This window comes from Haloarcula limicola, assembly GCF_010119205.1.
GTDB lineage: Archaea > Halobacteriota > Halobacteria > Halobacteriales > Haloarculaceae > Haloarcula > Haloarcula limicola.
In genome coordinates this window covers 386,097-440,137 of sequence record NZ_WRXM01000002.1, presented here as the reverse complement: position 1 = coordinate 440,137, position 54,041 = coordinate 386,097, and the positions used below count along the sequence as shown (strand labels likewise).

The following is a 54,041-nucleotide window of genomic DNA, read 5'->3' as shown; positions in this document are numbered from 1 at the left end:
CGGCGTCGGCGAAGAACGTCTGGTGGCACAAATAACGGAACTCAGTCGGGAAGTCGATATACCCCGTTATCAAAGCGGCGGCGAAGTTCGGCGCTCGCGGCTGCCCAGTCAGGCGAGTCCCCCTGGATGAACGTCCCTCCTCGCGCGCCCCTTCGTCGGTCGCGTAGCCGAGTACCGCTTCCACATTCTTTGGATGCCCCGCTGATCGGTCACCTTGACGTCACGACAGAGACCCGGAACGGATACATATATGAATTAATAGACAGTTCCTCTGCCTGTTCCCCCTCTGAGTATATAAACGGCTTGCAGAAAGAAGGCATGCACTAATACTTCGACAGAGTCGTGAACGAGCAAGTATACAACATGAGCGGCGATAAAGACGACGTTCCGGGTGGGGACCCAGTGATGCTCGGCGACGGTGAGACACCGGTGCCGTGTTTCGATCCGCACTGCTGTGAGCACGCGACCGTGCCGTGTTTCGACACGAACGTGCGCCGCGAAGTGGCGTTCTGTAACGCGCACGTCGAGGAGTGGGCGGCGAACGAACACATCGTTCGGTCGAGCGACCGGTAGCCGCAGTTCTGCCGACTCACGACCGCCAGTACGACGGCGTCAGCAGCACCAGTACCGGGATGATCTCGATGCGACCGATCCACATGAGAAACGTCATGGCCAGTTTCGTCGACCGCGGGAACGGGTCGTAACTCTCGAGCGGGCCGGCGATGCCGAACGCCGGGCCGACGTTGAAGAAGGTCGCCGCCGCTGCCCCCATCGCCTCGAACTCGGTGACGGCCAGCCCCACTCGGGAGGCATCGACGACGACGAAGATCGTGGCGACGATGAAGAAGATCAGGCTCACGAGCGTGTACGCGTAGATGTCTCGAATCGTCTCCTCGTCGACGACGGACCCGCTCAGACGGACCGGCCGGATCGCGCTCGGGCTGGCGGCCGTAAAGAGGTCGCGTCGGAACGCCTTCGTGACGACCAACCAGCGCAGCGTCTTGATCGAGCAGGTCGTGCTCCCGGCCATCCCGCCGATGAACATACAGACGAACAGGAGGTGTTTCGCGCCCGACGACCATGTGTTGAAATCCGTGCTCGCGTAGCCGGTGGTCGTCACGATGGAGACGACCTGAAAAAGCGAGTGGCGCGCGATCGCCTCCAGATTCGTATACGGTCCGCCGTCGACGAGCAACACGCCGCCGACGGCGAGCGAGAACGACGCCAGGATCCCCACGTAGAAGCGGAACTCGTCGCTGTCTCGGACGCGGTCGAGGTTCCCCTGCAGAGCGAAGTAGATGAGGACGAAGCTCGTCGCGCCGACCGCCATGAACGGGACGATCGCCCACTGGACGGCGGGCGAGAAGGCGACGATGCTCTCCCCGCGCGGCGAGAAGCCGGCCGTCGAGATGGTCGTGAAGGCGTGGGCCACGGCGTCGTACAGCGTCATCTCGGGGGCGAGGCCGAGCAGATGCAGTCCGTACAGTACCGCCACCTGGAGCCCGGTCAAACCGATGTAGAGCTTCCAGAGGAGCGCGGCGGTCTCCGAGATCCTGGGCGTGAGCTTGTTGACGTCCTGCGTCTGGGTCTCGGTCTCCATGAGCTGTGCGCCCCCGACCGAGAGCTGAGAGAGGATCGCCGTCGCCAGGACGAGGATGCCGAGCCCGCCCATCCACTGCAGGACCGCACGCCACATGAGCACGGCGCGGGAGTGACGCTCGAAGTCGACGATGATCGTGGCTCCGGTGGTCGTGACGCCGCTCATGCTCTCGAAAAGCGCGTTCACCGGCTCCCCGAGGACGCCTTCGCCGGCGAGCACGAAGGGAGTCGCGCCGACGAGTGCGATGCTCAGCCACGACAGCGCGACCATCAGAAACGCCTCCCGCGTCCGGAGGTCGCGCTCGTCGGTCAGTCGTTCGAGCCCGAACCCGACCGCGACCGTCCCGACCATCGGAGCGAGAAACGGCAGCAAGCGCGTTCCGTCGTAGAGTGCGAGTCCGAGCGGCAAGAGGAGCGGAACCCATAGCCACTTGAGGATCGTCCCGACCAGTCGGCAGCTGACCCGCCAGTCGACGCGGACGCTCATACGGCGCTCATGACCGTCGAGAGGGCGTCCGCCGCGACGAAGAGGACGACGTGGTCGCCGGGTTCGACGACCGTGTCACCGCGGGGGACGACGAACGCCCGCCCGCGCGTGATCGCCCCGATGACGACTCCCGAAGGGAGTTCAGCCATGCTCTCTCGGATCGGTCGCCCGGCGAGGGCGCTCGCTTCGTCGACCTCGATCTCCACTACCTCCGCCTGTCGGCCCTCGATGAGCGAGAGGTTCTCGATCTTCCCCTCCTGGGTGAACCGGACGATCTCCTCCGCCGTGGCCTCGCGGGGGTTGATCGCGACGTCGACGCCGACCGCCTCGAAGAGGTTCGTGTACTGCCCCTCCTCGACGACGGCGACCGTTCGCCGGACGCCGAGGTTCTTCGCGAGCAGCGAGATGAGGAGGTTCTTCTCGTCGCTCTCCGTGGCCGCGATCACGGCGTCCGCTCGGTCGACGTGTTCCCCGGCGAGGAACTCCACGTCCGTCCCGTCGTGTTCCATCACGAGCGTCCCCGGAAGCGCCTCCGCGAGCTCTCGGCCGCGCTCCGGGTCCTGTTCGATGAGGCGAGCGCCGAGGCCGCGGTCCTCGAGCACCCTCGCGGTCTGATAGCCGATGTCGCTCCCGCCGACGATCACGATATCGCGGGCCTCGTCCGGCGTCGTCGCCGGCGCGACCGTCCTCGAAAACGCCTGGACGCTCTCCGGGTCGCCGATGACGATGGCTTTGTTTCCGGCTTCGATCGGCGTCTGTCCGCGGGCGATCACGACGTCGCCGTTTCGGACCAACGCGGCGAACGTCAGCCCCTCGAACGTGTCCGCGGCTTCGACGGTCCGTCCCGCGATCTCGCTCTCCTCGGTCACCTCGAACTCGGCCATCTGGACGAGTCCGCCGACGAACGGGTCGACGTCGACGGCGGCGGGCAACCCGACGACGCGCACGATGTCCTGTGCCGTGAGCAGGTTCGTCGACACCATGAAGTCGACGCCGAACGCGCCCGCCGACTGCCGCCAGGTGTCGAGGAAGTTCGCGTTCCGGACCCGAGCGATGGTGAAGACGTCGCCCGTCGTCTTCGCCGTCCCGCAGACGGCTAGGTTCGTCTCGTCGTCGTCGGTGCTGGCGATGAGCATGTCCGCCTCGCCGATCCCGGCGTCTCCGAGGACCGAAAGCGACGTTCCGTTCCCCTCGATCGCCAGCACGTCGCTCGAATACGTGAGTTCCTCGACCGTCTCAGAATCCACGTCGACGACGACGACGTCGTGACTGTCGGCCAGACTGGCCGCGATGTTGGAGCCGACTTCGCCGGCCCCGACGATGATCACCCGCACCGGTGTTCCCTCACTGTCTCCATTAGATACGTCTACGGGTCTGGCGATACAAAAAACCGTTCTCGATAACCGACCTGTATTCGTCCGAAGAACTGCGTGCCGCAGTTGCCGTTCGCTGGCCTACAACTGTCTCATATCGGCTCATACACTCGCGAGGAGCGTCTGAAATGCGCTATTCAAATCCAAATCAGCAGGTGGTATTCTGACCTATGGGAATAGAAATCTGGAATCCAGATACACGTCGAAATAACGCCGGAACTGTGCTCGTATATCAGAATTTGGCATCATTGTGGAGTATATATCCTCCGATACGGCAGTAGATGGCCGAGTATTGGATCAATCGACGCTGGGTTCGGCGCGCGTTTCGGAAGTGGAATCGTCGCCTCGATCCTCTTCGCTCGAGTGGTCGTGTAAGTAGTCCACGATGATGAAGTCTAGCGCGAGAAGTGAGGACGCTATCAGAAGCGTGAGGAACTGTGCGACGTTTCCGAAGAACGGACCCTGTTGAACGAACGGAATCACCTGTGAATCGAGTAGGAGGTTCACGAAGAAGACGAGCGCTAACACGCCGCTCGCGTACCTGGCTGTTCGTTGGATCGAGCTTGCTGTGACCATCGTCTAGTCGTTCTGAGAGCAAACACAAAAATCCTTGGGAATTAATCAAGATAGTTACCCGACCTCGCGTCTCAGTACTCGAGCCAGTGGCTTATCGAAGGATGGCCCTGGCAGGAACCAGCGGCTTTCCGCCTCCGAAAGGAGAAACGGCAGAAATCAGATGCCCCACATGGAGAGTATCGGGAACCATGCGATCAGTAGGATGATCGCCAACATCGCCAGCATGAACGGTACTGCGTCCTTTGCGATATCCGTGATGGACTCGCCGCTGACGCCGGACATCACGTAGAGGTTGAGCCCAATCGGCGGCGTGATGAACCCAACTGCGAGCGCGGAAATGAAGAAGACGCTGAAATGCACGGGGTGCATGCCGATACGCTCGCCGATGGGAAGCAGTATTGGACCGAGGACGAGGATGTTCGGCGTCGTCTCCATGATCGCGCCCGCCATGAAGAGGATTACGACCATGATCAGGGTCACGAGATAGAAGTTCGTCGTCGTTCCGATAATCGCACTCACTAGGGCTTCCGGGATGCCAAGAGCGGAGAGCGCTTGACTGAAGAGCAGCGCAATCGCGATGATCGGAGCGATGACGCCGTTGACGAGCGCACTCCGTTCCAACATCTCCGGAAACTGCGGGAGCGACAGTCGCTGCAGCACGACTCCGATTGCGATAGCCGTGATGACGGCGACTGCAGATGCCTCGGTCGGCGTGAACACCCCGGAGTAAATTCCGCCGAGGATGATGAACGGTATCAAGAGCCCGTACTTGGCATCCCAGACGCTGTAGGCCACATCGCTGACCTGGGGATGGCCGGTTCCGGATTCGTAGCCCTGGACCCGATTCATTACGACGTTCATCACGACCATCCCGAGCAGTATCGCGACCCCGGGAATCAGCGCCGCCAAGAAGAGCGTCGACGCGGAGATGCCGAAGACGAGGCCGACGATGATGTACGAGATGCTTGGCGGGATGAGAATACCGGTCGAAGCGCCGCTTGCGACTATCGAACTGGCATAGGAGCGGGAGTACCCTCGCTCTTCGAGACGGTCCAACGTGATTCGACCCAGCGCCGCCGCGTCCGAGGCGTTGGAGCCGCTGATGGCCGCGAACAGGCCACAGCCGAACAGCGTCGCCGTTCCCATTCCGGTACGGAACCCGCCGAAGACGCTCTGCGTGAAATTCAATAGCTTCTCCGAGAAGCCCGTTTCGACGATTGCGTCCCCGGTCAGGATGAACAGCGGGACGGCGATGAGGGCGAAAGCGTCCAGTCCAGTGAAGAGTGTCTGGCCCAGCAACACAGTCGGGAGGACGCTAGTTACCTGAAGGAGCAGGTACCCACCGATTCCTAACGAAGCGAAGACCGGAACTCCAAGGAGAATCAAGACCGCAGTCAGAACCAGAATTCCGAGGATAGTAGCGGAGACCATGTTACGAGAACAGCTCCTCGCCCTTATACACCGGACGGCCCTCACGGACGTCCTGAACGTCCCGATACAGCGCTTGTAGCACCCGGACTGCGATGAGACTCATTCCGAGCGGTATCGCCACCTGAAAGTAAATCATGTCGACGCGAAGCGCCTCCGATACCGCCCCGAACTGGAGTTGGGTCTGTAGCTGTGGAATCGTCCACCGGATAGCGACGACGACGAAAGCGAGGGTGACGAGGTCGCCGAGGATATACAACATCCCGGTCACGCGCTCTGAGACGTACTGGTGGAGGATATCGATGCGGATGTGTAATCGCTCGTTGATTCCCCAACTGGCACCGATCCAGGTCAGGTAGATGAACATGTACCGCGCTGTCTCCTCGCCCCAGAGACTGGCGTTGTTGAGAACGAATCGCCGAAAGACCTCGACACCGATTATTGCAATGATGTATACGTAAAAAGAGAGGAGGAGATACCGCTCTAGGTTCTCGTTCAACGCCCGTGCGAACCTCGACGCTCTATTCGTGGCCCCGTCTGACTTCGTAGCCTGTATCGTACTTTCGGACATGATCTGGTGTTTTAGTAGTCTCCCGCGATTCCGCTCTCACAGATTCAACTCGGGACTTCGAACTCGCTCTGTTTCTCCGTCGCCTTCTCTAATGCCTTGAACGTCTCCATATCGCCCGCTAGCTTCTCTTTCCAACTATCCCACTCGCTACGCTGATAGCCGACTGCGTCTTTCCACTGCTGGATCTGACTGTCCGATGGGTCGTGAATCTTCACGCCGGCCTCTTCGAGTTGGCTGATAGATTCCTTCCGGGACTTCGGCACCTGTTCGAGATTCGCCTGGAACGTCTGCTTTGCGGCCTCGTCGACCGCTTTCTGAAGGTTGCTCGGAAGCTTCTGGTACCACTGCCGGTTCATCGCGTACACCTGCGCGTCTTCGACCATCTTGATTCGCGTAATGTGCGAGACGAGGTCGCTGAATCCGAACGCGACGAACGCTTCGATGGAGACGTGAAGCGAGTCCGCGACGCCTTCCTCGATGGCAGTCGGCGTCTCGCCCCACGGAATCGGAGTCGGATTGGCACCGGCCATGTTCCACGTCTCTTTGAGAATCTCTGAACCGGGAATTCGGTGTTTGTACCCCTTCATATCGGAGGGGACCATCACCTTATTTTTCCCTTTGCCGACGCCGACCGCTCGCGGGTCGATGACCAGATAGAACAGCGGCTCGAATCCGTTCGACCGTATCTTGTTGTGAACGTTGCTCTCCCACGCGTCGCTCGTGACTAAGTTGACGAACTGCTGGTTCGTTCCGGCGAAGTACGGCAGGTTTACCAGGTCGACCGCCGAGGCGTACGGCGAGAAGTTCGAGAACGAGAACTGTGCCGCTTGAACAGTTCCCGACTGAACCTTCTGGGCGAGTTGAGAGCCCGAGCCCAGTACGCCATTCGGATGAAGTTTCACCGTAATTTGCCCGTTCGAAGCCTCCTCGACGTTCTTCTTGAACGCCTGTTGCATCACCGGGTAGACTTCCGTCGTGCCGATTTTGTAGGCCGTGGCGACGTCCATCTGGTAGGACTCGCCTCCCGAACCCGAAGTCGCTCCTCCGGTCTGTTCCCCGCCGGTGTTTCCACTACCGCTGCCACCGCCGTCGCCACCGTCGCCGCTACAGCCCGCAAGTGCAACGATGCTGGTCGCGCTACCGATTCCTTTGATGTATTGCCGTCTGTTGACTCTCGGCATGGCCTATACGTGAAGATGGGAACATAAATAATTTATGGACATAGACGTGATCCCACTCGTTGTCTCCCTCTACTGTAATAGAAGGGGCATCTCAAGCCCGTAGAAACCTGAACTCGGCAGTCCTCGTACCCGGCGCACCGATAGCTGCTTCCCGTATCGATACCCGAGCCCGTACTGGTGTGCTTGCGGTAAGTCCGTCGAAGCTCCGACTGGCCGCTCCGAACTGTCGTCGGCGTCGAAAGTCAGTGAACGCTCGGCCACACGCCGTCGTCACGGTCGGTGTGCGAATCGTTTCGATTGGGACTACGGACGTCTGGCATCGGCGTGTCTCCGTTCAGTCACTTCTGGTCGACCGGCCGATGCTCGGCCGAAAGCTGGTGGCCGTGCATCCCTTCCATTTCGGAGATACGCGCAGCGTACTCCGACAGGTGTGCTGCCCCCTCGGGCGTGAGTTGCTGGTGGGTAATCGTCTTCATGTAGGCCCCGACCCAACAGCCGCCGTTGAAACGGGCGGTCCCATGAGTCGGAAGGATATGGTCCGGACCAGTCACCTTGTCGCCGAACGCCACGGGCGCGTCGTGTCCCAGGAAGGCCCCTCCGTAGTGGTGGAGGTCCTCGAGGATGTCGCGGGGCTCTTCGGTCATGATCTGGACGTGTTCGATGGCGTACTCGTCGGACACCGCTGCGGCGGCGTCCTCGTCCGGGACGACGATGACTTCGCCGTTTTCCTCCCAACACACGCGCGCTGTCTCCTCGGTTTCTAACTTCGGCAGCCACGTCTCGATTTCCTCTAGCGTCCGTTCGGCGAGACCCTGATCCGTCGAGACGAGAACCGGTTGTGACGTCTCGGTGTGTTCGGCCTGTGAGAGCAGGTCCAATGCCACGATTTCCGGGTCGGCCGTCTCGTCTGCAATGACGAGCACCTCCGTCGGTCCGGGCAGTAAGTCGATGTCGACGTCACCGAACACCTGTCGCTTGGCCTCGAAGACGAAAACGTTGCCCGGCCCCGAAATCACGTCGACTGATTCCACGGTTTCGGTGCCGTAGGCCATCGCTCCGATGGCCTGTGCGCCGCCGATCTTGTAAATCTCGTCGGCGCCCGACTGGTCCATCGCGTACAGCTGGTAGGCGTTCGCCGAACCGTCCGGGCGCGGCGGCGTACAGGTAACGACCCTATCGACGCCCGCGACGCGGGCGGGGACTATCGACATCGGTGCCGACGAGATATGGGTGAAGTGCCCGCCGGGGACGTACGTTCCCGCTGCTTCGACCGGGAGCGTCCGCTGGCCGCACCGAATGCCGTCGCCGAATTCTTCTTCGAAGTCGCTGTCTATCGAGTCTTTTTGCGCCTCGGCGAAGTTCCGAATGCGTTCGATGCTGTAGTCGATTCGTTCTTTCTCCTCTTCGGTCAACTGCTCGCGCGCCGACTCGATTTCCTCGTCCGTGACTCGGAACTCCTCGAGTTCGACGCCGTCGAACTTCGCGGTCAACTCTCGAACTGCTTCGTCCTGGTCCTCGCGAACCGAAGAGAGAATCTCGTAGACGCTGTCGCGGACGTCTTTCGAGATTTCCGTCGACTGGTCGGGTGCCTCTTTGAGGTAGGTGCGTTCAGCTCCCATACCCGAACGTCTATCTCTAACTACTAAAATTTTTTGCTGCTTAAGTAATATTCATTCGTAAGACAACCGCTCAAATATTACTGCCTGAACCGCTAACCGCTAATCGGTTCGGTCCGAACCAGGGGAGTCGGAGTAGCGTTCCTCAGGTCGAGGGACCGATGCGGTGGATGGCGAACTGACTCTCGCCCAGCGCCTCACTCAGGGTGACCTTGCCGTTTACCACGTCGACGATCTCGTCCCAGAGCTGGTCGGTCGCCCAGTCGAAGGACTCGTCGCCGACCAGTGCCTCGCTGACGTCGACGTCGGTCTCCTCGGGGACGCGCTCGGCGCTTCCGGGATTCCCGGTGATCTTGATCGTCGGCATCACCGCGTTCGAGAGCGTGTGGCCCTGTCCCGTCGAGATGACCATGAAGTGCGCGCCGCCCGCGCCGATCCCTGTTACGGATTCCGCGCCGTGGCCGGGCGTGTCCATGATGTACATCCCCGAATCGCGGGGAATCTTCGCGCCGTAGTCGATGATGTCCTGAATGGGGCCGTCGCCGGATTTTACCAGCGCACCGAGCGACTTCTCCTCGATGGTGGTCAGCCCGCCGTCCATGTTGTCCGGCGTGGGCTGTGCGCCGCGGACGTCGTAGCCGGTCGCCTGAAGCCGGTCGTCCCAGTGCTCGACGCGTTCGAGGATCTCCTGTTTGACCTCGTCGTTGACCGCCCGTTCCGAAAGTTCGTTCTCGCCGCCGAAAAACTCGGGCGTCTCGGCGAAGCAGCCCCGCCCGCCGTAGTCGTCGATGAGCCGCCAGACGGCGTTGGCCGTCGCCTTGTGCTGGCAGAGCCCGCTCGTCGTGTCCGAAGTCGCGCAGTTGATACCGAAGGTCAGGTTCGACATGTCCGAGGGGACGCGCTTCTGTGCGCTGGCGTCCTGGGCCATCTCCTGGGCGGAGTTGACTGTCCGCTTGAGGGCGTTCATGACGCCTTTCTCTCGGTGAATGTTGACCGAGTCGCTCGGTCGGCCGGTCTCGGCGATGTCTTCGGCGAGTTCGTCGCCGTCGACGATTTCGCCGGCGTGGGCGACGACCACCGCGCCGTAGGTGTTGGGATGCGTTGCGTACCCCAGCAGGGTGCGATAGGTCTGGAAGACGTCGGGCTTGGTCTGACAGCGCCCGAGCGGATGCGTGATCGGAATGGCGTCTTCGACGATGTCCGCTGCCCGCTTGACCGTATCGTTGGCGTAGGGTGCCGTCGAGACGATAACTGTATGATTTCGTATGCCGACGCTGCCGTCGTCGCGTTCGTATCCGAGGAATTGGTTGTCGTTCATTGTCTTACTCACTCACTACCTTCGCTTGCTCGTCGTCGGCGAGGTCACCACGACCGTAGTTCGATTCGACGTTGTGGACGTGCACCCACGTCCCTGCGGGGATGTCCTCTGTCGCGTTACCGATACTTTTGCCGTACTTCGTGATCGTCTCGCCGGACGCGATGTCCTCGATAGCAATCTTGTGGCCGAAGATTACGTCTTCGGCGATCTCGACGGTGCGTTCCTCGTCGCCGACGCCGACCGAAACGGTCTCACCGGCTTCGAGTTCGCGCAGCGCCGTCGCGACGTTGTCCGTTGGTTCGACTACTTGCAGATACCTGTCGGGCATACAGGCTGTGAATCTTCCCAGCGACATATAAATGTGTTGGTGAACTCAAAATATCGTGAAGACGAGCAAGAGAGCGAGCGAACTGACCGTCAAGAGATGGACGAACACGAGCAGTACCGGTTTGAGGCCCGCTTCTCGAATCTCGTCGAGTCCGATGTCGAAACCCAGCCCCGCAAAGGCCAGCAGGAACAACCACGACCGAACCGCCCCGATCGTGCTCACATCCCCGGACGAGAACGTTCCGAGGTTCGCGACGAGGACGACCACGAGAAAGCCGAGCAGAAACTTCGGAAACCGGTTCCAGATGCGTGAAACTGCCAGCTGGTCCGTCTCTGCAGTGGCGTAGCGGACCGCGTAGCCGACCGCGACGACGCCGATGAACGTGTTTCGGACCAATTTGGTCACGGTCGCCCACTGTCCTGCCGTCTCGGAGACGGCAAAACCGACGGCCGCCGTCGGTCCCGTCGAGAACAGGCTGAGGCCGGTCCAGATGCCGAACTGTTTGTCCGAAAGTTGGAGCAGTTGGCCAGCGGCCGGAAAGAGGACCAGCGTCACGGCATCGAAGAGGAGTATCGTCGCGACGGCGTAGGTGATGTCGGTTTCGTCTACCTCGATACTCCCAGCGACGGCCAGCACGGCGGAAACCCCACAGACGCTCGCGCCGGCCGCGAGGAGTGACGTCGTCCGCTGCCCGATTGCGAAGAGCCGTCCGATGACGAACTCCATGTAGAAGACGCCGAACACGACCACACTCGTAGCGAGCCCGAGGACGAGTGGACCGGTTTGGACGAGTTCACCCAGCGTGAGACGAACCCCCAGCAGGACGATTCCCGTCTCGAGGAAGAGGCTGTGTGTGTTCAGACCGGGCTGAGCCCACTCGGGGACACCCACCGTGTTAGCGGCGACCGCTCCGAGACCGATTGCCACGATGAGCGGACTGAGTGCCGGGACGGAATCACCCAACAGACGGCTACACACAGCGATTCCGAGAAGGACGACGAGCCCCGGCGAGAGTGAGCGGAGCCGTGATAGGGCGGTCATCGTCAGAGGCCGACGTCGAGGAGTTCGAACAGGACGATGAGGACACCGAAGAGCGCCGCTTTCCACCCCCGGTCGAGTGACGCCCAGTGACGAGCTACCGTGTCTCGGAGGTGGTTGCATCGCTCGCTCGACGAATTGTCGTGTTGCTCGAGCATACGTTCATTCGAAAAGCGTAGAGCAATTATTTATAGTTGGTGGTCCTCGCCGCTCACAGGCGACGGGCGATCGACAGCGCCGTCGCTTCGGCTGGGACGAGACGTGGTCGTCGAGAGAGAACGCTGCCGGCCGCTACGCGGCTCAGACGATAGAGAAACCGCCGTCGGCTATGAGTACGTGTCCGTTTACGTAACTCGCCATGTCCGACGCGAGGAACGTCGCGACGTCGGCTATCTCCTCGGGCTCGGCGAGCCGCCGAAGCGGCGTCGCGTCTTCGAGATACGACTGCCGTTCTTCGCTCATGACCTCGTGGACCATCGCGGTCAGCGTGCCACCGGGCCCGACGGCGTTGACTCGGATGCCCTCGGGACCGTAGTCGATGGCGTTCTGGCGAGTCATCATCGTCACGGCACCTTTCGACGTACAGTACGCCGGCGCTTGCGCTCGTCCGATCTGCCCGCTGATCGAAGAGACGTTGACGATACTCCCACTCGATTGCTCGAGCATATGGTCGAGCGCTGCCTTCGTCCCGTGATAGACGCCGTCGACGTTGATACGCATCAGTTCGCGCCAGTCCTCCGGCGACGTTTCGTGGAGGAGCGTCTGTCTCAGAATACCGGCGTTGTTCACCATGATGTCGACTGAGCCGTACTCGGTAGCGGCAGTGTCCACGAGGTCGACGACGTCGTCGAGTTGCGTGACGTCCGCGTCCTCGAAAATCGCGTCCCCGCCCGAGTCGTTGATCAGGTCCTCGGTCCGTGGCCCGCCCCGCCGGGGTTCTCTTCGACAGTCTCCGATCACGACGTTGGCACCGTGGTCTGCGTACGTTCTCGCAATCGCCCGGCCGATACCGCTCGCACCGCCAGTTACAACTGCAGTTTTTCCATCGAGCATCACACACCGGTATGTCACACCCTCACTTATAATTCTATGCATACCTTGGGGAGTTCGAATGAGTAGAACGAGACGAGAACGCTCAGTGACCCGCTCTACCGGCGCAGTTCCAACCGAGCGCGATTCCCGAAGCGTCTCTCCCAAGATCCGGTTAGCGTGAGAACGACGGAGACCCGTTCGGATGATTTGAACGGAAAATAGTGGTGTTCGGTACCACACCACAATTGCTTTCTCCAGCGGCCGGTTCGAGTATAATATGACGGGTAGAGGGGCGAATGCGCTCGCTCGTAGCCGGGACGACTACTCGAGAGCGGCCGGTGTGTCCAACGACGTTCAAGTGGGTCGAACAACGTTTATTACGTACTATTATGAACTACTGCGTATGGACGAGAAACCGGACAAGTCGAATCGAACGACCGGGAAACTCCTCGAGATAATCTCCGCGCTCGACGACCGCGGCCCGCAAGGCGTAACCGAACTCGCGGCGTCTCTCGACCTCCCGAAGAGTACGGTCCACTATCACCTCCAAGTGCTCGACGAGACGGGATACGTCGTTCAGGAGAACCAGCGCTATCGACTCGGACTTCGATTCCTCGAGATCGGCGAAAATACGCGACGGCGAATCCAGCTGTACGAAGCGGCGAAACCGGAGGTCAACGAACTCGCCGCTGCGACGGGCGAACTCGCGATACTCATGGTCGAAGAGCGAGGACTGGGTGTCTACCTCTACAAGCAAGGCGGCGAACGAGCGATGGACGTAGACGCGCCCATCGGTCGGCACGCGTACTTACACGACCGGGCAATCGGCAAGGCGATTCTGGCCCATCTGCCCGAGGAACGCGTCGAGGAAATCATCGGAGAACACGGACTCACGCAGACGACAACGGAGACCATCAGCACCCGAGAGGAGCTGTTCGACTCATTAGAACGGGTTCGGAGCGAAGGAGTGGCATACAATCTGGGGGAAGCGGTCGAGGGACTCCACGCCGTCGCGGTTCCGATTCTCACAGAGGATGGGGAGGTACTCGGTGGTATCAGCATCGCCGGGCCGGCGATGCGCTTGGAAGGCGAGCGGATTACAGAAGAACTTCCGAAACAACTGTTCCAAGCGAAGAACGTCATCGAACTGCGGATACAGAAGAGCCATCGAGAGATTTACCGAGGATAGAATAACAGATGTAACCGTGTTATTCATCGGTCCGGCAACGGGTTTCGGCGTCCGACAGCTGTGTGCCGAACCACCAGCGACGGAACTCGCCATGCTCATCCGTCACGGAGATACTGCGGTTTACGCCGTCCCCGGTACCAGCCTCTCCATCCGAGGGCAGAAGAGTGTCTCAGATTTCCCCAGCGGACGGCCTCGAACGCGCAAGCGGTAGTGGTAGATGAGACAGCAGAAACAGGTATTTCCGCCTGAGACGGACGCAGCCGTCTATCGCGGCGGCCTCGCGTTCGGCGGCCCCGATAGAGGACGTTGTGCGTCAGCACCGAGAGACGACGCGGACGACGAAGAAAGTGGATGCGTGTTCAGCGTCGAGACCGGCTCGACCGGCCAAACTACGAATTCACGGATGAGATATCTGAAATCATATATCCGAAATTCACACATACTACACCTACATAGCGATTGAAAATTGGCACATATCTGTATACTGGGAGTAAAAGCCAGGTTTACAGATAAATTATGTATATATGATTCTTAAGATTGCTCAACAAGGTAGAAATAGCGAGGTCTAATTATATAACGTCGCTCAAAATGAGATTTTAGCCTAATCTGGAGGCTCTATATTTTTCTTTATTCGAGAACGCCCATCGAGCATCTCTCGGGAATCTCTGCTCTCACGTCACCGTTCGTCGCCGTCGTCGAACTCGATGCCAGTTATCTCGAATCGGGCCCCGCCGGTAACGCTCTCCCTGATATCGACCGACCAGCCGTGTGCGTCGACGGTCTGTCTCACGGTCGCCAGCCCGAAGCCCGTGCCGTCGGCTTTCGTCATGTGCCCCGATTCGAAGACCCGCTCTCGGACTTCCGGTGGAATCCCCGGCCCGTCGTCTTCCACGTAGAGCCCTCGCTCGTCGTCCAGCAGTCCCAATCGAACCGAGGTGTCGGCCGTCCCGTGTTCGATAGCGTTTCGGAACAGGTTCTCCAGTATCTACTGGAGGTGACTCGCGTCCGCCTCGACGCGTCTCGTCCGGTCGACGTCGAGCGTCGCCTGCCCCTTCTGAATCAGCACCCACGCGTCTTCCGCGATGGTTTCGAGGTCGGTGGTCTCGTACTCGCTGAGACTGATACGCTTGCCGCTCTGGGCCAGCGTGAGGACATCGCTGATCAGGTTCTCCATCCGCGAGAGGGCGCGCTTCGACTTCTCGTAATGTCCCTCGTCACCCGTCTGATTGAGAAGTTTCAGGTGTCCTTGCGCGACCGTCAGCGGGTTTCTGAGGTCGTGTGAGAGCACTTCGGCGAAGTGTTCGAGACGCTCGTTCTGCCGTTCGATCCGCTTTTCGTATCGCTTCCGTTCCGAGATGTCCCAACCCAGTCCGGCGCGACCGACTGTTTCGCCGCCGTCGACGATGCGTTTCGAGATGAACTCGTAGGGGATCGTCTCGCCGGTGGCGGTCAGGAGTCGAGCTTCGATGCGAGCTTCGCCCTCCGCTCGCGTCTGTCGGACGGACTGCTCCATCTGCTCGGTATCGGCCGCGGGGACGAGACTGGTCGGCGTCAGCGACGAGAGGGCGTCGGCCGGTCCGACCGCCAGACCGGTCTCGCGTAACGAATCGAGGACGCGCGACTGCGTGGACTCTGCGGCTACGAGGTAGCACTTTCTCCCCGCCTCGAATCCGCGTCGGAGAAACGGGACGGCAGATTCGACCGCTTCCGCGGCTGTCTCGTAGGATGGGTACAGTGGTCGGAGGTCGGTCGAGACTCTACCATCGTGTTCGTATCGCTGATATATCTGGGGACATGCTGTCGAACGTAGCGCCGTTTCGCTGACCGCGATGAAGCAGTTGACCCCTCGCGGATAATTTTAATTCTTTGCATATATAAATAGGTGGACTTAATGAACGACTCTCCAGAGACGGGTTCCGCATTCGGTTAGATAGCTGTACTTCTCACCGCCTCTAGGCCGACTTCGGTTCGGCGAAGGCGTTCTCGGCGGCCATCCGGCCGAGCTTTCTCACGCGAGCGTCGAGTGCGGGGTCGACGAACTCGCCGTCCGCGTCGAAGGCGTCGGCCGCGCCGCGGATGCCGACCTCGTGGGGGAGCGTCCAGCCGTGGACGGTTCGAACCCCGGTCCGCAGGTGTTCGAGCGTCTGCGCGTACGAGCCGCCGCCGGCGGTCGCCAGCAGGCCGACGGTCGTGTTCTCGAACTCGTCCCGACCGAGGTAGTCGAAGGCGTTCTTCAGCGCCGAGGAGACCATCCCGTGATACACCGGCGTCCCCATGAGGACCGCGTCGGCGTCGCCGATCAGCGTCCGCAACGCGTCGGCGTCGCCCCGGTCGCGCGCGTCGGGGTCGAAGAGCGGCAGGTCCCAGCGCCGGAGGTCGACCAGTTCGGTCTCCGCGCCCGCCTCCTCGGCGGCGTCCAGCGCGTGTTCGAGGGCGCGGTAGGTCGTGCTCGGTTCGCGGCGGCTGCCGCAGATCGCGACGACGGACGGGGACTGTCTCATCGGCAGGAGTTGGCGGTCGAGCAGTTTAACGCCCGTGGTTAGGATACCCCGATAGTCGAGACCGCTTCGAGCGATTGCGTCGGATGAGCGCCGCTCACTCCAGTTCCTTCACGACCGTCGCCGGATTCCCCTGAACGACGACGCTGTCGGGAACATCTTCGGTCACGACCGCGCCGGAACCGACGACGACGTCGTCGCCGAGCGTCACGCCGGGGTTCAGGACGGCCCGCCCGCCGATCCAGGCGTTGTCGCCGACCGTCCCCGGTTTGCCGTACTCCGGGCCGGCGACGCGCTCGCTCGCGTCGAGCGGGTGGGTGGCGGTGTAGACGTGGACGCTCGGCCCGAGCAGGCAGTTCTCGCCGAACTCTATCGGACAGACGTCCAGGAAGACGCAGTCGAAGTTGGCGAAGAAGCTCTCGCCGACGTGGATATTGTAGCCGTAGTCACAGCGAAACGGCGGCTCTACGGTGACCGCCTCGCCCGATGACCCGAACAGGTCCTCGAGTATCGCCGCTCGCTCCTCGTCGTCGCCCGGACCGGTCTGGTTGAACTGTCGGGTGAGTTCCCGCGCCCGCTTGCGCTCCGCGACGAGTTCCGGGTCCATCGGGTCGTAGCGGTCGCCGCTCAGCATCTTCTCTCTCTCGGAGACCATCGCCGGACGTACCTGACCCACGGTGAAATAACGCCGCGGTCGTCGACCGTGACTATGCACGTCCGCCGACGAACGTGCTGTGTGTCAACACTTATCGCGACTTGCCGCGAAGATTACGACGAGGACACTCGACATGACGCTCGCGACCGTCCCGAAGTACGACAGCGACCGGGGAGCGGTGATCGGGGACCGCGCCGTGGTCGTCGGGGCCGGCATGGCCGGGTTGCTCGCAGCGCGAGTGCTCGCCGACGCGTTCGAGACCGTGACGGTCGTCGAGCGCGATTCGCTCCCCGACGGGCCGCGGGTCCGCGACGGCGTCCCGCAGGCCCGCCACGTCCACGTCATGCTGGAAGCCGGGCGAGCCACGCTGGAAGACCTCTTCCCCGGCTATCGCGCGGACCTGCTCTCGGCCGGCGGGCTGGAGATCGACGGCGCGCGGGACGTCAGTTTCTACGCCGAGGGGGGCTTCCTCGCGGACGGGCCGGACCCGCTCCCGCACTACGCCGCGACGCGGCCGCTCTACGAGTGGCTGGTGCGCCGCCGCCTCGCCGAGTTCGACGGGGTCGTCCTACGGGACGAGTGCCAGTTCGCCGGCTATCTCACCGAGCGGGGAGCGGAGCGCGTAACGGGCGTCGTCGTCCGGAACGAGCGGCGAGCGACGGAGGAACTCGACGCGACGCTCGTCGTCGACGCGACCGGTCGGCCGAGTCGGACGCCCGCGTGGCTTGACGAACACGGGTACGCGCCGCCGGCGACCGACGAGGTCCACATCGACCTGGCGTACAGTACCACCTTCGTCGAACGGCCGCCGGGCGACGAGCGCGCGCTCATCGTGACGCCCGCCGCGTCACAGCCTCGCGCCGCGGGGGTCCTCCCGGTCGAAGACGGCCGATGGGTGGTGACGCTGGGCGGGATGCACGGGAATCACCCGCCGACGGACGCCGAGGGATTCGCGGCGTTCGCGGCGACCCTCCCGGTTCCCGACGTGGCGGACCTGCTCGACGACCACGCGTGGGTCGGCGAGGACATCGCCCACTACCCGTTCCCGGCGAACCGCAGGTACCGCTACGAGGCCCTCGATCGCTTCCCCGAGGGACTGCTCGTCGTCGGCGACGGCGTCGCCAGCTTCAACCCGCTGTACGGCCAGGGGATGTCGGTCGCCGCGCTCGAAGCGCTCCTGCTCCACGACGCGCTCGCCACGGACGGCACCGAGGACCTCGCGCCGCGCTTCTTCGAGCGAACCGAGGACGTGGTCGACGTGGCGTGGGGAATGGCCGTCGGCGCGGACTTCCAGTTCTCCGAGACGACGGGCCCCCGACCGCGCGGAACGGGGCTGCTCAACCGCTACGTCGCCCGGCTGAACCGAAAGGCCCAGACCGACGGCGTCCTCCGGAACGCGTTCGTGCGCGTGATGATGATGGAGCGGCCGCCCAGCACGCTGTTTCGGCCCGGCATCGCGTGGCGCGTGCTCGTGTAGCACGCTTTATCTCCCGTTCAATTAACGGAAACCTGTTCATTAAAATATAATATTTCTTATACAACAGTCGCCGCAACGAGTGTGGTATGGTTTCTCGAAGGCAGTTCGTCGGCCGCGTCGGGGGAGCAGTCGCGGCCCTGAGTGGTATCGGCACGGTCGCGGGTGCAAACGTCGATTCGTCGGCTCTTCCCGAGGGATTCCCGGCGGTCGAACGGTCGCCCTCGCTTCCCGAACCCGGACCGAACGGTCCGCCGGCGGTCCCGGAGTCGTTCCCGACGCTCTCGACGTACGGGCACTTCGAGGACGACGCGTCGCTCGCCGAGGGGAAGACCCGAGCGGGGTACGACTTAGAGGGCGACTGGAGCGGGTTCGCCGAGGCGTCGGAGATTCAGATATACGTCCACGGGTTCGTCAGCAACGTCCCGCCGCTCTGGGCGCGCTATCTCGCGAAACAGGCCAGCGAGGGACTGGCGGCCGCGGGATACACGGACGCGTTCAACCTCGCGTTCAACTGGGACTCCAACGTCGGCTGGGTCGAAGCGAACGAGATCGCCGAGCGGAACGCGCTCAAGTTCGCGCAGTGGGTCCGCGACCTCCGGGCCGCGACCGATCGACCGGTTCGAATCGTCTCTCACTCTCTCGGCGCTCGGGTCGTCGCGTCCCTCTTAGAGGCGTTACACCCCGGACGGGATTCGTTCTATCCCGGCGGACGCTCGGGACAGGAGCCCAGATGCGCCGAGACGGCCCGCGGGGCGGTCGACTCCGTGGCGCTGCTCGGGGCCGCGATCGGGAACGAGAGCGTCCAGACGAACGAGCGGTGGGGAACGGCCATCCAGTTCGCGGCAGGCGAACTGTACAACTACTTCTCGCGGAGTGACGGCGTACTGGAGGGCAACTCGTTCCTCGGCTACACCGGTATCGCAGAGCCGAGGAAGGCACCGAACAACTACGTCGACCGGAACGTGACCGATTCGGTCGCGGAACACGGCGACTACGACAGCGCCGACAACTGCGCGGGCGTCTTAGACGAAGTGGTCGCCGACTTGGACCTCGCGTAACGGGCTCGGTGACGTTTTCGAGGTGAAACCCGGCAGCACCGGCGGCGGTCACGTGACCGCCGCGAGGTGAGCTTCGGCCGTCTAGTTCTCGGTCTCTCGCAGTTTGAGCAGGGCGGCGAGGCCGAGCGGCGAGAGGGCGGCCGCGAGGAGGCCGCCGCCGACGATCGTGACCGAGAGCGGAACGTCGACGACGCTCTCCATCGGGTCGCCGACGACGACCGCCCCGCGCATGGCCTGGGCCGCGTGCGAGGGGCAGGTGTACTTGCTGACGCCGACGCCGTCGAACTGCAGGGCGTAGGTCGCCCCCTCGCTGTCGACCAGGTCGGCGTCGTAGCTCCCGTCGGCCGCCGCGATGCTGTGGGCGTCGCCGTCGCTGGTCCACTCCCAGACGACGGTGGCCCCGGGGTCGACTCGCACCGCCGCCGGTTCGAACGCGAAGTGTCCGCCGTTGCCCGCCGCGCCGACGGCGACCCGGACCAGTTTCCGTCCGGTCCGGTCGACGGTCCCGGCGAAGTTCTCCACCCCGTCGAACCAGTCGCCGTAGTCGACCTCCGGCGGAGCGTCCCCGGCGGCGACGCCGCCGACGAGGACCGCGCCCTTCATCCCCATCGACTGGTGGGGGAGACAGGAGTAGAGACTGACGCCCTCGCTCTCGAAGGCGCGTTCGAACGTCGCGCCCGCGTCGGTGAGCATCTCGCTCTCGTAGGCGTCGTCCGCGTCGAGGACGTTGTGGACGCCGCCCTTCCCCGTCCACTCCCAGACGACGGTGGTCCCGGGGTCGACGCGCACCGCCGCCGGTTCGAACGCGAAATCGCCGTCGTTACCCGGCGCGCCGACGGCGACGGTCACCTCGGCCGCGCCGCGCTCGTCGGCGATCCCGTCGTAGTTATCGACGTCGGCGAGCCACGCCTCGAACTCGTCCGGGTCGGACGCGGCCAGCGCCGGCCGCACGCCCGACCCGAGCGCGGCGGCTCCGAGCGCCGCGCCGGCCCCGGCGCGAAGCACGTCTCGCCGGCTGAAATCGGTCGCTTGAGTGGGTGTACTCGTGGGCATACGTGAACAGTGCCGCCTCGATTAGTTAACTCAGAAACACTATTCTCGTCGGGTGGGAACGGTTCTCACCGGGTGGGGACGCGCGTCCGCTTATATCGCCTCTCGCGGGGAATCTCAGCCTATCGGAGAGACCAAGATGACGTACACTCCCACTCGACGACGCGTATTGCAGGGTCTGGCCGTCGGCAGCGCCGGGGCGCTCGCCGGCTGTACGGTCGGCTCGCCCACGAACGACGTACAGGTGTCCCAGCCGCTCGACCTCGGCGTCGAGGAAGCGAACCTGGACGCCGCGAAAGCCGTCGACGCCGACCGCGTCGCCGCCGACCCGCGGGACGTTCCGAAACCCATCGCGCGCTCGAAACCGGCCACCGTCCCCGTCGAACTGGAGACCCGCGAGGTGGTCGCCGAGATCGAGCCCGGCGTCACGTTCACGTACATGACCTTCGACGGGCAGATCCCCGGACCGTTCATCCGGACCCGCGTGGGCGACACCGTCGACCTGACGATCAGAAACCACGAGAGCAGCGCGATGGCGCACAACGTCGACTTCCACGCCTGCCGCGGTCCGGGCGGCGGCGCGGAGGCGACGACGGTCAACCCCGGCGAGGAGAAGCGCCTGCAGTTCAAAGTGACCTACCCCGGCGCGTTCGTCTACCACTGCGCCGTGGCGAACGTCGACTACCACATCTCCAGCGGGATGTTCGGCCTCATCCTCGTCGAACCCGAAGACGGGCTCCCGGCCGTCGATCGCGAGTTCTACCTCGGGCAGATGGAAGCCTACACCACCGGGAAGACGGGCCAAGAGGGCCACCACGAGTTCGATCACGGCGGGATGGCCGCCGAGAACCCGACCTACGTCCTCGTCAACGGCGAGAAGTACGCCATCGGTCCGCAGGGGTACGACGAGATGCGCGTCGGAACCGACGAGAGGGTTCGCATCTACTACGCCGTCGGCGGCCCGAACCTCTTCAGCAGCTTCCACGCCATCGGGAGCGTCTGGGACGAGGTGTACCCGCAGGGGGCGCTGGCCTCCGAACCGGACCGGTACGTCCAGACCACGCCGGTCCTGCCCGGGAGCGCCGCCGTCGTCACGGCGCACTTCCCCGTGCCCGGCGACTACAAGCTCGTCGACCACGCCCTCTCGCGGGTCGCCCGGAAGGGCGCGCTGGCAGTCATTCGCGCCGACGGCCCGGCCAACGACGCGGTGTTCGCCCCGGAGGAGCGATGAGCGACCACACCCTCCCCGAGGTCGAGCCCGTGACCGACCGCGTTCACCGCAACTCGTGGTCGGCGAACTTAGAGCGGCCCGTCCACGAGGAGCGACGCGACGCCGTCGTTACCGGGGCCATCGAGGCGGTCGAACACACCGCGCCGGGCTACCACGTCAACCTCGTCACACACGGCGCACACGGCCGGCCGGAGTCCTATCTCGGGCCGGTACTCCACGCGAGGTTCGGCGATAGCGTCGACTGGACCTACGTCGATCGGTGCGGCTGTGGCGGACACGTCCTCCGCGTTCAAGTCGCGGAGCGGTGACGCTCCTCGATACCGCTTAGGGCACTCGTAACCGCACGGTCCACAGCGACCGAACGGCGGCCGCGAGGGCGTCTTCGGGGTCGCCGGTGGCGTCGACGGCCCGGGTCACGTCGGCGGCGTCGGCGAACTCGTGGATGACCGACCCCTCGCCGACGACGTACAGCGTCTCGGGGTCGACCTCCTCGACGGCGGCGCGACAGCGCTCGACGTGGCTCTCGATCTGCTGGTCGCGCAGGCGCTCGAAGCGAGACTGGGAGAACCCGCCCTTCGAATGCTGGCTCTTGAGGTCGGCGTCGAAGCCGTGGTAGGCGACCCGTTCGCGGCCGTCGTACTCGCCCAGCGCGAACAGATCGGAACGCACCAGCGCGACGGCGTGTCTCCCGGTGGGTTCGAACCACGACCGGTCCAGTTCGACGTGGTCGTCCCACGCGGCGAACGGCTCCGGCGGGACCGGCACGGAGAGACAGGCCGACAGCAGGCCCGCGTCGTCGGTCACGGCGAGACAGGGCGCGGCACGGGCCACCAAATCGGCGCGGTCGCCGAACGCCTCCCGAACCGCCTCGGGGAGGTCGTGCTCGTCGGCGACGTACGCGGTGAAGACGCCCTCGCGCTCCGTTTCGAGCGATTCGAGGCGGTTCAGTACCTCGCCGAGGCGCTCGCCGCGCAACGCTTCTTCGACGCGGAAGGCCCGGTCGCCCGCGTCGGCCTGCAGTCGTTCGACTCTGTCTTGGAGTTCGGTGACGCGGTCCTCCAGCCGATTTGCTTCTTCTTCGGCCCGTTGGCGTTCCGTCGACGCCTCGGCGCGGCGTTCCTCCTCGGCGTCGAGCTGCCGCTGGAGGTGGCGCTTCTCCTCCTCCAGCTCGTCGATACGCGCCTTCAGCGACGCGCGCCCCAGCAACCGGTCCAGCATCGACTGGACAGCCACGGGGAACCGGCTTAAAAGTGGCTGCCGGGACTACACCGCGCTATCGGGCAGCGCCGATGTCGTGTCGGTCACCGACAGCAGCTGGGCCGCGTGGTCGGCCTTGGCGAGGAACACCTCGCGCAGACTGGGCGGGTTCCGGATATTCGCCGAATCGAGGACGGTCTCGGGAACCGCGAGGGTGTCCGCGGGGACCCGTTCGTCGCCCTGAACGGCGAAGTGCCGCGAACCGAGCTTCATCACGAGCGGGAGGTCCGTGCGTGTGACGCCCTCGTCCGTGGTGTATAACTGCTCGTTGACGCGCTCGTGCTGGTCCCGGCACATCGCGGCCGCGCCGTCGGCGCGGGGCTCGACGTACAGGCGGCCCAGGTAGTAGCCGCGGGAGAACTGTTCGAACATCCGTACACACTACTGTTTGTTATTCACACACATAAGCGTTCGCCGCCATCCTTTTCCCGTCGTACAATCTCACCGAACTATCGTGTAGAATCTACCACGGGACCGACAGGGTTTCCGCCCGGCGGGGTGAGAGAGGGCGTATGAGCAACGAGCGGGGGCCGTTGCCGCGACGCTACGCGCGGTACTATCTGGAGAACACGCCGAGTCTGGTGTGGCTGGTCCTGATCAACGTCGTGGCGATCTTGGTCGGTGTCCGCTACTACGTCGAGACGATGCCGGAGGTCTCGACGTTCCTCTGGCCGCTGTACGCCGATTCGCCCGCCGCGCTGTTCCTGATGACGCTGTCGCTGGTGACCCTCCTGCCCTTTCTCGGCCGGTCGCTCGACGACGTGCCGACGAACCTGCCGCTCGCGTACCTCCACACCATCGCGCTCGTCTGGCTGGTGAAGATGGGCGTCTGGACCGTCGTCGCGCTCAACCTCGGCTTCGGCGTCTACTTCCCCGCGCCGTGGGCGTACTTCGGTATCATCGTCACGCACGTCGGCTTCGTCGCGGAGGGGCTCCTCGTCCCTCACTACGGCCGGACGACTCGCGGAGCGCTCCTCACTGCGCTCGCGCTGGCCCTGGTAAACGACGTCCTCGACTACGGCTTCGGATACTATCCGCCCCTGCGCTACGAGCCCGGGCTCGCGCTCGTCGGGGCGACCGTCGCGCTGTCGGTCCTCTCGGTCGCCATTGCATGGAGTATCATGCCATCGGTGGAGCAGGCGGCTTAAACGCTGTTGGACTATCTGCGGTCGTTTCGGTGCGGGTTGAACGAAGCGAACGAAGGTGTCGGTTTTTATGCACAGTCGGTAATTGATAGGTATAGATGACTCGCCGCCACGGTGTGGTACTGGTGACCTGTGTCGTCGCCGTCGCCCTCGTCGGTCTGCCGGCCGTCTCGGCACAGGAGACGGTGACGCCGGACGCCGCTGCGACTAACGGGAGCGGTCCCGGTCTCGGCACGCAGTTGACGGTCTTCCTGCAGTCCAGTTCGGCCGCCGCCGACGGGACGGTCGAAAACGAGATGTGGAAGGCCAACTTCCAGCGGGCCGACGAGAGCCAGCGGACCGACCTCGTGACGAACCGAACCGGCACGCTCGAAGAGCGCCTCGACCGGATCCAGGAGCGGAACCAGCGGTTGGAAGCGCGCTACGAGAACGACTCGGTGCCCCCCACCGCCTATATCGCACAGAAGAGCCAACTCGACGCTCGTATCAAGGCGCTGCGAACCGCGATCAACGACACCGACGAAGCGGCGGCCGAAGCGAACGTCGACACCGAACGGATACAGCGTCTCAGAGAGAACGCCAGCGAGCTGTCGGGCCCCGAGATCGCCGTCATCGCCCGCGAGATCGGGAACGAGCGGCCGGAGAACGCGGGACCGCCGGCGGACGCAGGTCCACCGACGAACGCGGGACCGCAAACGGAGAACGAGACGCGAGGCGGGCCATCGGCGGCCGTTCGGAGCCGGTCCAACGTCAGCGGACCGCCCTCAGACGTCCAGAACCGGTCGAACGCCAGTACTCCGTCGACAGAGATTCAGAATCAGACGAACGGCACTGGTCCTCCGACAGAGATTCAGAATCGGACGAACGGCACCGGTCCTCCGACAGAGGTTCAGAATCAGACGAACGGCAGCGGACCCCCCTCAAACGCCCGGAATCAGACGAACGGCACTGGCCCTCCGACGGACGCTCAGAATCGGTCGAACGGAAGCACTTCTCCCTCAAGCGCTCGAACCCAATCGAACGTCGGTAGCTCCCCGACGGATATCCGAAGCCGAACGAACGGAAGCGCACGGGCTTCGAACGCCTCGAACCAGTCGAACGAAGATCGAGCGCCGACCGACGTCGAAAACGCGTCCAGCGGACAGCGATCACCGGCAGCCGTGGATGGAACTGACACGGCGACCGATACCGAGGAAACGGAGACGGTAGCGACTGATACGGACGAAACCGAAACGGCGACGACCGATGCTGAAACCGATAGGGTGACCGAATCAGCGACCGAGGGCGGTAGTACGGATTCAGCGGGCAGTAGTGACGGCTCGACGGCAACCGCTGAGAGCGACGATGAAGGCACCGGTGGTTCGGGAAACGGACAACGCGGTAATGGACAGGGCGACGGCGGGACGAGTGGTGATGGCGGGGCGAATGGTGACGGCGACGAGGCGGCGTCCGGCGACGCCGGGTCGGAACCGCCCGAGGGCCGTGGGAACTGACGGCCGCTGAGAGTCACTCTTTTCTATCGTGACACGCTATCCTCAGGTGAATGGACTCCGCCGAGTTGCTCGACTTGCTGGGGAACGCCAACCGGCGGCGCATCCTCCGCTTGCTCGCACACAAACCCTGCTACGTGACCGAGATAAGCGAGTACATCGGCGTCAGCCCGAAGGCGGTCATCGATCACCTCCAGAAACTCGAAGACGCGGGTCTCGTCGAGTCGCGCACCGACGACCAGCGGCGGAAGTACTTCTCCATCGCGCGGAACCTCCGCCTCGAAGTTCGGGTCTCGCCCTACGAGTTCGGCACCAAGAGCGCCTATCCGGCGAACCCCGGTCTCGACATATCGACGTGTCGCCACCTCTCGATCGACATCAGCGACGAGGAGGGGAGCGACCTCCGCGACCTCGCCCGCGAACTCGAACGGCTCGAACAGCTCGAGAACGAGCTCTCGCTGGCCCAGCGGTGGGTGCAGGGGCGCGTGACGAGCGTCCGCGACCAGTTCGACGAGCGCGTCGAGGACGGCGACGGCCGCCTGTACGCCGAACTGGTGAGCGCCCTTGCTCGCGGCGAGCGTTCGATTCCGCGGCTCTCGCGGGAGATCGAGGCCCCGCCGGAACTCGTCGAGGAGGCGCTCCGTCGCCTGGTAGACGAGGGCGTCGTTGAGGAGACGGCCGACGGCTGGCGGCTCCGGTAGTCACTCGATATCGCGGGTCAGGCCGTCTCTGAGGTCGCGGCCGAAGTAGTGTCCCACCAGCGCGAGGACGAGGCCGACGGCGGCCGCGACGGCGAACAGCCGGCCCATCCCGAGGTCGCCGCCGGCCACCCCCCGCAGCACGAACTGCGAGAGGAAGGACGAGACCGCGACGAGACCGGCACAGACGCCGCCGGCCAGCGCCGACTCGATGTAACGCTGCTGGCCGGCGACCAATCCGTGGACGAACGCGCCCGCGGGGACGCCCAGCAGCGCCACGAACGGAAGTATCGGAACGAGGCTCCCGACGGCGATCCCGCCGCCGACCGCGACGAACGCGACCAGCAGCGCCCGCAGCGAGAAGTAGCTCCCGCCGCTCTCGGTTTCCTCCTCGGCGGTGTCGGTCCGAAGCCCGTCGAGACGGCCGACGTCGACGCCGGTATCGACCTCGGTCGCGGCGCTGTCGGCGGTCGCCTCGGTCTCGCGGGTTCGCTCCTCCGTCCGCTCTGCCATACCCGTAGTTCCGGCCGCGTTACGTATGTCCTTTGTGGAGATTTCGCTACGGGCGACACTCCGACCGGGAGAAGAGCCCGAACGGTGGACGAGCGAAACGAATGGGTTCAAGTCACGCCGGCGGGAAGCCCCGCGCATGAACGCAGGCGACCGGGTCCGCGTCGAACGCGCGGACCAGACATACGAGGGCGTCTTGCTCCCCTCTTCGACGCCCGACCACGTCGTCGTCAAGTTAGACGGCGGATACAACGTCGGGATCGACCGCGACGAGGCCGACGTGGACGTCCTCGAATCGGACGTCTACGACGTCGAGAGCGCGCAGGACGAGCGGAGTAGTTCCGAGATCGAGTTCGACGAGGACCTCCCGACGGTGTCGCTCATCTCGACCGGCGGGACCATCGCCTCGACGGTGGACTACCGCACCGGCGCGGTGACGGCCCAGTTCGACGCCGAGGACGTGCTCCGCGCGGTGCCGGACCTCGCGGGGATGGCCAACTACCGCGGCCGCGTCGTCGCCAACATCCTCTCGGAGAACATGACGCCGGACGTCTGGCGGGAGTTGGCACAGGCAGTCAGAGAGGAGATCGAGGCCGGCGCGGACGGCGTCGTCGTCATGCACGGCACCGACACGATGCAGTTCACCGCCTCCGCGCTCGCCTTCATGCTCGATACGCCGGTGCCCGTCGTCTTCACCGGCAGTCAGCGCTCTGCGGACCGCCCGTCCTCGGACAACGTGATGAACGCCGTCTGCGCCGTCGAGGCCGCGAAGAGCGACTGCGCGGAGGTGCTGGTCTGCATGCACGCCTCCGAGTCCGACGACCGCTGTGCGCTCCACCGCGGGACCCGCGTCCGAAAGAACCACACCTCTCGCCGGGACGCCTTCGAGACGGTCGGCTCGAAACCGCTCGGCGAAATCGACTACGGCGCGGCCGGCGAGGACAACGAGGTCACGTTCCGCCGCGAGCACGACGAACGCGGCGCGGCCGAACTGGCGCTCCACGACGGTATCTCGACGGACGTCGAGCTGGTGAAGTTCACACCTGGCATGGACGTCTCGCTACTAGAGGCGGCCGCCGACGGCGCGGAGGGCATCGTCCTCGAAGGCACGGGTCTCGGCCACGTCAACACCGAGTGGATAGGCGTCATCGAGGACCTCGACATCCCGGTCGTGATGACCAGCCAGTGTCTGGAGGGCCGCGTCTGCGACCGCGTCTACGACACCGGCCGCGACCTGCTGGACGCTGGCGTCATCGAAGGCGAAGACATGCTCCCCGGTACCGCGAAAGTGAAACTCATGTGGGCGATCGAAAACGCCGACGACGTGGCCGACGCGATGGGCGAGTCGCTGGCCGGCGAGATCCAAGACCGCTCGACGCCGTGGCTGTGAACTCGGTGCTCTCTCGGCACTACTGACACCGATCGCGGGAAAACGCCGGACGACTCCATCTTTTTCACGCCGGGCCGCGACCGTCGAGGTATGCAACCGACCGTCCGGCAGGCGCGGGCCGACGACTACGAGGACGTGGTCGCCTTCGCCGAGGAGGTCTGGGCCGACCGACCGGAGACCGTCGATTACATCCCCGACGTGTTCCGCGAGTGGGTCGAGAGCGACGGGCCGACCCAGCACACCGTCGTCGTCGAGGCCGACGGCGCGGCGGCGGGCCTCTGTCAGGCCGTCCTGCTGACCGAGAGCGAGGCGTGGTTTCAGGGGATTCGCGTGGACCCGGCCTACCGCGGCGAGGGATTCGGCCTGCGGATGGTCGACCGGCTGATGGATTGGGCGCGAGAACAGGGGGCGACCGTCGGTCGCAACATGGTGTTCTCGTGGAACGACGCCGGCCTGGGCCAGTCCATCGCCACCGGGTTCGACCCCCTCGCCGAGTTCCGGTGGGCCCACCCCGAACCCGGCGGGAGCGGCAGAGCCCCGCCCGCGGACCTCGCCGTCGAGAGCGATCCAGCGGCCGCGTGGAGCTACTGGACCGGCAGCGACGCTCGGACCTCGCTTTCGGGATTGGCGCTCGACCCCGAGCAGACGTGGGCGCTCTCGGAGTTGACCCGCGAGCGCCTGCACGCGCTGGCCGACGAGCAGGCCGTCTTCGCCGTCAAGGGCGACGGCACGCGGGGGATGGCCGCGCGGGTCCGGGAGACGGTCGACCCGACGGCGGAGGAGACGCTCGCGGAGTACGCCGTCGGGACGTGGGCGGACCTCGACGCCGCAGCGGCGCTGTTCGAGGCGATCCGAGCCGACGCCGCCGACCTCGGCGTCGACGGCACCCGCGTCCTGATTCCGGAGACGCCGCGCCACGCCGCCGAGGCGGCGGCCGCCCGCGCGACCCTCGCCGACTGGCCCGACTTCGTGCTGTCGGCGGACCTCACCTGAGAAGCTCGTTTTCGATCCGCGCCGTCACCCGCCGCTGACCGGCGGGAACAGCGCCAGTTCGGTGTCCGAATCGACCGTCGTCGCGAGGCCGTCACCGGCGGCGAAGGGGTCCTCACCGTCGACGAGCACGCGGACGTGGTCGGCCAGCTCGCCGTCCGTCGTGACCTCCCCTCGCAGGGCCGGTCGCGCCGTCAGCAGTTCGTCGAGCGCCGTCTCGACCGTCGCTCCCTCGTCGACGTCGACGCTGACGGTTCGGCCGTCTGCGGCGTCTCTGAGATGCGCGAACAGTTTCCACTCCATAGGTGAGGGCGGGAGGGCGGGAACAAAGAGGATTGCGACCCACTCACGTTTCGTCGCTCACGCGCCGTCGCGTTCCGTGTCGTCGCCATCGGACTGTTCCGAATCGGCCACGGACCCGTCGTCGGCCGCGCTCGCAGAGCCGCCGGCGCTCGTCTCGTCGGTTCCGTCCGTCTCCTCGGTGGCCGCGCCGACGCGTTCGTCCGGGTCCCACACTTCGACCGGTTCGTCGTCGGCGTCGGCCGATTCGTCCGGTTCGTCGTCGGCGTCGTCGGCCGGTTCAGGGGCGGCGGTGTCGGCGGTCGGTTCGGCGTCGTCATCGCTTTCGCCTATCAACGCCGCGTCGTCCCCCGCGCTATCAGCGTCGGTCGGCGGCGAGTCGCCTCTCCCGTCGGAGGAACCGGCGGGCTCGTCCCCGGCCGGCGACTCGGCGTCGGGGATCGATACCTCGCCGGAATCCGAGGAAAGGCCAGTCACGGACGACTGCTCGTCGCCCTCGGACTCGTCGCTCCGCTCCTCTCCGTCGTCTTCGTCGGCCGCGACCGGGTTCGCCGGTTCGCCGGTGCCGGCTGCGGCCGCTTCCAGCCGGCGGAGGGCGTCGGGCGTGGCGATGGCGTAGACGTGGTCGCCGGCGGCGAGGGCTCGCTCGCGCGAGGGGATCGTCTCGGGCGCGGTTCCCTCTCGGGTGACCGCGGCGACGATGACGCCGAGGCCGCCGACGGTCTGCCCGACGAGTTCGCTGCCCGCCTCGACGTGGACCGTCCCCATCGTCTCGTCGGCGGCCCGCAGGAGGGAGGCGAACTCCCGGTCGGGGCGGCTCTGGACCGGCAACGTGACGAGCTTGTACCGCTCGCTCGGGTCGAGCTTCTGCGTGTCGGCGGCGTCGATGGCGACGGTCACCACCTCGCCGGCGACGCCGCGGAGTTCGCCGGTGAGCACCCGACGGAGCGGCTCGGTCTCCCAGACCTGCACCAGATCGCCGGCGCTGGCGGCGTGTGCGGGGTCCGCGCGGACGGCGATGGCGTTGGTCGCCGGCGGCAGCGTCGGGCCGATACCGGCCGCCCGCGACCCGATGGCGAGGTACGAGACGCCCCCGTCGTCGAGTTCGAGGTCGACGTGGCCGACGCCGTAGTCGGTCTTGAGCCGCGTGACCAGCCGGTCGCGCAACTCCGCCTTCGTCAGCCGTCGGGGGAAGAGGAAGCGCCGCCCGGCCAGGTTCTCCCGCGTCGCCTCGGGAACCGCGTCGTAGCCGACGATGTGGTCGATGTCGTCGGGCAGTCTCACCGACGTGACTCGACCGACCGTCTGGACGATCTCGCTCACGTCCGCGTTCACGTCGCGGCCGCCCGTCGCGGCGAAGAGGTCGGTCCCGAGGTGGTCGCCGACCCTCACGCCGGTCAGCGCGGCGAACCCGCCGACGGCGAAGGCCGCGAGGTTCGGCAACACCGCCCCCGCCGCGAGGACGGTCTCGTCCCTGCCGATGACCTCGCCGAGCGCCCCGGTCGTTCCCAGCGACACCGCGACGACGCTCAACCCGAAGAGGACGCCGAGTCCGGTCGGGACGCGCTCGCGGACATACCACCGGTAGCCCATCGCGACCAGCGCGGCGGCCGCACCGGCGGCGATACCGAGCCCGAGCAACCGCGCGGCGAAGCGGAGGAGTATCTCCGTTATCGACCCGCCCTGAAGCGCCAGCCCGCTCTGCAGCAGCGCGGCGCTCACGCGACCGCCTCCTCGAAGGCGTCGAGGCTGTCGCGGGTCCCGGCGACGTACAGTTCGTTCCCCGCTTCGACGTCGATGTCGCCCCGCGGCGCGAGCTGCCAGCCGTCCTGCGTGCGGACGGCGAAGACGGCCACGCCGTAGGTCTCTCGGACGCGGGCCTCGCCCAGCGTGGTGCCGTCGAGCGGTCCCGCCGAGCGGACCGCGACGCGGCGGAACCGGTTGCCGGCCCGACGCAGCAGCGAGACGAGTTCGTACTCCCGGCGAGTGCCCCGCGGCTCGACGACTACCTTCGCGTCGGCGCTCCGGAGCAACGGCCTGACGTCGGTGCGGTTGACCGCCACGGTCAAGCGCCCCTCGCCGCCGTCGGTGGTCGGTGCCAACACCTGCGCCGGCGGCTTCTCGGCGTCGGCCAGCTCCGGCTCGTCGGGCGTCTCGACGGGCGCGTCTTCCGCGCCGTCACAGCGCGCGCTCACCACGGTCCCGCGGACCTGCGCGTCCGGCGTGAGCACCGTCACCTCGTCGTTTCGGGCCAGTCCGGTCGGCAGGACGGCGTCCACGGAGACGGCGTGCCGGCCGTCGCCCACCCGCTTCGAGAGCCCGGAGAAGGGCGGGGCGGCGACGACGCTCGCGCGGCCGCGCTCGTCGATACTCACCTCGACGTCGCCGAGGTCGAACTCCGTCTTCAGGCGCTCGGCCATGCGCGATTCCAGTTCGCCGATGCGGAGGTCGACGGGGAACGTGTACTCGACGCTCCGGATCTCGACTCGGAGCGGTTCCGGCAGCGGCGGGTATCCCTCCATGTCGGCCACCTGTCCGACAACGCTGATCCGCACCTCGTCGCCGCCGCCGACCAACTCGACGACGTCAGTCGAGATGCGCCTGTTCCGGAGGCTCTGCAGCGAGAGACGCTTCGGGAACGTCGCGCCCATCTGGTCGCCCTTGCTGTGGGCGTACATCGACACCATCCCGACCAGCAGGATGGCGGTGATGATCCGCTCGGCGTTGGGGGCCTGCGTGATCGACTCGTCGGCCAGCGCCAGCAGTCCGCCGCTGACCCCCGCCAGCGCGATGGCGAGGACGGCGACACCGAAGCCCGGTAGCGTCACGCCGGTCAGATACTTGAAGCCGAACCCCAGCGTCCAGGAGGCGAGCGCCGGGATGACGCCGACCAGCAACCCGAGATAGATGCCGAGGAGAATCTCGATCGGGAGCGAAGCCATGTCCCCTACGTGCGCGTCGGATGATATATCGCTTCCGACGCGGCACGTCGTCCCGACCGCCCGATGACAGCACATTTACACCGTCCGATGGCTACGAAGCCGTATGGACAGACGGCGGGACTGGCTCGGGGCGCGCGCGGCGGTGCTGCTGCCGGCAGTGGTCGCGGTGCTCTCCTTCGCGACGGGTGTCGTCAACATCAGCCAGGTGGTCATCACCGAACCGATGTTCGACTTCGTCCCGCAGAGCGTTCAGCGGGCGGCCGGGTTCACCGGGGCGCTCACCGGGTTCTCGCTGCTTCTCGCCGCGTTCGGGCTGCGCCGACGGTTGCGAGTCGCCTGGTTCGTCACCCTCGTCCTGTTGCCCGTCTCGGCGCTACAGGGCGTCGTCCAGACGTCGCCGGTCTCCCTGCCGCTCGTCGTCCTCTCGCTGGTGTCGCTGCCGACGCTGTTGCTGAACCGGAAGCGCTTCGACCGGCCGGTCGACCTCTCGGCGGCCCAACTGGCCGCCGGAGCCGCGCTACTGGGTGCGCTCGTGTACGGAACCGCCGGCACCTACGCGCTGCGCGATGAGTTCAACAACGTCTCGACGCTCACGGACGCCTTTTACTACACGCTCGTCACCGCCAGCACTGTCGGCTACGGGGACGTGACGCCGGCGAGCGAACAGGCGACGCTCTTTGCCCTCTCGGTGGTCGTCATCGGGACGGCCAGTTTCGCCATCGCGCTCGGGTCCCTACTCGGCCCGGCGATCGAAAAACGCCTCTCGGAGGCACTCGGGAACATGACAGACGCACAATTGGACTTGCTGGAGGGCCACGTCCTGGTCCTCGGCTACGGCGACCTGACGGAACCGATTTTAGACGAGCTCGCGAAGAGCGCCGAATTCGTCGTCATCACGCCGGATTCGGAGACGGCCGCGCGGTTGCAGAAACGGGACATCGCGGTGCTGACGGCGAACCCAAGCGACGAGGAACCGCTCCGGCGAGCGGCGATCGAGGACGCGCGCGCCGCGGTCGTCGCCACCGACGACGACGCGGAGGACGCCCTCTCGATCCTGACGGCGCACAACCTCAACCCCGACCTGAACATCGTCGCCGCCGCGACCGACCGCGAGAACGTCGAGAAGCTGCGGCGAGCGGGCGCGAGCACGGTCATCAGTCCTGCGCTCATCGGCGGGCACCTGCTCGTCCAGTCGGCGATGGGCCGACAGGGGATGGAGAACATCGCCGACCACCTCTTAGACGTCGAGCGCGAGAGCGACCTCTAGTGGCTCCGGTCCACGATGGCGACGTCGGTGTCGATGTCCTGTAGCCGCTCGAACGTCGGCGGCGCGATGAACCGCGAGGCGGCGCTCCGGTCCTGGCTGGCCCCGATGATGACCAAGTCGTACTCCGAACCGGTGTCGACGAGGAACGACTGGATGTCGGTCCGCGCCCCGCGCGTCTCGATCGGGGCGTCGAACGGTTCGACGAGGTCCATCAGCATCGACTCGGCGCGGCGGCGGTCGCCGCTCTCCCCGATACAGGTCGCCACCGCGACGCGACCGCTCGCCCCCGCGAGTCGGATGGCGAAGTCGACCATGTTGTGCGCGACGTCGCTGGCCCGCCGAACGGGCACCAGCACGCGCTTCCACCGGGTGCGACCGTTGCGCGAGCGGTGGACCAGCACGTCCGTATCGCCGCGGAACAGCTGCCGGAGGTACGGCGTCAGCGCGCCGTGTTCGCTCTCGTAGGGCGCGGCGATGAGGTCGCAGTTCGCGTCGTCGGCCGCCCGGAGCGTCGTCGCGGCGGCCGGTTCGTCGCTCGCGGCGACGACCACCTGACAGGGGACGCCGACCCGTGTCTCCACTTCCCACGCCCGCGTTTCGAGTCGGTCGACCTCGTCCCGAATCGCGTCGCTCACGTCCTCACCGGCGAGGTCCGCTGTACTCGCGTTGCGTTGTCTGAGCGGGCCGTTCAACAGCGCGCGTTCGGTCTCGGCGGCCTCGGGGTCGTCGACGATGTCGAGTAAGACCACCTTCCCCGCGTCGTGGGCCGCCGCCAGCCGCGCCGCGAGCATCGCCGTCGCGCCCGCGCTGTCCCCGCGCATCGGGACGAGGACGTGGTCGTCGCCGGTAGTGGACTTGTACAGGACCGTCGCGCGCCGGTCGTAGAAGCGGTCGCGCCAGACGACGAAGACCAGCGCGACGAGCGAACTGGCGAGGAAGATGCTCCCGACGAAGGGCATCCGTTGCGACGGTTGGACCAGCAGCGTCAGCAGCGCCGTCGAGTACGCCGACGGTTCCTCGATGTCGAGGGGCCACGTTATCAGTCCCGTCGCCAGCACCGCCAGCGTCGCCGCCCCGGCGGCCACCTGAAACTGGCCCTGCGGCCCGTTGAGTACCGTGTTCGACACCCACAGCGCGCCGAGCCCGCACATCGCGCCGATGGTCAATCCGCCGACGAACCGCCCCGGCTCCGAGTACTTCCCCCGCGGGTCGGCAAACAGCGTGTGGGTGCCCGACGCCAGCGGCGGGAAGAGCAGGAACGACAGCGTCGGGACGACGTTCGAGACGGCCGTCACCAGCCCGATGAGCAACGGGACGAACACCAGCACGGAGAGGTGGACGATGTGGTCGGTCGTCTCCGCCCAGCGCCGGAACTCGCGGAGTTCGCGCCGTTCGACCCGCCGCGCTCGCGCGGCCGCCGCGCGGAACCGCCGGGTCAACTGTTCGAGCATAGGTCCCGTGAGGACGGTCAGACCCCTAAGCCCACCGGCCCGGAGTCCCTCAGAGCGTGGTCGCGGCGGTCAACGCGATCTCGATGGCCCGTTCGACGTTGTCCTTGGCCTTCTCGGGCAGTTCCTCGTCGTCCGTCTCGCCCTTCTGGGTCCCCTCGACGAGGTTGCCGTCGACGGTGCATATCGCGCCCGCCGACAGGCCCTTCCGGCGGGCCAGCGTGAAGATGGCGGCGGCCTCCATCTCGACGGCCAGCAGTCCGGCGGCCTCCCAGTCCTCGACGTACGCGTCGGTCTCGGCGTAGAAGGCGTCGTCCGTCGCGATCGCGCCGACGTGAACCGCTTCACCGTTGGCTTCCGCGGCGTCGACCAGCGCCGAGAGCGTCTCGTAGGTCGGCACCGCCGGAACCGTCATCTCCTCGTAGCGCTCGCTGGTCCCCTCGTCCTTGGCCGCGCCGGTAGCGACGACCATGTCGCCGATCTCGATCTCCGACTGGAGCGCGCCCGTCGTCCCGACGCGGACGAACGTCTCGACGCCCACCGCGGCCAGTTCCTCGACGGCGATGGCCGCCGACGGCGACCCGATGCCGGTCGAGCAGATCGTCAGGTCGGTCCCCTCGTAGGTGGCGTTGACGACCTTGTACTCCCGATTCTCGGCGACCGTCTCGCTCTCCTCGCAGTGGCTAGCGATGCGGTCGACCCGTCCGGGGTCGCCCGGCAGCAGCGCCACGTCGTTCACGTCCCCCGATTCGACCAGCAGATGGGGCTGTTTCGCCATAGCGGGCGTTCGACGGGTCCGCACAATAACGGCGGGGGTTCGCCCGAACAGTCAGGTGGTCGCGCCGCGACGGTAGCCGTATGAGCGACCTCTCGCCGCTCGACAGGCGGATGCGCTGGCCGACGGTCGCCGCGCTCGTCGTCGGCTTCGGGTTGGGCGTCCTCGCCGTCCTCGTCCCCCGGACCGTCGGCGGCGCGGCGCTGCCGTGGGTGGTCGCGCTCCCCTTCGGCGGCGTCGCGGCGCTGTTCCTCTACGGCGTGATGTACCGCAACCTCTCGGAACGGATCGAGTGACGACGCCGACCGCCCGACGGCGGGGGATCAGGTCGGGATGAACAGAAAGAGCACCACGTTGTTCACCGCCGGCCCCAGACCGACGGCGGCGACGAACGCGAGCAGGAGGCTCCCCTCGACGGGTTCGTCCTCCAGGTACTCGTGCATGAGGAAGACGACGCCCACCGCGACGACGAGCTTCACGAGGACGAACAGCCAGCCGACGCCGACGACCGAGGCCGTCGGTAGCGTCCCGGCGAACTCCATGATCGCGCGCGGAATGGGCGACCGTTCGCCGATGCCGATGACGTCCGCGCCGACGGCCGTCGAGACGCCGTCTAACGCGTGGGCGAAGATGACCACGGGCGCGGCGTATCGGGTGCGGACGATGACCGGCGTCCGCCAGAGCGCGGCCGCGAGGAGCGTGAGGCCGGCGACGACGAGCGCGCCGACGACGGCGACGGTGGGCCAGACGAGCGAGAGCAGCCCCGACCGGAGCGCCGTGATCGCCGCCAGGACGAGCAGGACCGTCATGACGCCGGTTCCGACGAGACCGAGGTTGCGCGAGACGTTCTCGTCGTGGCCCCGACGGACGCCGAACAGCGAGAGGACGACCCAGACGGTCCCGAGCGTGACGTACGTCGTGAAGTAGACCGCGGGCGTGCCGAACAGCGGGCGAATCGCGGCGTCGTACAGCTCGATGGGCGGTTGGTTCAGCGCGTGGAGCGTGCCGCCGATGACCATCCACGGGGCCAGCGCGACGACGGTCCGCTGGTCGATGGGCGGTTCGAACGCCACCAGCAGGGCCGTCACCAGCAGCGTCCCGGCCGTCAGCGCCACCAGATACGGCAGCGGCGGCAGCGCGAACCCCGAAGGCAGTACCATATCCCCACGCCAACGTCGGACGCCGAAAAGCTTCCGACCTCGTCTCGGGTGGTACGCCGGTCCGTTCGACTGGTTTTCGGTTGAACGCCAGCTACCCGCATCTCCGTGCCGGGACGTTTAGGTACGCGCCCGCTGTTGGGCCGGACATGGACGACGTTCCCGACCGGGTCGAACACACCGTCCTCGGGCCGGCGACGACGCCGGAGGACGTGCGGTCGTGTCTCGACGACGCGCTGGAGTACGGAACGCGGGCCTGCATCCCGCCGTGTTACCTCGCGCTGGCGGCCGACTACGCCGACGTTCCGCTCGCGACGGTCGTCGACTTCCCGCACGGACAGGGGAGCACCGACGCCGTCTGTGCGGCCGCCAGGGACGCGTGGGACCGCGGGGCCGACGAACTCGACCTCGTCTCGAACCTCGGGCTGCTGCGAGCCGGCGAGGACGACGCGCTGGGCGAGCACCTCACCGAAGTCGTCGCGGCCGTCCCGGTCCCGGTGAAGGTCATCGTCGAAGCGCCGCTGCTGAGCGACGCTGAACTCCACCGCGTCGGCCGCCTCGCCGCCGACGCGGACGCCGCCTATCTCAAGACCGCGACGGGATTCTCAGAGGGCGGCGCGACGGTCCACGACGTGGAGATCCTGAGCCAGTATCTCCCGGTGAAAGCCAGCGGCGGCGTCGGATCGTGGGACGAGGCGAAGGCGATGTTCGACGCCGGAGCCGAGCGCATCGGGGCGTCCAGCGGCGACGTCATCGTCCGCGAGTGGCGCGAACAGCGAGCGGAGTAGGGCGCTTACGCCCGCAGTTCGCGGGTCGTCGACGACTGTATCCACGCGCCGTCGTCCTCGCGGTCGTAGACGAGGAGGTCGCCGTCGACTCGGAGCGCGGCGTACCGGTCGTCTATCGGGGCCGCGGACCGCTCTCGCCTCGGTTCGAATTCGCCGGTCATGAGTTAGTGAGGCTGGTCGACGCGCCGCCGGCGCATCCGTCGAGCGCCGGGTCCGGGTCGACGCGGACCGTCCCGCCGCCAGCGACCGAGACCATGCAACCCCCGTAAGTGAACGACACCCGACTGCTGGCTGACGATGCAAGGACGGCCGAGAGCGCGTCGGGTTCCACCACGTCGTACAGCGACGTCTCCAACTCCGAAACCGGGGTGTCGGTCGCGTCGGCGACGGCGGCGACGATGCCGTGGGTCAGCGCCTCCGTCGACGAGACGTCGCCGACGGTCCGTTCGACGTGACACTGTCGAGTCTCACGCTCGCTCATTGAATCGACGTACGCGGTACACGAGGATAGGGCTGGCCACTACATGGCCACACGCCGTCGGTGCGGTGCCACTATACATTTAGACCGGCGTCGTCCCCGCGACTCGCTTCGCCGTCGACCGACCGCGGCGCGGTGCCGTCAGCTATCGGTCTCTCGCCGCCACCGCTCCCGACAGACCTCGCCGCAGAACGCGTAGATTCGGTGTCCCTCCTCCGGGACGGTGGTCACCGGGTACCACTCCGTCGTGTCGATCGGGGTACCACAGGTGGTACAGAGACGGGGCGAGTCCGCCGGTAGCGTGGTCTTTTCGAAGGATTCTCGGGCCATACGCCGTGAGATCAGAGCCGCCTCCGCCGCGCGGTTCGACCGTCGCCGATGCGTATATTCGGGGCCGCAGGGGGAAAACGAGCGTCGCTACGTGGCTAGTGCCGCCGCCGCAGTGCCCACTATACACTGAAACCGCGCTCACTCGTCCAGCAACAGGTCCAGTAGCTCCCGCTGACTCGCTCGCAAGTGTCGGTTGAACGTGGGTTGGGAGACGCCGAGCGCCGCCGCCACCTCCTCGCCCGTGTTCTCACGGGGCCACTCGAAGAACCCGCTCAGGTGGGCGGTCTCGATCGCCTCCCGCTGCTTGTCGGTGAGGCGGTCGAGGAGCTCGGACCGGAACGCCGTCGCCGTCTGTATCGGCCGGTCGCGCTCGCGTCGCGCGAGCAGCGTCGCGCCCTCGAAGGCCGTCTCGAACAGCCGGGCGAACTCCCTGACGTCGCGGTCGGTCGGCAGTTCGACGACGAGGCGCGCGTCGGTCCCGTCACCGGTGAGGGATTGCGGGACGCCGCCGTGGTCGAGGGCGACGCCGGCGACGCTCTCGCCGACGACCGGACACTCGTAGAGGCTCTCGGACTCGTCGCCGGCGACGCGTCTGAGTTCGCCGAGGCCCGGCGACTCGGCCACGAACTCGCCGACCGCGTCCGGGTCCGCGCCCCGAAGGGTGAAGAACGCCCGGTACGGGCCGCTCCCCTCCGAGACGACTCCCTCCAGTTCGAACTCGGCACCGACGGCCCGCACGCACCGGAACAGCGGCGTATCGGGGTTCTCGATTCCGAACTCCAGTTCCACCCGTCGGTCGCTCGTCAGTGCCGTCTTGCGCTCGGCGGCGGTTATCGCGTAGCCCACCAGCTCGCCCACGTCCGCGAGGACCGCTCGCTCGGTCTCGCCGAGGTGGTCGGGGTCACTGCCGTAGACGGTCAGCACGCCGTATACGGCCTCCTCGTAGCGCACCGGCACCGAGACGACGGTGCGGTAGTCGCGCTCCAGCGCCGCCTGTTCCCACTGGTCGAACGGGGGGTCGGCGCGGGCGGGCGACGCGGCCCGAGTGGCGTGGTCCTCGACGGTGCGACCGGCCGGCTCCGCCCCGCCGGCGACGACCGTGATCGCGTCCAGATAGCCCGAGTCGTCACCCGCCCGCGCCGTCGGCCGCACCTCGTCGCTGACGGGGTCGCGGGTCCCGAACCACGCGAACTGATAGGGACCGGTCGCCGCGAGCCGCTCGCAGACGGTCGATTCGATCTCCCCCCGGGAGTCGGTGCCGACGAGCGCCGTCGCGACGTCGCGAATCACCTCGTTGATCCGGTCCATGCGCTCCAGGCGCTCGGTCTTCGCTTCGAGCGTCTCCGTGCGCTCTCGGAGCGACGACTCGCGCTCGACCCGGTCGAGCGCGGTTTCGACGTGCGCCGCGAGCACCCGCGCGAGGTCGACGTCCGCCTCGGAGAACGATTCGGCGGTCGTCTCGCCGGCGATGAACACCCCGTGCTCTCCGAGCGGGAGGACGATCGCGCTGTCCAGCGGCGTCCCCGAGTCCGAGACGTCGGCCCGGAACTCGATGTCCTCGTAGACGGTTCCCTCGCTCTCGACGAACACCCGCCAGGACTCGCCGTTCTCCGGGGCGAACAGCGACTCGTCGCCGACCAGCTCGGTGACGGCGTCGCTCCGGGCGCGGGGCAGGAGGCGGTTCCGCTCGGAGTCGTACAGCTCGACGGCCGCCAGTCCGAGTCCCAGCGTCTCCCCGGCGGCCGAGACGGCGGTGTCGCAGACGGCCTGCGCCGACTCGGCCTCGGTCAGCTCCCGCGACACCTCGTTGAGCGTCTCCAGTTGGGCCTCCCGCCGGGTGCGCTCGGTGATGTCGCGCCCCTCCGGGACGAGCAGCTCCACCTCGCCGCGCTCGTCCGTGATGGGCCGGACGGAGAAATCGATCGTCGCGACGCGGTCGCTCCCCCGCACGTCCAGCTCGTGGCGGACGAACTCCCCCTCGGCCGCCCGCCGAACGTCCTCTCTGACCCGCTCTCGGACCTCGGGACTCGTTCGGAACCACTCGGTCTCCCAGAACGGTTCGCCGACGACGTCCGCGCGGTCCAGGCCGCCGAACGCCAGCGCCGTCTCGTTGGCCTCGAGGACGGTGCCGTCAGGCTCCAGCAGTCCGGTGAACTGGTACGTCTGGTCGAAGACAGCTTCGAGGCGGCGCTGGCGCTCCCTGCGCTCGGTGACGTCGGTGATGAACCCCTCGATGGCGACCAGTTTGTCCCCCTCGAAGACCCCCTCACCCTGCTCCCAGACCCACCGCTCGGTGCCGTCGGCGCGTCGTATCTGATACGTGAGCGTGAACGGTTCTCGGTCGCCGATGGCCGCCTGCACGTCCTCCCAGACCCGCTCTCGGTCGTCCGGGTAGATGACGTCCTCGCCCCAGCTCACGTGCCCCGACTCTATCTCGGCGGGGTCGTACCCCGTGAGGTCCGAGCACCCCGCGCTGACGAACGACATCGGCCAGCCGCGCTCGTTCTCACAGCGGTAGGCGATGCCCGGCAGGTTGTCGACGAGCGTCGAGAACATCCGGTTGCGCTCGCGAAGCTCCGCCTCGGTCCGCTTCCGCTCGGTCACGTCCCGCGCCTCGGGGACGAGCGCCACGACCCGGCCGTCCTCGTCGGTGACCGGCGTCAGCGAGACGTCGACGGTGATCTCCTCGCCGTCGGCCCCGACGACCGTCGCCTCGTAGCGGACGAACTCCCCGGTCGCCGCCGTCTCGACGGCGTCGCGGAGCCGTTCGCGCGCGGCCTCGGAGTGAGACCACCAGGGCGTCTCCCAGAGCGGCGAGCCGACCGCGTCGGTCAGCTCGACGCCGGCGAAGTCGAGCGCCGCCCTGTTCGCCTCCACGAGCGTCCCGTCCGGCTCGGCCAGTCCGACCAACTGGAGCGACGCTTCGGTCTGTGCGTCGTACGACCGGACCCTGTCCGGCGACTCCGAGAGGTCCGCCGCGACGACGCCGTATCCCGTCAGCGTCCCGGCTGCCCGAAGCGGCGTGACGACGAACCGCCCCCAGAGCCGGGACCCGTCGGCTCGGACCCGCCACCCCTCGTCGACGACTTCGCCGTCCGTCTCGACCCGTTCGAGTATCCGCCAGGGAAGGCCGTCGTCGGCGTCCGCCTCGGTGTAGAACGCCGCGAGCGGCTCACCGACCGCCGCGTCGGCGTCGTAGCCGAGCAACCGTTCGGCACCGTCGCCCCACTCGGCGACCCGGCCGTCGCGGTCGAGGACGAACACGCCGTAGCGACGGACCCGCTCGCAGAGCAGCCGGTATCGGTCGCGGTCGCCGCCGAAACTCTCCCCGCCGTCGGTGCGGACGGAACCGGACGCGCTCCGGAACCGACCGCTGTCAGCCCGATCCGTTTGTATCGACGCTGCTCGGTTTCCGGCCGCGCGCGGAGTGTCCCCACAGCGGGACGCGGCGCTCGGTGATCTCTCGTCTCTGAGATGCCGGACTCGCATACACGTGTCTATAATGATTATAGTCACACATAGTAACACGTGATTATCGGCCACCACACCGGTCGGCCGAATCCGTCGCCCTTTTGCCGACGAGGCCGTACCTTCCGGACGAATGGCCCGCTACCACATCGAGACGTACGGGTGCACCTCCAACAGGGGTGAGACCCAGCAGATAGAGCAGGCGCTCCGCGAGGGCGGCCACCACCCCGCCGACGGGCCGGAGTCGGCGGACGTGGCCATCCTCAACACCTGCACGGTACTGGAGAAGACCGAGCGCAACATGCTCGCGCGGGCCAAAGAACTGGACGCCGAGACGCCGGCTGACCTCGTGGTCACGGGCTGTATGGCGCTCGCACAGGGCGAGCAGTTCCGCGACGCCGACGTCGACGCCGAAGTCCTCCACTGGGACGACGTGCCCCAGCACGTCCTCAACGGCGAGTGTCCCACCGTGACGCCCGACACCGAGACGGTTCTGAACGGCGTCGTCGGCATCCTCCCCATCGCCCGGGGCTGTATGTCCGACTGCTCCTACTGTATCACCAAGCAGGCGACCGGGCGAATAGAGTCGCCCTCCGTCTCCGAGAACGTCGAGAAGGCCCGGGCGCTCGTCCACGCGGGCGCGAAGGAAATCCGCATCACCGGGCAGGACACCGGCGTCTACGGGTGGGACCGGAATCAGGGGACGAGCCTGCTCCCCGAGCTCTTAGAGCGCATCTGCACCGAGATCGACGGCGACTTTCGCGTTCGCGTCGGGATGGCGAACCCGAAGGGGCTGCACGGCGTGCGCGAAGAACTCGCGCAGGTGTTCGCCGAACACGACGAGCTGTACAACTTCATCCACGCGCCGGTCCAGTCGGGCAGCGACGACGTGCTCGCGGACATGCGCCGCCAGCACGCCGTCGACGAGTATCTGGAAGTCGTCGAGGCGTTCGACGACGCCTTGGACTACTGGACGCTCTCGACGGACTTCATCGTCGGTTTCCCGACCGAAGACCCCGAGGACCACGAGCGGTCGATGGAACTACTGCGAGAGACCCGCCCCGAGAAGATCAACGTCACGCGCTTCTCGAAGCGGCCCGGCACCGACGCCGCCGACATGAAGGGGCTGGGCGGCCAGACGAAGAAGGACCGCTCGAAGGCCATGACCGAGTTGAAGATGGACGTGACGGGGTCGGCCTACGAGGAGATGGTCGGCCGCGACTCGTCGGTCCTGCTGGTCGAGGACGGCACCGACGAGTCGCTGGTGGGGTACGACGAAGCGTACCGACAGGTGGTCATCGCCGACGCCGAGGAGCGAGGGCTGGAAGTCGGCGACTTCGTCGACGTGGAGATCACGAGCCACAACACCGTCTACGCCTTCGGCGTGCCGGTCGAGCGCCGGCAGTTGGCGGACTGACCGGCCGGACACCGAAGCCGGGAAGTGCCGAACGCCGTAAGCGGTGGTATGCGACGGCGACGCCTGTTGGCGACGGCCGGAGCCACGCTAGGGGCGCTATCCGGCTGTGTCAGCCGCGCTGACGAGAGCCGGCCGCTTCGCGTCGACGGGCCGGGCGAGGACGATCACCTTCCGGCTCGCTACACGTGTGACGGCGCGGGTGTGTCACCACCGTTCGCCATCCAGCACGTTCCCGAACCGACGGCGGGACTCGCGATCGTCGCCGAGTCTAACCGCGACGCCATCATCGAACCCGTCCGCTGGGCGCTCTGGAACGTCCCCAGCGACCGCGCCCGGATTCGCGGCGGTCTGCCGCGAAAGCGCGTTCTCGACGGATTGGGCGGCGCGCGGCAGGGGCTCGCACCCGACGGTGAACCGGGCTACGCCGCTCCCTGTCCGGCGGCGGGGACCACCCAGAGCTATCGGTTTCAGGTGTACGCGCTGGAACGGCGACTGGACCTCCCGCCCGACGTGAAGAACGACGACGCGCTCGACGCCATCAACGCCGCGACGCTGTCGAGCGCCCGGTTCGTCCTCCGCTACGACCGGCCCGCGACCGAGGCCGAGACCGACTGAGACGCGTCACTCCAAGTCCGCCAACCGCTCGACTTCGTCGTCGTCCTTCCACTCGCCGAGCTCCTTCGGGTCGACGTGGACGAAGACGTCGTCCACTTCGGGGAGTTCCCGTATCGCCTCGATGACCGCCGTCTCGATGTCGTGGGCCTCCCGGAGCGTCAGGTCGCCCTCGACCTCGATGTGGAGACTCACGTCGATCTCCGGGCCGACGTAGTGGGCGATGACGTCGTGTGCACCCTGTACCTGCGGGTGGTCGAGCGCCCGCTTCAGAATCTCGCGACGGAGGTCCGCGGGCGGCGCGGCCCCGACCAGGTAGGCGACGTTGTCCCGGACCACCTCGACGCCGGTGTAGACGATGCCGACGGAGACGACGATGGCCGCGAGCGGGTCGGCCATCGGGTAGCCGGCGGTCGCGCCCGCGACGCCGACCAGCGCCGCCCCGGCGGTCAGGATGTCGTTGCGGTTGTCCTTCGCGGTCGCCACCAGCGCCGGGGAGTTGCTTTCCCGCCCGGCCCGCAGACAGTACCGATAGAAGGCGTACTTGACGAGCGCCGTGAGCGCGAGGACGCCCACGGCCGTCGGACCGCGCGTGACGGTGACCTCACCGCTCAGAAGCGCGCCCGCGGCCTGCCAGAGGACGACGCCGCCGGCGGCGAAGATCCCCGCGGCGACGAACAGCGAGACGAACGGCTCGATGCGCTCGTGGCCGTGGGGGTGCTCGAAGTCCGGCGGGCGCGTCGTCAGATAGAGCCCGGCGACGACGACCAGCGAGTAGGCGGTGTCGGCGACGCTGTTGACCGCCTCGGACTGGACCGCGAGACTGCCGGTCGTCAGCCAGACGCCGCCCTTCAGGAGGGCCAAGACGACGTTGACGCCCAGGACGAGCAGCCCGACCCGCCGGAGGGTAGCGCGGCGCGACATCTGCCTGGACGTAGACAGGGGCGATTAAAGCCCCTTCGGAGGCGCTTCGACGCGAACGGCCCGGTCCGCGCCCGGCACGCTGGTCCCCTCCTGTTCGGCGAAGGCCTCGTGCAGTCGGTCGTAGGTGTCCTCGACCGCCTCGACGATGACCTTCGTGTCGCTGACGACGGGCATGAAGTTCGTGTCACCGTCCCAGCGCGGCACGACGTGGGTGTGGAGGTGGTCGTCGATGGACCCGCCGGCCGCGGAGCCACCGAGGTTCAGCCCGGCGTTGAACGCGTCGGGGGAGAGCGCCGACTCCAGCGCGGCGAACGCCCGCTGTTTCAACTGCGCGTGCTCTAAGAGCGTCTCGTCGTCCAGCGCGCGGTACTCGCCGGTGTGGTCGTGCGGAATGACCATGACGTGACCGGGGTTGTAGGGGTAGTTGTTCAGCAGGACGAACGCGCGGTCGCCCCGCGCGACCACCCTGTGCTCGCGGTCGGCGTCGTCGTCGCGGAACGCACAGAAGACGCAGTCGTCGTCAGCCGTCTCGTCCTCTCGCTCGACCCACTCGATGCGCCACGGCGCGAACACCTGGTCCATACAGCCACCGTGTGGCCGATTCGCCTAAAACGACTTCGACCGCCGAGAACGGCTATTTAAATCTACCGGCCGTTTCTGTTCCAGACGCCGTGAGACAGTTCCAGGGACTGTTATCAACCGTATGCAACCGTCTAAGGCGGTAGCTCACAGATTCCGTTGCCGTCTGGCGAAAAACGGTGCTGAACGGATCCAACGGTGGGGAGTTTTTATACTCCTCTCGCCGGTAGACCGGAGTGGGATGGCAGCTACAAACGACGGCGTCGATATGTCAGAGGCATGCTCGTCATGCGACCGCGAGACACCACACGACGTGCGTGTCCAGATACAGACCGAGAGCTCCAAACGCGAGAACGCGGAGTTCTCCCGCGAGCCGTATCGAGTCAGCGAGTGCCAGATCTGTGGCACCACCACGCACACGCGCATGAACAACGCGTAGCCATCCCATCGAGAACTGACACAGCCCCGACGCCCACGGTGCGGGCCGTGCGGCGTCACTCCTCGCTGAACAGAACGGCCTTTTCGAGCGCTGCTCTTGTCCGTAGCCGCTCCTTACTCTCCCGACCGTACCGTTCGTAGCCGCGCTTCGCGGACAAGCACTATCTGAGCGGACGGCTAAAACGTGACTCGGCGGCTCGTTCCGCTTCGCGCCCGTCCTATCGAGAGCGCGTCGTCACTTCGATGCCGTCGTCGGTCACGATGACGGTGTGCTCTTTCTGGCTGACGAATTTCCCCTCCTCCTCCTTGAGGACGGGGTAGCCGTGGACGATGTTCTGCTGTTTCAGGCGACGAAGCGCCATCTTCGCGCGCGCGGAGTCGAGCCACCGGGCGGCGAAGGGCAGCGTCTTGAACTCCTCGGAGATCTGCTCTAAGACCTGTCGGGCGTTCCGGTCGCGGACGGACCCCTCGCGTTCCAGCGCGAAGATCTCCTCGGAACTCCCCTCCTGGACTTTCCCGCGGCCGTCCGTGGCGAACGGCTCGATCGCGACGACGTCGCCGGGCTGGAGCTCAGCGCCCTGTGACACCGAGCGGTTCGGGATGTTCGGGGAGGTGTGTTGCTCCCAGTGACCGAGTCCGTGGCCGGTGAGGTTGACGACGGGGTTGAAGCCGTACCCCTCGATGACCCCCTCGACGGCCGCGCCGATGTCGCCGACGTCGACGCCCGGTCCGGCCACGTCGAGGGCGGCGTCGAGCGCCTCCTCGGAGGCCGCGGCCAGTTCGTCGTGGCCCGAGAGGTCGACCGTGATCGCGGTGTCGGCCAGCCAGCCGTCGACGTGGACGCCGATGTCCAAGTTGACCATCTCCTCGCCGAAGGTGGTCTCGTCGTCGCGCTCGGGCGTCGCGTGAGCGGCCTCCTCGTCGATGGAGATATTGACCGGGAAGGCGGGCTCGCCGCCCAGGTCACGAATCTCCTCTTCGGCCCACTCGGCGACTTCGAGGTGGGACGCGCCCACTTCGACTCGCTCTGCGGCCTCGTCGCGCACCTGCGCGAGGATCTCGCCGGCCTCGCGGCACTTCTCGTACTGCTCGGACTCGAAGTCCACGTCGCTCATGCCCCGGCGTTCGGCGCTGTGCGTGAAAGCGTTTGTCGTTATAGCTCAGACGGCCGAGCGGAATCGAGCGAGGACGCCGTAGCCCGAGAGGACGGCGACGGTGACGGCGGCGGCGACGGCCACGAGGAGACCGAGGTACGAGCGCGGCGTCGTCACCACGAGGGGACGGCCGACCGCGGCGGCGTACACCGCGAGGAGCGCGTCGTCCGCGAGCGCGACGCCGGAACACGCCAGCAGCGTCGCGCCGCCGACCGCGAGGGCGGTCCCGGCCCACGACTGCCCGCGGCGGGCGGCGTCGAGTCCGGCGACGGTGGCGGCGAGGAGGGCGAACGCGACGGCGAAGACCGACAAGAGGGGATCCATGGCCGAGCGTTCGGCGGCCGCCGCGAAAAGCGTTCACTCCCGGGGGGTCCGGGCGGTCTGCATCGAGTCGGTGTTGTACTCGCTCCCGACGTGGCCCGCGTGGTCGAGGACGAGGAGGCCCGCGCGACCCCCGGTGGCATCCTCGAACTCCGCGACGGCCTCCTCGGCGGCCTGTCGCGGACCGAACGTCTCCAGGAGGTTGACGGCCCGCCGAGCGAGCCCGAAGCGGGCGATGGCCTCGCCCTCCCCCGTCGCGCTCGCCCCGCCCCGTTCGTCGGCGAAGAAGCCCGACCCGACCTGCGGCACGTCGCCGACCCGACCGGCCAGCGCGAACCAGCGTCCGGCTGTCGAGGTCGCGGCGGCCAGTCGCTCCCCGTCGGTGGCGACTGCTCCGACGGTGTCGGTGCCGGCGAAGTGCTCGCGCACCCACGCGAGGTGGTCACCGACGTCCTCGCCGGGCGGGTCCGCCCGCTGGTAGCGGTCCCGCGTTGCCTCGGTCGTGAGGTCCTCGTCGGTCGCGACGCCGCTCGTGGCGGCCAGTTCGACCGCCGGGTCGCCGGCGAGGAGGACGTGGGGCGTCTCGCTCGCGACGACGCGGGCGACGGCGGTGGCGTGACAGACCCCGGCCATCGCACACGCCGCGCCGACCGTCCCGTTATCGGTCATCAGGCCCGCGTCGGTCCGGACGACGCCGTCGCTCTGCACGGCCCCGCCGACGCCGGCGTTGAACGCCGGGTCCCGTTCCAGCGGTCTGATGGCTTCCCCGACGGCGTCGAGCGGCGTCTCCGCCTCGCTCGCGCGCTCGGCGGCGTCCGCGAGAGTCGTCTGCCGTGCTGCCGGTTTCTCGGGCGGGCTTCCCGCTCCGCCGTGGACGACGACGTGCATACTGTCTCTCCGTCCGCCAGTCCGAAAACGTCTCGGCCCCCTTGGTGGTTCAACCGAACGAGACGCGGCAGTAGACCGGGTCCGGCGAACGAATTCGGTTTCGTTCGTGCCCGCTCGTGTTCGTCTCTGACTGTGACCCTCGTTACCACGCCTGTGGGTAAAACGGCAGTCCTTTAGGCCCGACTGGCGACTGCCCGATATGGGCTACGATTACGAGCAAGTGGAGGTGCCCGACGAGGGCGAGCAGATCCAGGTCACTGACGACAACGAACTCGAAGTCCCCGAGAACCCGATCATCCCCATCATCCACGGGGACGGCATCGGGACGGACGTCGGCCCGGCCGCCCAGAAGGTGCTGGAGGCCGCCGCCAACGCCACCGGCCGCGACATCTCGTGGATGCGCGTCTACGCCGGCGAGTCCGCCCGCGAGCGCTACGACGAGAACCTGCCCGACGACACCGTCGAGGCCATCAAGGAGTTCAACGTCGCCATCAAGGGCCCGCTGACGACGCCCGTCGGCGCGGGTTTCCGCTCGCTGAACGTCGCGCTCCGCAAGACGCTCGACCTCTACGCGAACGTGCGCCCGACCTACCACCTCGACGGCGTCCCCTCGCCCGTGAAGGACCCCGAGGAGATGGACATGGTCACGTTCCGGGAGAACACCGAGGACGTCTACGCCGGCATCGAGTGGGAGGCCGGCACCGACGAGGTCCAGGAGGTCAAGGACTTCGTCGAGGACGAGATGGGCTTCGACAGCACCATCCACGACGGCCCGGTCGGCATCGGCGTCAAGCCGATCACCGAGTACGGCACCAAGCGCCTCGTCCGCGAGGCCATCGACTACGCCATCGAGAACGACCGCGACTCCGTCACCCTCGTCCACAAGGGCAACATCATGAAGTTCACCGAGGGCGCCTTCCGCGACTGGGGCTACGAGGTCGCCGAAGAGGAGTACGGCGAGGACGTCATCACCGAAGACGAGCTGTGGGACGAGTACGACGGCGAACAGCCCGAGGACTCGCTGGTCGTCAACGACCGCATCGCCGACAACATGCTCCAGCAGCTCCTCACCCGCACCGACGAGTACAGCGTCATCGCCACGATGAACCTCAACGGCGACTACATGTCCGACGCCGCCGGCGCGCAGATCGGCGGCCTCGGCATCGCGCCCGGCGCGAACTTCGGCGAGTCGCGCTGTCTCGCCGAGCCGGTCCACGGCTCCGCGCCCAAGTACGCCGGCGAGGACAAGGTCAACCCGACCGCGATGATCCTCTCCGGCCGCCTGATGCTCGAGTACATGGGCTGGAAGGACGCCGGCCAGCTCGTCCGCGACGCCGTCGAGGAGACCATCTCCAGCGGCGACGTCACCTACGACCTCGAACGCCAGATCGAGGGCGGCAACAAGCTCGCCACCAGCGAGTTCGCCGACGCGGTCGTCGAGAATATAGAGAAGCTCTCCTAAAGGGCCGATCGGACTCCGGCGGCTTCGCCGTCGGAACGCAGCGGCACTCGCGGAAGCGGACTCTCACGCGCCCTCGCATTTTCTTCCCGCCACCGCACAGCCGGGCTACCGCTCCGACATCGTCGTCTCGTCGACCCAGATCGGCCGCTCGACGGTCGTGACGCCCAGATCCGTCACCCGGACCGTGCGGACGACGTGAACGGAGCGACTGCCGAGAGTCGCGTCGTACTCCAGGCGTCGGGCGACGACGACGCCGTCGTAGCGGACGCGCATCCGGACCGTGACGTTCTCCACGTCGCTGACGAACAGCGGCGTAGTCAGCTTCTCCGTCTCCCGTGTACGGGTACCGACGAGGACGACGCCGCCGTCGTCGGTCCGGCGGGCGACCCGCGTCTCGACAGCCGCAAGCTCGCCCGCCAGCCGCTGTTCGTCCGACAGGTCGGCGAGCAAGTCGCCGTTGCCGGCGGGCCACCGCAGAAGCGTCACCTCGCCGCGTTCGTTCACGTAGCGGGTCGCGACGATGGTGCGGTTGGCCCAGTAGTCCACCCGCGTCGTCGCCGGGCCGGTGCGGTACTCGCTCACGTTCTGCTCGAACCGGCCGCGGTACGTCGAGGCGTTCGGCGCGACCCAGTGGGTCCGCTCGGTCCGGCGGACGACGTCGCCGTCGGCGTCGCGGATCTCCTGTGTCGCAGACAGCGTGTAACTCGTCGTCGAGAGCGACCCGGCGTGGGCGTTGGCGAGGACGGACGGGACGACGCCGCCGGCGGTCACGCCGGGCGGGTACTGGACGCCGTCGGTGGGGACGGGAGCGGGCGTTATCACTTCCGGACCGTCGCTGACGGGGAAGCCGCCGCACCCCGCGAGGATGATCGCACACGCGAAGACGAGCGCCTGAGCGTCCATCACCGAACCGACGCGCTCGGCACTCAAACGAATGTCGCGGCTACCGCCGACGAAGGCGACGATTACTGCCTACGTGAGAATCAGTCTCCTCCGTCGCTCGGACCCGCGGTTTCCGTCTCGTTCGCGAGCGCTTCGCTCGCCCACGTCGGCTCCGTCGGGTCCGTCCCGCCGACGGCCGTGGTGCTGAGCTCGAACCAGACGGTCACGGGCTCGCCCGTCCGTCTGTTCGTCCCCTCGCCTCGGATTCGGAGCGCACTGACGACGCCGCCGTCGACGGTGGCCTGCAGAGAGCTATCGGTGACCTCTCGGACGTTCGGTGGATGGGGGACCGCGCCGGCGTCGCCGTGCGTACTCGATAACCGCCGCCCGGAGGGCGTCCGTTCGACCGAGACGTTGAACCCGCCGAGGAGGCGTCCGAGGAACCCCGACAGCGTCGGATCGCCGAGGTAACTCCCGTCGACCGTCGAGACGGTCAGGTCGCCGTCGTCGGTCGTTCGCCGGACGGCACTTCGGGTCCCGTCGTACCAGACCGACCGATTGCGGCTCCGGCCGGGATAGGCCGACGTCGTCCGCCGTTCCCAGCGGTACGTCCCGTCGTCGCCGACGGCGATGCGGTCGCGCATCGTGCCGACCGTCCCGTTCTCGTACTGGACGGTGAAACGCACTAGTATCGCGTACGAGCGGTTCGAGAGAGCCGCCCTGTGGCGGTCGGCGAGTCGCTGGGCGTCGAACGGGCCGGTCGGCGCGGTCGCCGTCGCCGAGGGAACCGGCGCGGGCGTCACGGACTCGGGGGTGCCCTCGCCGGCGGTGAACCCCTGGCACCCGGCGGTCACGGCGAGGAGCGCGACGAGGAGGGCGGTGAGCGGCCGGGACACGTCAGTGACTCAGCACGGTGAGGAGAAGTGTCTTGGGTCGGATCTGGAAGTCGCGCCCGCCTCCCGACCCTCGCGGAATCACAGGGTCCGCTCAGTTCCGGAAACCGCGGAGCGCTTTCCAACCCTCGCGGAATCTGTGATTCCGCTCAGTCCCGCCAGTCGACGTCGGTTCGGGGCGGGCTGAACACGTCGATACCGCTGACCGGCTCGTCCGTGCGGTTCTCGACGCGATGGGGTTCGTCACCGGGGATGACGTAGGAGTCGCCGGGACCGATGACGTACTCCTCGCCGTCGACCTCGAAGGTCGCGGTCCCGTGAACCACGAACCCGACCTGTTCGTGGGGGTGGCCGTGTTCGGGGACGACCGCGCCGCCCTCAATGTGGAAGTGCTGGACGCTCATCGCCTCGCCGACGGCCAGTTGCGTGAGGTGGACGCCGTCGACGGCTTCGACCGTCTCGCTCGCGGCTTGCGGAACTTCCTGCATGCCCGGGCTATCGACACCGGGGGGCCTAAAGCCACAGGCCGACCCGAACGTTCAACCCCGAAGCGGGCCAACCCGAGCCCATGTACGCGGTCGTCGGGTGCAGCGAGTGCAGCGCGCTCTGGGTCGTGGAGGGTCGCCCGGAGACGACCCAGTGTCCCCGCTGCGGGAAACGCCGCCAGCACGCCAAGCGCCGGAAGTTCGTGGAGACGGACGACGAGGCCCACGCCCGCGAGGTGCGCGCCTCGATGCTCGCCAACCGGCAGGGCCACGGCGACGACTTCGCGGAGCTGGACTCCTACGCCGAGATGGAGCGACAGGCCGAGGAGTCGGGCGTCGACGACGAGACCTACCTCGAAGCGTCGGGGGTCGACAGCGAGCGGGTCGCGGCGGCGGGCGAGCGGGCCGAACGGGGAACCACGAGCGGCTCCAGCCGCAAGGAGACGGTGCTGTCGGCGCTGCGCGAACTGGACTCGCCGACCGAGGACGAGGTCGTGGCCTACGCCGCGGAGCGCGACGTCCCCGCGGACTACACCCGCGACGCGCTGGCGAAGCTCGCCCGGGCCGGCGAGGTCAGCGAGTCCCGCGGCGCGTATCGACTGCTCTGAGCGGTGGGAAGTGCAAGCAGACACGGCTTCCGTCCGGAGAGCGTAGGGCCGACAAATGGAACTGTCCGGCGTCAAAGCGACCGGCAAACAGGTCGTGAGCGAGTTCACCGAGAAGAACGTCCCGTTCATGGCCGCCGGCATCGCCTACAACGCCTTCGTCTCGCTGGCCCCGCTGTTGGTCTTGCTCCTCATCGTGACGACGACGTTCGGGACCGGCCTCGAAGACCGCATCGTCAGCGTCGCGCAGTCCTCGCTGCCCGCGCCGATCGCCGACCTCGTCGTACAGGTGTTCAGCAGCGGCGCGTCGTCGGCGGGGACCTCGGTCATCAGCCTCGTCGTCCTGCTGTGGGGGTCGCTGAAGGTGTTCCGCGGCCTCGATACGGCCTTCTCGGAGATCTACGAGAGCACCGCCGACAGCTCGCTCGTCGATAGCCTGCAGGATGGGCTGGTCGTCTTCGTCTCGCTGGTCGTCGGCGTGCTGGGCACGGTCGCGGCGAGCGCCGCCTTCGCCGGGCTCGCCGACAGCCTGCCGCTCGGCGGGTACGTGATGCCGCTGGTCCTCCTCGGGGGCCTCGTCGCCGCGTTCTTCCCGATGTACTACGTCTTCCCCGACGCGGACCTCTCGTGGCGACAGGTCCTCCCAGGCACCGTCGTCGCGGCGGTCGGGTGGGCGGTCTTCCAGTCGCTCTTCCAGGTCTACCTGAGCGTCAAGGGCGGCGGCACGACCAGCCTCTTCGGCGGCGTCCTACTGATCGTGACGTGGCTCTACTTCTCCAGCATCGTCCTGCTGGCGGGGACAGTCATCAACGCCGTCATCAGCGGCCACGCGACGGGCGACCCCGGCGGCGTCGGCGCGGGGGCCTCGAAGTACACGACCGAGCGCGAGGCGACCCTCTCCCGCGGCGAACTCCGGCAGTACCTGGCCGACTTCCAGACCGAACTCGCCGGCGCGTACGAACCGAGCCGCGACGGCCCCGGGACCGACACGTCGCCGTCTCACCCGTGGCCGCGCGACGACGTGAAACTGACAGAGTCCTCCTCGGTTGAGGGCGGTAAGGAGACGCGAACCGTCGTGTTGCGCTGGCACCCCGACGACGATGCCGAGAGCGACGGACGCGACTCGACGGACACGGACTCTCCCAACCGACAGTCGACGCCGACGACGAGCGACTGACCGACGGATCGACGACGATAGACCGGCTGCCGTCGTGAAACCGACGCCGTCACTCACACCCATCCG

The 54,041-nt window shown here is 66.7% G+C and carries 59 protein-coding genes (1 of these 59 only partly in view); 20 read left to right on the top strand and 39 right to left on the bottom strand.

Features of this window, described 5'->3' with window-relative positions; translation table 11 throughout:
• Positions 1-363: 363 nt before the first annotated feature.
• Positions 364-573 carry a hypothetical protein gene (locus GO488_RS11710; RefSeq protein ID WP_162318009.1) on the top strand — a complete coding sequence of 70 codons (210 nt, stop codon included), beginning with the start codon at positions 364-366 and terminating at the stop codon, positions 571-573.
• A gap of 16 nt (positions 574-589) precedes the next feature.
• On the opposite strand, the gene GO488_RS11705 is transcribed toward GO488_RS11710, so the two are convergent.
• The 12 genes from GO488_RS11705 to GO488_RS11650 form a co-directional block, all read right to left on the bottom strand.
• The gene (locus tag GO488_RS11705) at positions 590-2,086 is read right to left on the bottom strand and encodes a TrkH family potassium uptake protein (RefSeq protein ID WP_162318008.1); all 1,497 of its coding nucleotides are present in this window, start codon (positions 2,084-2,086) and stop codon (positions 590-592) included.
• The gene (gene trkA, locus GO488_RS11700) at positions 2,083-3,420 is read right to left on the bottom strand and encodes a Trk system potassium transporter TrkA (protein WP_162318007.1); all 1,338 of its coding nucleotides are present in this window, start codon (positions 3,418-3,420) and stop codon (positions 2,083-2,085) included. The genes GO488_RS11705 and trkA overlap by 4 nt, the downstream gene beginning before the upstream one ends.
• A gap of 336 nt (positions 3,421-3,756) precedes the next feature.
• Positions 3,757-4,035, bottom strand: coding sequence for a hypothetical protein (locus GO488_RS11695; RefSeq protein ID WP_162318006.1), 279 nt, complete (start codon positions 4,033-4,035; stop codon positions 3,757-3,759).
• A 156-nt stretch (positions 4,036-4,191) separates the two neighbouring features.
• Positions 4,192-5,466, bottom strand: coding sequence for a TRAP transporter large permease (locus tag GO488_RS11690; protein WP_162318005.1), 1,275 nt, complete (start codon positions 5,464-5,466; stop codon positions 4,192-4,194).
• A 1-nt stretch (position 5,467) separates the two neighbouring features.
• Positions 5,468-6,034, bottom strand: coding sequence for a TRAP transporter small permease (locus GO488_RS11685; RefSeq protein WP_162318004.1), 567 nt, complete (start codon positions 6,032-6,034; stop codon positions 5,468-5,470).
• A gap of 44 nt (positions 6,035-6,078) precedes the next feature.
• Positions 6,079-7,215 carry a TRAP transporter substrate-binding protein gene (locus GO488_RS11680; protein ID WP_162318003.1) on the bottom strand — a complete coding sequence of 379 codons (1,137 nt, stop codon included), beginning with the start codon at positions 7,213-7,215 and terminating at the stop codon, positions 6,079-6,081.
• 338 nt (positions 7,216-7,553) lie between these two features.
• The gene (gene hisD / locus GO488_RS11675; protein WP_162318002.1) at positions 7,554-8,834 is read right to left on the bottom strand and encodes a histidinol dehydrogenase; all 1,281 of its coding nucleotides are present in this window, start codon (positions 8,832-8,834) and stop codon (positions 7,554-7,556) included.
• Between the two features lie 142 nt (positions 8,835-8,976).
• Positions 8,977-10,149 (bottom strand): UxaA family hydrolase, encoded by a 1,173-nt coding sequence (locus GO488_RS11670; RefSeq protein ID WP_162318001.1) that lies wholly within the window; start codon positions 10,147-10,149, stop codon positions 8,977-8,979.
• A 4-nt stretch (positions 10,150-10,153) separates the two neighbouring features.
• Positions 10,154-10,477 (bottom strand): UxaA family hydrolase, encoded by a 324-nt coding sequence (locus GO488_RS11665; RefSeq protein ID WP_162318000.1) that lies wholly within the window; start codon positions 10,475-10,477, stop codon positions 10,154-10,156.
• A gap of 45 nt (positions 10,478-10,522) precedes the next feature.
• Complete coding sequence (locus GO488_RS11660; RefSeq protein ID WP_162317999.1) at positions 10,523-11,518, bottom strand: YeiH family protein; 996 nt, start codon at positions 11,516-11,518, stop codon at positions 10,523-10,525.
• 2 nt (positions 11,519-11,520) lie between these two features.
• On the bottom strand, positions 11,521-11,673 hold the full coding sequence (locus GO488_RS11655) for a hypothetical protein (RefSeq protein WP_162317998.1): 153 nt from the start codon (positions 11,671-11,673) through the stop codon (positions 11,521-11,523).
• A 142-nt stretch (positions 11,674-11,815) separates the two neighbouring features.
• Positions 11,816-12,568: an SDR family NAD(P)-dependent oxidoreductase gene (locus GO488_RS11650; RefSeq protein ID WP_162317997.1), complete on the bottom strand. Its 753-nt coding sequence runs from the start codon at positions 12,566-12,568 to the stop codon at positions 11,816-11,818.
• Positions 12,569-12,950: 382 nt separating this feature from the next.
• Between GO488_RS11650 and GO488_RS11645 the strand changes: the two genes are divergently transcribed.
• Positions 12,951-13,736, top strand: coding sequence for an IclR family transcriptional regulator (locus GO488_RS11645; protein WP_162317996.1), 786 nt, complete (start codon positions 12,951-12,953; stop codon positions 13,734-13,736).
• Between the two features lie 676 nt (positions 13,737-14,412).
• Here the strand turns inward: GO488_RS11645 and GO488_RS11640 are convergent.
• The 4 genes from GO488_RS11640 to GO488_RS11625 all read right to left on the bottom strand — a co-directional run bounded on the left by GO488_RS11640 (position 14,413) and on the right by GO488_RS11625 (position 16,889).
• Complete coding sequence (locus GO488_RS11640; protein WP_277814717.1) at positions 14,413-14,709, bottom strand: sensor histidine kinase; 297 nt, start codon at positions 14,707-14,709, stop codon at positions 14,413-14,415.
• A 12-nt stretch (positions 14,710-14,721) separates the two neighbouring features.
• On the bottom strand, positions 14,722-15,291 hold the full coding sequence (locus GO488_RS11635; protein WP_277814716.1) for a histidine kinase dimerization/phospho-acceptor domain-containing protein: 570 nt from the start codon (positions 15,289-15,291) through the stop codon (positions 14,722-14,724).
• A gap of 397 nt (positions 15,292-15,688) precedes the next feature.
• Entirely contained in the window at positions 15,689-16,237 is a 549-nt protein-coding gene (locus GO488_RS11630; protein WP_162317994.1) for an NADPH-dependent FMN reductase, read from the bottom strand.
• Positions 16,238-16,331: 94 nt separating this feature from the next.
• Positions 16,332-16,889, bottom strand: a complete 558-nt coding sequence (locus GO488_RS11625) for a sugar O-acetyltransferase (RefSeq protein ID WP_162317993.1) — start codon at positions 16,887-16,889, stop codon at positions 16,332-16,334.
• A gap of 133 nt (positions 16,890-17,022) precedes the next feature.
• On the opposite strand from GO488_RS11625, the gene GO488_RS11620 reads away from it, so the two are divergent.
• Together GO488_RS11620 and GO488_RS11615 are read left to right on the top strand one after the other, a co-directional pair.
• A complete protein-coding gene (locus GO488_RS11620; protein WP_162317992.1) occupies positions 17,023-18,366 on the top strand; it encodes an NAD(P)/FAD-dependent oxidoreductase in 1,344 nt (447 codons plus the stop codon).
• A gap of 86 nt (positions 18,367-18,452) precedes the next feature.
• Complete coding sequence (locus GO488_RS11615) at positions 18,453-19,424, top strand: lipase family protein (RefSeq protein ID WP_162317991.1); 972 nt, start codon at positions 18,453-18,455, stop codon at positions 19,422-19,424.
• Positions 19,425-19,505: 81 nt separating this feature from the next.
• Here the strand turns inward: GO488_RS11615 and GO488_RS11610 are convergent, their stop codons facing one another.
• On the bottom strand, positions 19,506-20,477 hold the full coding sequence (locus tag GO488_RS11610; protein WP_162317990.1) for a halocyanin domain-containing protein: 972 nt from the start codon (positions 20,475-20,477) through the stop codon (positions 19,506-19,508).
• A gap of 136 nt (positions 20,478-20,613) precedes the next feature.
• On the opposite strand from GO488_RS11610, the gene nirK reads away from it, so the two are divergent.
• Together nirK and GO488_RS11600 are read left to right on the top strand one after the other, a co-directional pair.
• Positions 20,614-21,705 (top strand): copper-containing nitrite reductase, encoded by a 1,092-nt coding sequence (nirK, locus tag GO488_RS11605; RefSeq protein ID WP_162317989.1) that lies wholly within the window; start codon positions 20,614-20,616, stop codon positions 21,703-21,705.
• Entirely contained in the window at positions 21,702-22,013 is a 312-nt protein-coding gene (locus GO488_RS11600) for a CGCGG family putative rSAM-modified RiPP protein (RefSeq protein WP_162317988.1), read from the top strand. The genes nirK and GO488_RS11600 overlap by 4 nt, the downstream gene beginning before the upstream one ends.
• Positions 22,014-22,029: 16 nt before the next feature.
• Here the strand turns inward: GO488_RS11600 and GO488_RS11595 are convergent, their stop codons facing one another.
• A complete protein-coding gene (locus GO488_RS11595) occupies positions 22,030-22,923 on the bottom strand; it encodes a Vms1/Ankzf1 family peptidyl-tRNA hydrolase (RefSeq protein WP_162317987.1) in 894 nt (297 codons plus the stop codon).
• 45 nt (positions 22,924-22,968) lie between these two features.
• The gene (locus GO488_RS11590) at positions 22,969-23,334 is read right to left on the bottom strand and encodes a DUF5802 family protein (RefSeq protein WP_162317986.1); all 366 of its coding nucleotides are present in this window, start codon (positions 23,332-23,334) and stop codon (positions 22,969-22,971) included.
• A gap of 140 nt (positions 23,335-23,474) precedes the next feature.
• On the opposite strand from GO488_RS11590, the gene GO488_RS11585 reads away from it, so the two are divergent.
• The 3 genes from GO488_RS11585 to GO488_RS11575 all read left to right on the top strand — a co-directional run bounded on the left by GO488_RS11585 (position 23,475) and on the right by GO488_RS11575 (position 26,298).
• The gene (locus GO488_RS11585; protein WP_162317985.1) at positions 23,475-24,110 is read left to right on the top strand and encodes a DUF1405 domain-containing protein; all 636 of its coding nucleotides are present in this window, start codon (positions 23,475-23,477) and stop codon (positions 24,108-24,110) included.
• 95 nt (positions 24,111-24,205) lie between these two features.
• Positions 24,206-25,600, top strand: a complete 1,395-nt coding sequence (locus GO488_RS11580) for a hypothetical protein (protein ID WP_162317984.1) — start codon at positions 24,206-24,208, stop codon at positions 25,598-25,600.
• 50 nt (positions 25,601-25,650) lie between these two features.
• Positions 25,651-26,298 carry a metalloregulator ArsR/SmtB family transcription factor gene (locus GO488_RS11575; protein WP_162317983.1) on the top strand — a complete coding sequence of 216 codons (648 nt, stop codon included), beginning with the start codon at positions 25,651-25,653 and terminating at the stop codon, positions 26,296-26,298.
• Here GO488_RS11575 and GO488_RS11570 read toward each other — a convergent pair whose 3' ends face one another.
• Positions 26,299-26,808 (bottom strand): hypothetical protein, encoded by a 510-nt coding sequence (locus GO488_RS11570; protein WP_162317982.1) that lies wholly within the window; start codon positions 26,806-26,808, stop codon positions 26,299-26,301.
• Positions 26,809-26,944: 136 nt separating this feature from the next.
• Between GO488_RS11570 and gatD the strand changes: the two genes are divergently transcribed.
• Together gatD and GO488_RS11560 are read left to right on the top strand one after the other, a co-directional pair.
• A complete protein-coding gene (gene gatD / locus GO488_RS11565; protein ID WP_162317981.1) occupies positions 26,945-28,195 on the top strand; it encodes a Glu-tRNA(Gln) amidotransferase subunit GatD in 1,251 nt (416 codons plus the stop codon).
• Between the two features lie 90 nt (positions 28,196-28,285).
• A complete protein-coding gene (locus GO488_RS11560) occupies positions 28,286-29,188 on the top strand; it encodes a GNAT family N-acetyltransferase (protein ID WP_162317980.1) in 903 nt (300 codons plus the stop codon).
• Positions 29,189-29,212: 24 nt separating this feature from the next.
• Here the strand turns inward: GO488_RS11560 and GO488_RS11555 are convergent, their stop codons facing one another.
• Genes GO488_RS11555 through GO488_RS11545 form a run of 3 tightly spaced genes read right to left on the bottom strand, consistent with a single transcriptional unit; the run spans position 29,213 to position 32,427 of the window.
• Positions 29,213-29,488 (bottom strand): ubiquitin-like small modifier protein 1, encoded by a 276-nt coding sequence (locus GO488_RS11555; protein ID WP_162317979.1) that lies wholly within the window; start codon positions 29,486-29,488, stop codon positions 29,213-29,215.
• Positions 29,489-29,545: 57 nt separating this feature from the next.
• Positions 29,546-31,207 carry a TrkA C-terminal domain-containing protein gene (locus GO488_RS11550; RefSeq protein ID WP_162317978.1) on the bottom strand — a complete coding sequence of 554 codons (1,662 nt, stop codon included), beginning with the start codon at positions 31,205-31,207 and terminating at the stop codon, positions 29,546-29,548.
• The gene (locus tag GO488_RS11545) at positions 31,204-32,427 is read right to left on the bottom strand and encodes a potassium channel family protein (protein ID WP_162317977.1); all 1,224 of its coding nucleotides are present in this window, start codon (positions 32,425-32,427) and stop codon (positions 31,204-31,206) included. Before GO488_RS11545 ends, GO488_RS11550 begins: the two co-directional genes overlap by 4 nt.
• Before the next feature lie 103 nt (positions 32,428-32,530).
• On the opposite strand from GO488_RS11545, the gene GO488_RS11540 reads away from it, so the two are divergent.
• Positions 32,531-33,694 carry an NAD-binding protein gene (locus GO488_RS11540; RefSeq protein WP_162317976.1) on the top strand — a complete coding sequence of 388 codons (1,164 nt, stop codon included), beginning with the start codon at positions 32,531-32,533 and terminating at the stop codon, positions 33,692-33,694.
• Here the strand turns inward: GO488_RS11540 and GO488_RS11535 are convergent.
• Together GO488_RS11535 and GO488_RS11530 are read right to left on the bottom strand one after the other, a co-directional pair.
• Positions 33,691-35,145, bottom strand: a complete 1,455-nt coding sequence (locus GO488_RS11535; protein WP_162317975.1) for an HPP family protein — start codon at positions 35,143-35,145, stop codon at positions 33,691-33,693. The two genes, GO488_RS11540 and GO488_RS11535, sit on opposite strands and share 4 nt — an antisense overlap.
• A 49-nt stretch (positions 35,146-35,194) precedes the next feature.
• A complete protein-coding gene (locus tag GO488_RS11530) occupies positions 35,195-35,920 on the bottom strand; it encodes a nucleoside phosphorylase (protein WP_162317974.1) in 726 nt (241 codons plus the stop codon).
• An 80-nt stretch (positions 35,921-36,000) separates the two neighbouring features.
• Between GO488_RS11530 and GO488_RS11525 the strand changes: the two genes are divergently transcribed.
• On the top strand, positions 36,001-36,213 hold the full coding sequence (locus GO488_RS11525; protein ID WP_162317973.1) for a hypothetical protein: 213 nt from the start codon (positions 36,001-36,003) through the stop codon (positions 36,211-36,213).
• A gap of 27 nt (positions 36,214-36,240) precedes the next feature.
• On the opposite strand, the gene GO488_RS11520 is transcribed toward GO488_RS11525, so the two are convergent.
• On the bottom strand, positions 36,241-37,077 hold the full coding sequence (locus GO488_RS11520) for a DUF63 family protein (protein WP_162317972.1): 837 nt from the start codon (positions 37,075-37,077) through the stop codon (positions 36,241-36,243).
• A 146-nt stretch (positions 37,078-37,223) separates the two neighbouring features.
• Between GO488_RS11520 and deoC the strand changes: the two genes are divergently transcribed.
• On the top strand, positions 37,224-37,862 hold the full coding sequence (deoC, locus tag GO488_RS11515) for a deoxyribose-phosphate aldolase (RefSeq protein ID WP_162317971.1): 639 nt from the start codon (positions 37,224-37,226) through the stop codon (positions 37,860-37,862).
• A gap of 5 nt (positions 37,863-37,867) precedes the next feature.
• On the opposite strand, the gene GO488_RS11510 is transcribed toward deoC, so the two are convergent.
• From GO488_RS11510 to GO488_RS11495, 4 genes are all read right to left on the bottom strand, one after another.
• On the bottom strand, positions 37,868-38,023 hold the full coding sequence (locus tag GO488_RS11510; RefSeq protein WP_162317970.1) for a DUF7331 family protein: 156 nt from the start codon (positions 38,021-38,023) through the stop codon (positions 37,868-37,870).
• The gene (locus tag GO488_RS11505; protein ID WP_162317969.1) at positions 38,020-38,343 is read right to left on the bottom strand and encodes a HalOD1 output domain-containing protein; all 324 of its coding nucleotides are present in this window, start codon (positions 38,341-38,343) and stop codon (positions 38,020-38,022) included. Before GO488_RS11505 ends, GO488_RS11510 begins: the two co-directional genes overlap by 4 nt.
• A 138-nt stretch (positions 38,344-38,481) precedes the next feature.
• Positions 38,482-38,670: a DUF7576 family protein gene (locus GO488_RS11500; RefSeq protein ID WP_162317968.1), complete on the bottom strand. Its 189-nt coding sequence runs from the start codon at positions 38,668-38,670 to the stop codon at positions 38,482-38,484.
• 138 nt (positions 38,671-38,808) lie between these two features.
• Positions 38,809-42,159: a PAS domain S-box protein gene (locus GO488_RS11495; RefSeq protein WP_162317967.1), complete on the bottom strand. Its 3,351-nt coding sequence runs from the start codon at positions 42,157-42,159 to the stop codon at positions 38,809-38,811.
• Positions 42,160-42,271: 112 nt separating this feature from the next.
• Here GO488_RS11495 and GO488_RS11490 point away from each other — a divergent pair, with 112 nt between their 5' ends.
• Positions 42,272-43,555: a tRNA (N(6)-L-threonylcarbamoyladenosine(37)-C(2))-methylthiotransferase gene (locus tag GO488_RS11490; RefSeq protein WP_162317966.1), complete on the top strand. Its 1,284-nt coding sequence runs from the start codon at positions 42,272-42,274 to the stop codon at positions 43,553-43,555.
• Between the two features lie 48 nt (positions 43,556-43,603).
• The gene (locus tag GO488_RS11485; protein WP_162317965.1) at positions 43,604-44,170 is read left to right on the top strand and encodes a YbhB/YbcL family Raf kinase inhibitor-like protein; all 567 of its coding nucleotides are present in this window, start codon (positions 43,604-43,606) and stop codon (positions 44,168-44,170) included.
• A gap of 6 nt (positions 44,171-44,176) precedes the next feature.
• Here GO488_RS11485 and GO488_RS11480 read toward each other — a convergent pair whose 3' ends face one another.
• Both GO488_RS11480 and GO488_RS11475 read right to left on the bottom strand, forming a co-directional pair.
• Positions 44,177-45,091, bottom strand: a complete 915-nt coding sequence (locus GO488_RS11480) for a cation diffusion facilitator family transporter (RefSeq protein WP_162317964.1) — start codon at positions 45,089-45,091, stop codon at positions 44,177-44,179.
• A 24-nt stretch (positions 45,092-45,115) separates the two neighbouring features.
• Positions 45,116-45,673 carry an HIT family protein gene (locus GO488_RS11475; protein WP_162317963.1) on the bottom strand — a complete coding sequence of 186 codons (558 nt, stop codon included), beginning with the start codon at positions 45,671-45,673 and terminating at the stop codon, positions 45,116-45,118.
• 238 nt (positions 45,674-45,911) lie between these two features.
• Here GO488_RS11475 and GO488_RS11470 point away from each other — a divergent pair, with 238 nt between their 5' ends.
• The gene (locus GO488_RS11470) at positions 45,912-46,109 is read left to right on the top strand and encodes a DUF7835 family putative zinc beta-ribbon protein (protein ID WP_162317962.1); all 198 of its coding nucleotides are present in this window, start codon (positions 45,912-45,914) and stop codon (positions 46,107-46,109) included.
• Positions 46,110-46,326: 217 nt separating this feature from the next.
• Here GO488_RS11470 and map read toward each other — a convergent pair whose 3' ends face one another.
• The 3 genes from map to GO488_RS11455 are packed head-to-tail and all read right to left on the bottom strand — an operon-like array spanning position 46,327 to position 48,471.
• Positions 46,327-47,223 (bottom strand): type II methionyl aminopeptidase, encoded by an 897-nt coding sequence (map, locus tag GO488_RS11465; RefSeq protein WP_162317961.1) that lies wholly within the window; start codon positions 47,221-47,223, stop codon positions 46,327-46,329.
• Between the two features lie 45 nt (positions 47,224-47,268).
• Positions 47,269-47,586 (bottom strand): hypothetical protein, encoded by a 318-nt coding sequence (locus tag GO488_RS11460; RefSeq protein WP_162317960.1) that lies wholly within the window; start codon positions 47,584-47,586, stop codon positions 47,269-47,271.
• Positions 47,587-47,619: 33 nt separating this feature from the next.
• Positions 47,620-48,471: an isoaspartyl peptidase/L-asparaginase gene (locus GO488_RS11455; RefSeq protein WP_162317959.1), complete on the bottom strand. Its 852-nt coding sequence runs from the start codon at positions 48,469-48,471 to the stop codon at positions 47,620-47,622.
• Between the two features lie 199 nt (positions 48,472-48,670).
• Between GO488_RS11455 and icd the strand changes: the two genes are divergently transcribed.
• A complete protein-coding gene (gene icd / locus GO488_RS11450) occupies positions 48,671-49,933 on the top strand; it encodes an isocitrate dehydrogenase (NADP(+)) (protein ID WP_162317958.1) in 1,263 nt (420 codons plus the stop codon).
• 105 nt (positions 49,934-50,038) lie between these two features.
• Here icd and GO488_RS11445 read toward each other — a convergent pair whose 3' ends face one another.
• The 3 genes from GO488_RS11445 to GO488_RS11435 all read right to left on the bottom strand — a co-directional run bounded on the left by GO488_RS11445 (position 50,039) and on the right by GO488_RS11435 (position 52,196).
• On the bottom strand, positions 50,039-50,836 hold the full coding sequence (locus GO488_RS11445) for a hypothetical protein (protein WP_162317957.1): 798 nt from the start codon (positions 50,834-50,836) through the stop codon (positions 50,039-50,041).
• A gap of 80 nt (positions 50,837-50,916) precedes the next feature.
• The gene (locus tag GO488_RS11440; RefSeq protein ID WP_162317956.1) at positions 50,917-51,711 is read right to left on the bottom strand and encodes a hypothetical protein; all 795 of its coding nucleotides are present in this window, start codon (positions 51,709-51,711) and stop codon (positions 50,917-50,919) included.
• A gap of 146 nt (positions 51,712-51,857) precedes the next feature.
• Complete coding sequence (locus tag GO488_RS11435) at positions 51,858-52,196, bottom strand: cupin domain-containing protein (RefSeq protein ID WP_162317955.1); 339 nt, start codon at positions 52,194-52,196, stop codon at positions 51,858-51,860.
• A gap of 80 nt (positions 52,197-52,276) precedes the next feature.
• On the opposite strand from GO488_RS11435, the gene GO488_RS11430 reads away from it, so the two are divergent.
• Positions 52,277-52,801, top strand: a complete 525-nt coding sequence (locus GO488_RS11430) for a DUF5817 domain-containing protein (protein ID WP_162317954.1) — start codon at positions 52,277-52,279, stop codon at positions 52,799-52,801.
• A 55-nt stretch (positions 52,802-52,856) separates the two neighbouring features.
• Positions 52,857-53,975, top strand: coding sequence for a YihY/virulence factor BrkB family protein (locus GO488_RS11425; protein WP_162317953.1), 1,119 nt, complete (start codon positions 52,857-52,859; stop codon positions 53,973-53,975).
• 53 nt (positions 53,976-54,028) lie between these two features.
• Here the strand turns inward: GO488_RS11425 and GO488_RS20080 are convergent, their stop codons facing one another.
• Positions 54,029-54,041: the final stretch of a hypothetical protein gene (locus GO488_RS20080; protein ID WP_277814710.1), read on the bottom strand. 122 nt of this gene lie beyond the right edge of the window; the window shows 13 of its 135 coding nt (coding positions 123-135); its start codon lies off the right edge, out of view; its stop codon occupies positions 54,029-54,031.

What these genes read in the sequence shown, in the direction of transcription:
- GO488_RS11570 (WP_162317982.1), bottom strand. Translation starts at nt 26,808, where the DNA reads ATGGCAGAGCGGACGGAGGAGCGAACCCGCGAGACCGAGGCGACCGCC.
- map (WP_162317961.1), bottom strand. Translation starts at nt 47,223, where the DNA reads ATGAGCGACGTGGACTTCGAGTCCGAGCAGTACGAGAAGTGCCGCGAG.
- GO488_RS11435 (WP_162317955.1), bottom strand. Translation starts at nt 52,196, where the DNA reads ATGCAGGAAGTTCCGCAAGCCGCGAGCGAGACGGTCGAAGCCGTCGAC.
- GO488_RS11655 (WP_162317998.1), bottom strand. Translation starts at nt 11,673, where the DNA reads ATGCTCGAGCAACACGACAATTCGTCGAGCGAGCGATGCAACCACCTC.
- GO488_RS11645 (WP_162317996.1), top strand. Translation starts at nt 12,951, where the DNA reads ATGGACGAGAAACCGGACAAGTCGAATCGAACGACCGGGAAACTCCTC.
- nirK (WP_162317989.1), top strand. Translation starts at nt 20,614, where the DNA reads ATGACGTACACTCCCACTCGACGACGCGTATTGCAGGGTCTGGCCGTC.
- GO488_RS11690 (WP_162318005.1), bottom strand. Translation starts at nt 5,466, where the DNA reads ATGGTCTCCGCTACTATCCTCGGAATTCTGGTTCTGACTGCGGTCTTG.
- GO488_RS11555 (WP_162317979.1), bottom strand. Translation starts at nt 29,488, where the DNA reads ATGGAGTGGAAACTGTTCGCGCATCTCAGAGACGCCGCAGACGGCCGA.
- GO488_RS11445 (WP_162317957.1), bottom strand. Translation starts at nt 50,836, where the DNA reads ATGGACGCTCAGGCGCTCGTCTTCGCGTGTGCGATCATCCTCGCGGGG.
- GO488_RS11630 (WP_162317994.1), bottom strand. Translation starts at nt 16,237, where the DNA reads ATGAGACAGTCCCCGTCCGTCGTCGCGATCTGCGGCAGCCGCCGCGAA.
- GO488_RS11685 (WP_162318004.1), bottom strand. Translation starts at nt 6,034, where the DNA reads ATGTCCGAAAGTACGATACAGGCTACGAAGTCAGACGGGGCCACGAAT.
- GO488_RS11490 (WP_162317966.1), top strand. Translation starts at nt 42,272, where the DNA reads ATGGCCCGCTACCACATCGAGACGTACGGGTGCACCTCCAACAGGGGT.
- GO488_RS11590 (WP_162317986.1), bottom strand. Translation starts at nt 23,334, where the DNA reads ATGTTCGAACAGTTCTCCCGCGGCTACTACCTGGGCCGCCTGTACGTC.
- GO488_RS11520 (WP_162317972.1), bottom strand. Translation starts at nt 37,077, where the DNA reads ATGGTACTGCCTTCGGGGTTCGCGCTGCCGCCGCTGCCGTATCTGGTG.
- GO488_RS11595 (WP_162317987.1), bottom strand. Translation starts at nt 22,923, where the DNA reads ATGCTGGACCGGTTGCTGGGGCGCGCGTCGCTGAAGGCGCGTATCGAC.
- GO488_RS11525 (WP_162317973.1), top strand. Translation starts at nt 36,001, where the DNA reads ATGAGCGACCTCTCGCCGCTCGACAGGCGGATGCGCTGGCCGACGGTC.
- GO488_RS11560 (WP_162317980.1), top strand. Translation starts at nt 28,286, where the DNA reads ATGCAACCGACCGTCCGGCAGGCGCGGGCCGACGACTACGAGGACGTG.
- GO488_RS11650 (WP_162317997.1), bottom strand. Translation starts at nt 12,568, where the DNA reads ATGCTCGATGGAAAAACTGCAGTTGTAACTGGCGGTGCGAGCGGTATC.
- GO488_RS11495 (WP_162317967.1), bottom strand. Translation starts at nt 42,159, where the DNA reads ATGCGAGTCCGGCATCTCAGAGACGAGAGATCACCGAGCGCCGCGTCC.
- GO488_RS11505 (WP_162317969.1), bottom strand. Translation starts at nt 38,343, where the DNA reads ATGAGCGAGCGTGAGACTCGACAGTGTCACGTCGAACGGACCGTCGGC.
- GO488_RS11710 (WP_162318009.1), top strand. Translation starts at nt 364, where the DNA reads ATGAGCGGCGATAAAGACGACGTTCCGGGTGGGGACCCAGTGATGCTC.
- GO488_RS11705 (WP_162318008.1), bottom strand. Translation starts at nt 2,086, where the DNA reads ATGAGCGTCCGCGTCGACTGGCGGGTCAGCTGCCGACTGGTCGGGACG.
- GO488_RS11430 (WP_162317954.1), top strand. Translation starts at nt 52,277, where the DNA reads ATGTACGCGGTCGTCGGGTGCAGCGAGTGCAGCGCGCTCTGGGTCGTG.
- GO488_RS11575 (WP_162317983.1), top strand. Translation starts at nt 25,651, where the DNA reads ATGGACTCCGCCGAGTTGCTCGACTTGCTGGGGAACGCCAACCGGCGG.
- GO488_RS11530 (WP_162317974.1), bottom strand. Translation starts at nt 35,920, where the DNA reads ATGGCGAAACAGCCCCATCTGCTGGTCGAATCGGGGGACGTGAACGAC.
- GO488_RS11510 (WP_162317970.1), bottom strand. Translation starts at nt 38,023, where the DNA reads ATGACCGGCGAATTCGAACCGAGGCGAGAGCGGTCCGCGGCCCCGATA.
- GO488_RS11485 (WP_162317965.1), top strand. Translation starts at nt 43,604, where the DNA reads ATGCGACGGCGACGCCTGTTGGCGACGGCCGGAGCCACGCTAGGGGCG.
- GO488_RS11480 (WP_162317964.1), bottom strand. Translation starts at nt 45,091, where the DNA reads ATGTCGCGCCGCGCTACCCTCCGGCGGGTCGGGCTGCTCGTCCTGGGC.
- GO488_RS11600 (WP_162317988.1), top strand. Translation starts at nt 21,702, where the DNA reads ATGAGCGACCACACCCTCCCCGAGGTCGAGCCCGTGACCGACCGCGTT.
- GO488_RS11665 (WP_162318000.1), bottom strand. Translation starts at nt 10,477, where the DNA reads ATGCCCGACAGGTATCTGCAAGTAGTCGAACCAACGGACAACGTCGCG.
- GO488_RS11540 (WP_162317976.1), top strand. Translation starts at nt 32,531, where the DNA reads ATGGACAGACGGCGGGACTGGCTCGGGGCGCGCGCGGCGGTGCTGCTG.
- deoC (WP_162317971.1), top strand. Translation starts at nt 37,224, where the DNA reads ATGGACGACGTTCCCGACCGGGTCGAACACACCGTCCTCGGGCCGGCG.
- GO488_RS11660 (WP_162317999.1), bottom strand. Translation starts at nt 11,518, where the DNA reads ATGACCGCCCTATCACGGCTCCGCTCACTCTCGCCGGGGCTCGTCGTC.
- GO488_RS11475 (WP_162317963.1), bottom strand. Translation starts at nt 45,673, where the DNA reads ATGGACCAGGTGTTCGCGCCGTGGCGCATCGAGTGGGTCGAGCGAGAG.
- GO488_RS11535 (WP_162317975.1), bottom strand. Translation starts at nt 35,145, where the DNA reads ATGCTCGAACAGTTGACCCGGCGGTTCCGCGCGGCGGCCGCGCGAGCG.
- gatD (WP_162317981.1), top strand. Translation starts at nt 26,945, where the DNA reads ATGAACGCAGGCGACCGGGTCCGCGTCGAACGCGCGGACCAGACATAC.
- GO488_RS11610 (WP_162317990.1), bottom strand. Translation starts at nt 20,477, where the DNA reads ATGCCCACGAGTACACCCACTCAAGCGACCGATTTCAGCCGGCGAGAC.
- hisD (WP_162318002.1), bottom strand. Translation starts at nt 8,834, where the DNA reads ATGGGAGCTGAACGCACCTACCTCAAAGAGGCACCCGACCAGTCGACG.
- GO488_RS11470 (WP_162317962.1), top strand. Translation starts at nt 45,912, where the DNA reads ATGGCAGCTACAAACGACGGCGTCGATATGTCAGAGGCATGCTCGTCA.
- GO488_RS11455 (WP_162317959.1), bottom strand. Translation starts at nt 48,471, where the DNA reads ATGCACGTCGTCGTCCACGGCGGAGCGGGAAGCCCGCCCGAGAAACCG.
- GO488_RS11680 (WP_162318003.1), bottom strand. Translation starts at nt 7,215, where the DNA reads ATGCCGAGAGTCAACAGACGGCAATACATCAAAGGAATCGGTAGCGCG.
- GO488_RS11620 (WP_162317992.1), top strand. Translation starts at nt 17,023, where the DNA reads ATGACGCTCGCGACCGTCCCGAAGTACGACAGCGACCGGGGAGCGGTG.
- GO488_RS11625 (WP_162317993.1), bottom strand. Translation starts at nt 16,889, where the DNA reads ATGGTCTCCGAGAGAGAGAAGATGCTGAGCGGCGACCGCTACGACCCG.
- GO488_RS11580 (WP_162317984.1), top strand. Translation starts at nt 24,206, where the DNA reads ATGACTCGCCGCCACGGTGTGGTACTGGTGACCTGTGTCGTCGCCGTC.
- icd (WP_162317958.1), top strand. Translation starts at nt 48,671, where the DNA reads ATGGGCTACGATTACGAGCAAGTGGAGGTGCCCGACGAGGGCGAGCAG.
- GO488_RS11670 (WP_162318001.1), bottom strand. Translation starts at nt 10,149, where the DNA reads ATGAACGACAACCAATTCCTCGGATACGAACGCGACGACGGCAGCGTC.
- GO488_RS11425 (WP_162317953.1), top strand. Translation starts at nt 52,857, where the DNA reads ATGGAACTGTCCGGCGTCAAAGCGACCGGCAAACAGGTCGTGAGCGAG.
- GO488_RS11460 (WP_162317960.1), bottom strand. Translation starts at nt 47,586, where the DNA reads ATGGATCCCCTCTTGTCGGTCTTCGCCGTCGCGTTCGCCCTCCTCGCC.
- GO488_RS11585 (WP_162317985.1), top strand. Translation starts at nt 23,475, where the DNA reads ATGAGCAACGAGCGGGGGCCGTTGCCGCGACGCTACGCGCGGTACTAT.
- GO488_RS11695 (WP_162318006.1), bottom strand. Translation starts at nt 4,035, where the DNA reads ATGGTCACAGCAAGCTCGATCCAACGAACAGCCAGGTACGCGAGCGGC.
- GO488_RS11545 (WP_162317977.1), bottom strand. Translation starts at nt 32,427, where the DNA reads ATGGCTTCGCTCCCGATCGAGATTCTCCTCGGCATCTATCTCGGGTTG.
- GO488_RS11500 (WP_162317968.1), bottom strand. Translation starts at nt 38,670, where the DNA reads ATGGCCCGAGAATCCTTCGAAAAGACCACGCTACCGGCGGACTCGCCC.
- GO488_RS11615 (WP_162317991.1), top strand. Translation starts at nt 18,453, where the DNA reads ATGGTTTCTCGAAGGCAGTTCGTCGGCCGCGTCGGGGGAGCAGTCGCG.